41 protein-coding genes are annotated in these 44310 nt (G+C 35.6%); 19 read left to right on the forward strand and 22 right to left on the reverse strand.

All coding sequences use genetic code 11. The features are described 5' to 3' along the window. Positions 1 to 1093 precede the first annotated feature (1093 nt). Positions 1094 to 1450, forward strand: coding sequence for a transposase (locus FFS26_RS20845; protein WP_110011187.1), 357 nt, complete (start codon positions 1094 to 1096; stop codon positions 1448 to 1450). Positions 1451 to 1733: 283 nt separating this feature from the next. On the opposite strand, the gene FFS26_RS20850 is transcribed toward FFS26_RS20845, so the two are convergent. Then, complete coding sequence (locus tag FFS26_RS20850) at positions 1734 to 2219, reverse strand: hypothetical protein (protein ID WP_110011186.1); 486 nt, start codon at positions 2217 to 2219, stop codon at positions 1734 to 1736. A 145-nt stretch (positions 2220 to 2364) separates the two neighbouring features. Between FFS26_RS20850 and FFS26_RS20855 the strand changes: the two genes are divergently transcribed. Together FFS26_RS20855 and FFS26_RS20860 are read left to right on the forward strand one after the other, a co-directional pair. After that, positions 2365 to 2772, forward strand: coding sequence for a 5-fold beta-flower protein (locus FFS26_RS20855; RefSeq protein ID WP_110011185.1), 408 nt, complete (start codon positions 2365 to 2367; stop codon positions 2770 to 2772). 122 nt (positions 2773 to 2894) lie between these two features. Then, entirely contained in the window at positions 2895 to 4694 is a 1800-nt protein-coding gene (locus FFS26_RS20860) for a hypothetical protein (RefSeq protein ID WP_110011184.1), read from the forward strand. A 113-nt stretch (positions 4695 to 4807) separates the two neighbouring features. Here FFS26_RS20860 and FFS26_RS20865 read toward each other — a convergent pair whose 3' ends face one another. The 6 genes from FFS26_RS20865 to FFS26_RS20890 all read right to left on the reverse strand — a co-directional run bounded on the left by FFS26_RS20865 (position 4808) and on the right by FFS26_RS20890 (position 10133). Then, positions 4808 to 5266, reverse strand: coding sequence for an organic hydroperoxide resistance protein (locus FFS26_RS20865; protein WP_110011182.1), 459 nt, complete (start codon positions 5264 to 5266; stop codon positions 4808 to 4810). 42 nt (positions 5267 to 5308) lie between these two features. Beyond that, entirely contained in the window at positions 5309 to 6607 is a 1299-nt protein-coding gene (locus FFS26_RS20870) for an epoxide hydrolase family protein (RefSeq protein WP_110011181.1), read from the reverse strand. Positions 6608 to 6877: 270 nt separating this feature from the next. Further along, positions 6878 to 7684, reverse strand: coding sequence for an SDR family NAD(P)-dependent oxidoreductase (locus FFS26_RS20875; RefSeq protein WP_137906030.1), 807 nt, complete (start codon positions 7682 to 7684; stop codon positions 6878 to 6880). Between the two features lie 90 nt (positions 7685 to 7774). Then, entirely contained in the window at positions 7775 to 8362 is a 588-nt protein-coding gene (locus FFS26_RS20880) for a TetR/AcrR family transcriptional regulator (protein ID WP_137906031.1), read from the reverse strand. Between the two features lie 559 nt (positions 8363 to 8921). Next, on the reverse strand, positions 8922 to 9344 hold the full coding sequence (locus FFS26_RS20885) for a transposase (RefSeq protein ID WP_110011179.1): 423 nt from the start codon (positions 9342 to 9344) through the stop codon (positions 8922 to 8924). Positions 9345 to 9434: 90 nt separating this feature from the next. After that, on the reverse strand, positions 9435 to 10133 hold the full coding sequence (locus tag FFS26_RS20890; protein ID WP_137906032.1) for a hypothetical protein: 699 nt from the start codon (positions 10131 to 10133) through the stop codon (positions 9435 to 9437). A gap of 577 nt (positions 10134 to 10710) precedes the next feature. On the opposite strand from FFS26_RS20890, the gene FFS26_RS20895 reads away from it, so the two are divergent. From FFS26_RS20895 to FFS26_RS20905, 3 genes are all read left to right on the forward strand, one after another. Then, positions 10711 to 12135 (forward strand): helix-turn-helix transcriptional regulator, encoded by a 1425-nt coding sequence (locus FFS26_RS20895; RefSeq protein ID WP_137906033.1) that lies wholly within the window; start codon positions 10711 to 10713, stop codon positions 12133 to 12135. A 247-nt stretch (positions 12136 to 12382) separates the two neighbouring features. Next, positions 12383 to 13021 (forward strand): hypothetical protein, encoded by a 639-nt coding sequence (locus FFS26_RS20900; RefSeq protein WP_137906034.1) that lies wholly within the window; start codon positions 12383 to 12385, stop codon positions 13019 to 13021. 152 nt (positions 13022 to 13173) lie between these two features. Then, positions 13174 to 13773, forward strand: a complete 600-nt coding sequence (locus tag FFS26_RS20905) for a helix-turn-helix transcriptional regulator (protein WP_110011171.1) — start codon at positions 13174 to 13176, stop codon at positions 13771 to 13773. Positions 13774 to 13860: 87 nt separating this feature from the next. Here the strand turns inward: FFS26_RS20905 and FFS26_RS20910 are convergent, their stop codons facing one another. Both FFS26_RS20910 and FFS26_RS20915 read right to left on the reverse strand, forming a co-directional pair. Then, the gene (locus FFS26_RS20910) at positions 13861 to 14298 is read right to left on the reverse strand and encodes a hypothetical protein (protein WP_110011170.1); all 438 of its coding nucleotides are present in this window, start codon (positions 14296 to 14298) and stop codon (positions 13861 to 13863) included. A 50-nt stretch (positions 14299 to 14348) separates the two neighbouring features. After that, on the reverse strand, positions 14349 to 17171 hold the full coding sequence (locus tag FFS26_RS20915) for a T9SS type B sorting domain-containing protein (RefSeq protein WP_137906035.1): 2823 nt from the start codon (positions 17169 to 17171) through the stop codon (positions 14349 to 14351). 774 nt (positions 17172 to 17945) lie between these two features. On the opposite strand from FFS26_RS20915, the gene FFS26_RS23005 reads away from it, so the two are divergent. Further along, the gene (locus FFS26_RS23005) at positions 17946 to 18248 is read left to right on the forward strand and encodes a LuxR C-terminal-related transcriptional regulator (RefSeq protein ID WP_181398002.1); all 303 of its coding nucleotides are present in this window, start codon (positions 17946 to 17948) and stop codon (positions 18246 to 18248) included. A 164-nt stretch (positions 18249 to 18412) separates the two neighbouring features. Here the strand turns inward: FFS26_RS23005 and FFS26_RS20925 are convergent, their stop codons facing one another. Then, positions 18413 to 18772 carry a prevent-host-death protein gene (locus FFS26_RS20925; protein ID WP_137906036.1) on the reverse strand — a complete coding sequence of 120 codons (360 nt, stop codon included), beginning with the start codon at positions 18770 to 18772 and terminating at the stop codon, positions 18413 to 18415. A gap of 253 nt (positions 18773 to 19025) precedes the next feature. On the opposite strand from FFS26_RS20925, the gene gndA reads away from it, so the two are divergent. The 5 genes from gndA to FFS26_RS20950 all read left to right on the forward strand — a co-directional run bounded on the left by gndA (position 19026) and on the right by FFS26_RS20950 (position 25299). Then, entirely contained in the window at positions 19026 to 20444 is a 1419-nt protein-coding gene (gndA, locus tag FFS26_RS20930) for an NADP-dependent phosphogluconate dehydrogenase (protein WP_137906037.1), read from the forward strand. 11 nt (positions 20445 to 20455) lie between these two features. Then, positions 20456 to 21937: a glucose-6-phosphate dehydrogenase gene (gene zwf / locus FFS26_RS20935; protein WP_137906038.1), complete on the forward strand. Its 1482-nt coding sequence runs from the start codon at positions 20456 to 20458 to the stop codon at positions 21935 to 21937. 25 nt (positions 21938 to 21962) lie between these two features. Next, a complete protein-coding gene (pgl, locus tag FFS26_RS20940) occupies positions 21963 to 22673 on the forward strand; it encodes a 6-phosphogluconolactonase (RefSeq protein WP_110011164.1) in 711 nt (236 codons plus the stop codon). A gap of 664 nt (positions 22674 to 23337) precedes the next feature. Beyond that, positions 23338 to 23967, forward strand: coding sequence for a TetR/AcrR family transcriptional regulator (locus FFS26_RS20945; RefSeq protein ID WP_137906039.1), 630 nt, complete (start codon positions 23338 to 23340; stop codon positions 23965 to 23967). Positions 23968 to 24660: 693 nt separating this feature from the next. After that, entirely contained in the window at positions 24661 to 25299 is a 639-nt protein-coding gene (locus tag FFS26_RS20950) for a TetR/AcrR family transcriptional regulator (RefSeq protein ID WP_110011162.1), read from the forward strand. 71 nt (positions 25300 to 25370) lie between these two features. On the opposite strand, the gene FFS26_RS20955 is transcribed toward FFS26_RS20950, so the two are convergent. The 6 genes from FFS26_RS20955 to FFS26_RS20980 form a co-directional block, all read right to left on the reverse strand. Further along, entirely contained in the window at positions 25371 to 26897 is a 1527-nt protein-coding gene (locus tag FFS26_RS20955; RefSeq protein ID WP_137906040.1) for a peroxidase, FMP-type, read from the reverse strand. Positions 26898 to 26915: 18 nt separating this feature from the next. Further along, positions 26916 to 28370, reverse strand: a complete 1455-nt coding sequence (locus FFS26_RS20960; RefSeq protein ID WP_137906041.1) for a ferritin-like domain-containing protein — start codon at positions 28368 to 28370, stop codon at positions 26916 to 26918. Positions 28371 to 28374: 4 nt separating this feature from the next. Then, on the reverse strand, positions 28375 to 30450 hold the full coding sequence (locus FFS26_RS20965; protein WP_110011159.1) for a GMC oxidoreductase: 2076 nt from the start codon (positions 30448 to 30450) through the stop codon (positions 28375 to 28377). Further along, positions 30447 to 30893, reverse strand: coding sequence for a hypothetical protein (locus FFS26_RS20970; protein ID WP_137906042.1), 447 nt, complete (start codon positions 30891 to 30893; stop codon positions 30447 to 30449). The genes FFS26_RS20965 and FFS26_RS20970 overlap by 4 nt, the downstream gene beginning before the upstream one ends. A gap of 441 nt (positions 30894 to 31334) precedes the next feature. Further along, positions 31335 to 31760, reverse strand: a complete 426-nt coding sequence (locus FFS26_RS20975) for a RidA family protein (RefSeq protein ID WP_110011157.1) — start codon at positions 31758 to 31760, stop codon at positions 31335 to 31337. 155 nt (positions 31761 to 31915) lie between these two features. Continuing rightward, on the reverse strand, positions 31916 to 32518 hold the full coding sequence (locus tag FFS26_RS20980) for an FMN-dependent NADH-azoreductase (RefSeq protein ID WP_110011156.1): 603 nt from the start codon (positions 32516 to 32518) through the stop codon (positions 31916 to 31918). 118 nt (positions 32519 to 32636) lie between these two features. On the opposite strand from FFS26_RS20980, the gene FFS26_RS20985 reads away from it, so the two are divergent. Together FFS26_RS20985 and FFS26_RS20990 are read left to right on the forward strand one after the other, a co-directional pair. Then, entirely contained in the window at positions 32637 to 32993 is a 357-nt protein-coding gene (locus FFS26_RS20985; RefSeq protein WP_110011155.1) for a winged helix-turn-helix transcriptional regulator, read from the forward strand. Between the two features lie 110 nt (positions 32994 to 33103). Continuing rightward, positions 33104 to 33700 (forward strand): Crp/Fnr family transcriptional regulator, encoded by a 597-nt coding sequence (locus FFS26_RS20990; RefSeq protein WP_110011154.1) that lies wholly within the window; start codon positions 33104 to 33106, stop codon positions 33698 to 33700. Between the two features lie 15 nt (positions 33701 to 33715). Here FFS26_RS20990 and FFS26_RS20995 read toward each other — a convergent pair whose 3' ends face one another. The 5 genes from FFS26_RS20995 to FFS26_RS21015 form a co-directional block, all read right to left on the reverse strand. Further along, complete coding sequence (locus FFS26_RS20995; RefSeq protein WP_137906043.1) at positions 33716 to 34558, reverse strand: universal stress protein; 843 nt, start codon at positions 34556 to 34558, stop codon at positions 33716 to 33718. After that, on the reverse strand, positions 34555 to 35031 hold the full coding sequence (locus FFS26_RS21000; RefSeq protein ID WP_110011152.1) for a MarR family winged helix-turn-helix transcriptional regulator: 477 nt from the start codon (positions 35029 to 35031) through the stop codon (positions 34555 to 34557). Before FFS26_RS21000 ends, FFS26_RS20995 begins: the two co-directional genes overlap by 4 nt. Positions 35032 to 35195: 164 nt before the next feature. After that, a complete protein-coding gene (locus FFS26_RS21005) occupies positions 35196 to 36401 on the reverse strand; it encodes an MFS transporter (RefSeq protein WP_110011151.1) in 1206 nt (401 codons plus the stop codon). 88 nt (positions 36402 to 36489) lie between these two features. Beyond that, on the reverse strand, positions 36490 to 37404 hold the full coding sequence (locus FFS26_RS21010) for a helix-turn-helix domain-containing protein (protein ID WP_110011150.1): 915 nt from the start codon (positions 37402 to 37404) through the stop codon (positions 36490 to 36492). Positions 37405 to 37578: 174 nt separating this feature from the next. Further along, the gene (locus FFS26_RS21015; RefSeq protein WP_137906044.1) at positions 37579 to 38094 is read right to left on the reverse strand and encodes a hypothetical protein; all 516 of its coding nucleotides are present in this window, start codon (positions 38092 to 38094) and stop codon (positions 37579 to 37581) included. Between the two features lie 466 nt (positions 38095 to 38560). On the opposite strand from FFS26_RS21015, the gene FFS26_RS21020 reads away from it, so the two are divergent. Further along, positions 38561 to 38737, forward strand: coding sequence for a histone H1 (locus tag FFS26_RS21020; protein ID WP_002978882.1), 177 nt, complete (start codon positions 38561 to 38563; stop codon positions 38735 to 38737). Positions 38738 to 39015: 278 nt separating this feature from the next. Then, a complete protein-coding gene (locus FFS26_RS21025) occupies positions 39016 to 40587 on the forward strand; it encodes a M20/M25/M40 family metallo-hydrolase (RefSeq protein WP_137906045.1) in 1572 nt (523 codons plus the stop codon). A 288-nt stretch (positions 40588 to 40875) separates the two neighbouring features. Here the strand turns inward: FFS26_RS21025 and FFS26_RS21030 are convergent, their stop codons facing one another. After that, a complete protein-coding gene (locus FFS26_RS21030; RefSeq protein WP_228406557.1) occupies positions 40876 to 41223 on the reverse strand; it encodes a helix-turn-helix domain-containing protein in 348 nt (115 codons plus the stop codon). A gap of 503 nt (positions 41224 to 41726) precedes the next feature. Here FFS26_RS21030 and FFS26_RS21035 point away from each other — a divergent pair. The 3 genes from FFS26_RS21035 to FFS26_RS21045 all read left to right on the forward strand — a co-directional run bounded on the left by FFS26_RS21035 (position 41727) and on the right by FFS26_RS21045 (position 44010). Then, positions 41727 to 41930, forward strand: a complete 204-nt coding sequence (locus tag FFS26_RS21035) for a hypothetical protein (protein ID WP_110011146.1) — start codon at positions 41727 to 41729, stop codon at positions 41928 to 41930. 143 nt (positions 41931 to 42073) lie between these two features. Beyond that, a complete protein-coding gene (locus tag FFS26_RS21040) occupies positions 42074 to 42517 on the forward strand; it encodes a hypothetical protein (RefSeq protein ID WP_137906046.1) in 444 nt (147 codons plus the stop codon). 86 nt (positions 42518 to 42603) lie between these two features. Beyond that, a complete protein-coding gene (locus FFS26_RS21045) occupies positions 42604 to 44010 on the forward strand; it encodes a LuxR C-terminal-related transcriptional regulator (protein ID WP_171006369.1) in 1407 nt (468 codons plus the stop codon). Positions 44011 to 44310 lie beyond the last annotated feature (300 nt).

The following is a 44310-nucleotide window of genomic DNA, read 5'->3' on the forward strand; positions in this document are numbered from 1 at the left end:
CATTTATGAGATATTTTAACGCTTATTTTTAAATAAATAGCATGTTTTACTTGATTAAATTATGAATGATGTCGCTTTACCTTAAAGAATAAAAATAGGCAATAAGTGAATGAATGTAAATAGAAAGTTAAGTCTGATTAAAATTATAAAAATTACATTTTTGATAGCAATGCTTTTTTGGGAGTTCAACCGGTACTTTTTTACAAGCTGGCAGAATGAATGGAATAACAATATTCTGCATCTGAAATCAGAAATATATACAGAGAAAATAAATAAGAATAGACAATTTTAATCATTGAAGGGTAATGAAAATAGATAATAAGAAAAGAGTAGACCGTTATATGCTTGTTCAGTTAATTATATTGTCGCTGCTTTTTTTGAACATTGGTATTCTCATGTATTTGAAATACATTTTTGCTATAGAATTTTTTTCCTTAACAGCTTTATTGGTGCTTGTATATGGACTGTTAAAAAACCGGTTTATATTCGAATATGAGCATTCCGGAAAGATAATTTCCATCAAAAGCTATCAATGGCCTTCAAACAGAGGAAAAAGTTTGGTTTTAGAAACGGCGCAAAAGAAAATTGTAAGAATAGAAATAAAGGAACAGACTTTTAGAAAATATTTAATCCTTCTTTTTTTGAATTCTTCAGGAAGAATATTAAGAAAAAATATTGATATTACGTTTTGTAGTGAGAATGAAATCAATCAGCTTTTAAAAGATATATCCAACAATTTAATGAAGAATAGATCAGGAACTTACTTTTTGTAAAATGTTGGTTTTTGAGTACAGATTCAGCAGAAAATGAGATTACGGAAATGTATTCTGAGAAATCATTAGATGTGAATTTGCTCCTAGAATGTTCAAAATGATTGAAATATGATTTTTTCGTTTCTATTCCTATCATTTAATATGATATGCTCCGCATTACCAGTTAAAATAAAAATGGAGTACAATTTAAACTGACCCAGTTCAGGAAAGTTTATATACCAAAGAAACCATAGACTATATACTGGAACTTTTAGAAGATAAACAGAAAACTTCGTAGAAATCACGAATCACTACGGAATTCCGAAGTCAACATTGAATAAATGGATAAGCAAATACAGACAATAAATACAGGCCCTGATTATAAAAAGATTTACCATGATTTCATAAAGTCCAAATGCCCTGATAAATGGGAAAATGTAAAGCGATATCTGTCAAAAGAATCCATGTCTTTATCAGATGTTTTGAAAGTTAATAACATTATTTTTGTTGACAGGATATCTGAAAACCAAAAATTCAAATCCTATGATAAAGAGGCTATTTTTGAAATGCTTACTTATCAAAAAAAACATAAACTAAATAATAGTCAGCTAGCCCGGCATTTTAGATTAAGCCGAAATACTGTCACAAGATGGAAACGTATCTTCATAGTAATCTGCCAGATTGATCACCTAAAGTAATTAGAGCATATAGCTTCGTTTTTTTCTGAGTTTTTTTAAGAGTATATCTGCGGTGATACTCTTTTTTATTAATTTTCCACAGCATGAAAAAGTTAATAACTTATTGAGATTAATGATAGAATTTTGTATGGTAATTACTGCGTTCTTAAAAACCGGAAACAGAAAAACTTAGAGTGAAATTTTCACTCTAAGTTTTTGCATTTGAATATAAACTTAAAAAACTGTTTTAGTTTTCTTAAAACAGAAGGAATAACTTTCTATTAATGTGTAGGCTTTCGCCAGTTTATTTCTTCGCCTGCAGGGACAGGTTATCCAGATAAACAGCCTGATGCACTCCATTCAGCAGAACTTTCAATCCTAAATGTGAATCTTTCTTCAAAGAAACCGTAAATGTTTTTTTCTCTCCTGTTATTTTGGAAGGTTTGGTAATTGCCGTATAGGTTTTTACATCAGAAGGATTATCTACTGAAAAAAGTTCTAATGTTGTTTCTCCTCCGTTATCAGAAAGGTCAAGAGACAGCATATAGGTTCCGGCTTTAATTTCGGGAGTTACCAGATACATATTTTCTCCCGGATTGCTCATGGAGTAGAATATAATTCTTTTGTCACTTGCATAAAGCATCGCTTTCCCGGATTGAGCAGTCCAGCATTTATGAATATCTTTCCAGGTATCAAAACTTTCTGCAAGAGAGGCCACCGGCTTACACTGTGCTTTAGCTGTTAGAAAGCCTCCTGTCATAACTATTCCCGTAAGTACGAATTTTTTCATGTATTATTTTTATTTATAATGAGTAAAAATAACAAAAAAGGTGTTTACCGGATGCTTTTGTTTTATGATTTAAATTAGTTTTAAGATTATTTAGAAAATTAAAAAGAGAATCTTAACTTAGACTGAGATAAAACATTAAAAAGAAATGAAAAAAATACTATTTTTAATGGTCTCAGTAACAGGCATGATACTGACAAAAGCACAAACCATCGAATCCGGCAGCCGAAGCACCTTAGGATATATTAAAAGTGATGGAACGATTGAGAACAGCAGTCATTCCACCGTAGGTTATATCAGGAGTGACGGTACTATTGAAGACCGAAGCCGTTCTACAATTGGCTATATCAGAAACGACGGAACCATTGAAAATAAAAACCGTTCCACAGTAGGTTATGTAAAGGAAGACGGAACAGTAGAAAATAGCAACCGCTCTACTTTGGGGTATATTAAAGAGGACGGAACCGTTGAAAATTTCAGCCGCAGTACAATAGGCTACGCTCATGGTATAAAAAAAGAATGGGTTGCAGTGGTTTATTTCTTTTTTAAACTGTAGAAAAAACGTGTGTTAAGGGCCTGCTTTTACTATTTTATCATAAAAATTGTTTCTTTATCTATGATCATCCCTTATTGGCTTGCAAATTGATACAACAAACCTTATTGAATTTTTGATGACTAATGGCTAGAACGACTGTAACTCTGATTTTCCTTTTAAGTGGTTTTTTCTTTTTAAATGCACAGGAAAAGAAAGATTCGCTGTATTACAAAATAGAAGAATTTTCAGATAAGAGAAAAGTTACCAAATTCATTCACCGCTTTATATTTCGTAGAGAGCCGGATTCCACTTCCGTGAAGTCCAATACTGAAAAGCTTTTACAAAATACTTATAACAAAAAAATTATCAGAAATGTCAGGATAGAAACCATTGACCCTTTTGGATATGGCTCTAATGACAGTAAGGAAATAGGTAAATGGTATGATTGGATAAAGGATCACCTTCATTCCAGTACCAGAAGATCAACAATCAATAATTTTTTGCTTTTTGAAGAAGGAGAAGAATATAACGCCCAAAAGCTCTATGAATCAGAGCGTTTGCTTAGAACAATGCCTTTTATCAACAGAGTTAATATCAGTGTTTCCGACAGCACTTCGAGTAAAGATTCTATAGATGTTGTCGTAAAGGTATTGGATTCCTGGAGTCTGAAGCCGAGAATCAGTTATTCCGGAAGTAAAATCGGTTTGGGTGTTACGGAAGAAAATGTGCTGGGACTGGGACACACACTGGACTTTCTTTACAGAAACGATTCCAAAGAAAAGCAGGATTATCTTTTAGGCAGCTATACTACCCATAATCTTTTTGGTACCTATATCAATGCCCAGATTCTTGGAGAACGGGACTTTTCGAAAAATGAAAGAATTAATTTCAGCCTCAGAAGAGATTTTTTCTCCCCTTTGACGAAATGGGCGGGAGGTTTTACATTTGAATATTTTATGCGGAAAGTTTTACTTCCGATAAATACGGATACCACTTTTCCGGAAGTTCAGATCAAAGTGTACAGTCAGGATTTATGGGGAGGTTATCAGATTCCGGTTTCATCTGATCCCCGTGAGAAGGTATCCAGCAATATTGCCATCATAGGAAGATTCCAGAACTATAAGTACAAAGACAGTCCGGGAATTGATCAGTATCAATATTTCAGTTCTTACAACAGTTTTCTGATGTCTGTTGGGTTTATTCAGAGAAACTTTTCGGTTCAGAAAAATATTTTCCAGTATGATTTGCCGGAGGATATTGCTTATGGTAATTCTGTAAACGTCATTGCCGGAGGATTATCAAGAAATAAAGAAGTGAATCCGTATGTTGGAATTTCAGCATCTTACGGACGTTTTACAAAATTGGGATATTTCACAGTGAAAGCACAGTTTGGAAGGTTTTTTAATGAAGACAGCCAGAACAGGGAATCTTTCCGCTTTGATGGAACTTATTTCACCAACCTTATGGACTGGAAATTTGCCAAAGCAAGACATTTCTTCTCTCCAACACTGGCATTGGGAAATCCACAGCATAATTATTCGTATAAGGATAGGATAAACCTTTCTTCTACAGACGAGTTCCCCGTTTATAATTCTGATTATATCGGGACAAAAAAAATAGTGCTGAGGTATCAGCTTCAATTGTTTATTAATAAAACCTGGAAGAATTTTCACTTCAGTCCTTATTTAACAACTGCAGTGGGCTGGCTCGGAATGCCTGATGATAAGCTGTTTAAAACTAAGGCCAACACAAAAATCGGGATCGGTGTTTTAATTAATAATCCATATCTGGTTTTCAACAGGATTCAGATTTCTTTCATGTATTATCCGCGTGTTCCTTTTGATAATAATTCTGTTTTTGACTTTAACAGTAACAGGAATAATCTTTTACCATTGAACAGCTTTGCCACGGATGTTCCTCATTTTGTCAATTTTGGAAATTAATATAACAGACCTTTACATCCGGATTATCTTTTTCAAACCGATCTCAGCAAAAGAAACCTTCCTTGCTTTGGGCAGGGAAGGTTCTAGTCAAAATGAAATAAACATTCTGAAAACTACACCACTACATCGATCTTTACATTAATATTTCCGCGGGTTGCTTTTGAATAAGGACATGTTGCATGAGCAGTCTCCACAACTTTTCTGGCTTCATCTATTGCAAGGCCTGGCAGAAGGATTTGTAGGTGAGCCTGCAGGAAAAATCCATCATCATTGGTGGCAAGGTCTACAGAGGTATTGACAGATAAGTCCTGAGGAAGAGTAATTCCAGCCTTTGAAGCACCCAAATGCATAGCTCCGATAAAACATGCCGACCATCCTGCTGCCAATAGCTGTTCCGGATTGGTTCCGTTTCCTTTTGAACCGGGAGAGGTTAATTCGATATCTAACTTTCCGTCGCTGCTTTTTGCTTCTCCGTTGCGACCTCCGGTTACGATGACATTACCGGAATACAACACTTTATTGATATTGATTACTGTTGTATTTTCTACTTCCTGAATGGTATTTAATTCCATATTTTTATTATTTAGATTAAACGATATTGTTGATTGATATTGTTAAAGTTTTTTCCTTAACTCTTTGAAAGCGGCTCTAAGCTCTTCCGTAAAGACCTGCGGCTGTTCCCAGGCTGCAAAATGGCCGCCTTTTGAAGCTTTATGATAATAATATAAAGTAGGATATGCCTGCTTCGACCAGCTTTCCGGAGCCTGATAAATTTCGTGAGGAAATACCGAAATAGCTACAGGAACTTTAATGTCTTTGGTCTTCTGCGCCTCAGCACTGAAATTATTCTTGTTATTTTCCCAATAGAAACGTGAGGAAGACGCTCCGGTATTGGTAAGCCAGTAAAGGGTAATATCATCGAGGATAGCATCACGGCCAATGACATTCTCGGGATGAAGATCACTTTCACTCCATTCTGCAATTTTTTCGTAAAGGAATGCTGCTAAGGCTGTTGGAGAATCAGAAAGCAGATATCCTGTTGTCTGTGGACGTGTTACCATCATTCCCCCGTAAGCTGCATTTCTTCCAAAGAATGTACTCATTGCATTGTATGCTTTTGCTTCTGAGGCAGAAAGTCCTGACGGGGCGGGATCACCGGCATTGATTGGTTTTACAAGTTCAGCAGGAATAGTAGCCGGCATCGTGAGATGAATTCCTAAAAGACCTGAATGAGCCTGTTTTGCTAATGCATCAGAAATAACGGAACCATGGTCACCACCTTCAGAAACATATTTTTTGTAACCGAGTCTTTTCATCAGTACATCCCATGCACGGGCAACGCGGTCAGGGTTCCAGCCAAGCTCAGCAGGAATCTCTGAAAAACCATATCCCGGAATGGCAGGTATAATTACATCAAAAGCATCACTTGCTTTTCCTCCGTATTTTACAGGATCAGTCAAAGGATCTATTGCATTGATAAACTCCAGCGGAGAACCAGGCCAGCCATGGGTAAGAATCACAGGCATTGCATTAGACTCCTTTGAACGTACATGGATAAACTGGATATCAAGTCCGTCAATTTTTGTTACAAATTGGGGAAGCGCATTCAGTTTATTTTCCACTTTTCTCCAGTCGTATCCGTTGCCCCAATAGGTGATAAGTTCTTTTAACTGCTCAAGCTGGATTCCTTGGGAAGCATCTTTCACAGTCTCTTTATCCGGGAAGCGGGTTTCGGAAATACGTTTTTTAAGATCATCCAGCTGAGATTGTGGAATATTGATGTGAAAAGGACGGATACTGGTATCATTTTTTGATAATAGAGTAGCAGTATCATTTTTTTGCGCCTTAGAAATAGCAGGTGTACCTAAGATAAAAGTTGCTGCTAAAAGAATTGTTGAAATTGTTGTTTTCATTGTTTTGCTGTATTAGATTTAAATCTGTTTTTTCTTTTTTGATGAGACAAAATTATACCCTAAGATATGCCTGGGAAACTGGTAATGTGTTCAAATAGCCATATTTCACAGCGAAACAGACATTTCAGATGGTGAACAGGAAGATGGTAGAATAGGAGACTGATGAGAAGTAGTGCTACGGAAAAAGAGAGCGTTGCCGGGCTAAAAAAAAATAAAAAATAAGCTCCGTTTTACTATAACGGAGCTTATTTTGTTAATGCATTTTGGAAATTATCCGTGAGCTTCTACAGATATATCATTCCATTCTTCCCAAACTTTTAAGCGCTGTTCGTAATTTTGTTTTACGAAAGGAAGTGCTACTTTTCCAAGCAATAAACGCAATGGAGGATTTTCAGTTTCTGCTAACTTTATCAATGCCGGTGCTGTCGCTTCAACGCTTCCGAAAGATGTTTCGGATTCCGAGAACGCTTTTTTAACGTTGTCGTAAACCGGATTACTTTGCGTATTAATTCCTGTATGCCAGATATTGGAAGCGTAGCCATTAGGTTCTACCAACGTTACATTAATTCCAAAGCCTTTTACTTCTGTTGCTAAAGTTTCGCTTAATCCTTCCAGTGCAAACTTAGATGCATTATAAAGTCCCATGGTTGGTAAAGTAGCCAATCCTAAAATAGAAGAAACCTGAATGATATGACCACTTTTCTGATCTCTCATAATGGGAAGCACCGCCTGTGTAAGCCATAAAGTTCCAAAGAAATTCGTTTCAAACTGTGCTCTTGCTTCCTGTTCGGTGGTTTCTTCCACTGCACCTGTTAATGCATATCCTGCATTATTAATCAGAATATCAATGCTGCCGAAGTGTTGGTGTACTTTCTGAACTACTGATAATGATTCCTCTCTTTTATCTACATCTAAGGGTAAAGGCAATACGGAATCTCCATATTTTTCTTTTAAATCATCAAGCGTTTCTACATTTCTGGCTGTTGCAGCCACATTGTATCCTTTGGCTAAAAAGGCTTCTGCCCATGCTTTTCCGAAACCTTTTGATGCACCTGTAATTAAAACTGTTTTTGACATTGTTCTGTTTTTTAAATTGTTATGATTATATTTTTTAAAAGAATTATTTCATATGTAAATGACCGATCGGTCATATTTTGGATAAAAAAATTACACAGTATTTTCTTCAATCATTTTTTTAAGATTTTTGACGATAGTCATCATTTTATCGTTATTACCAGCCATTCTTGACATTAAGTGTCCACCTTCAAGCATGGCAAACAGAACTGTTGCAAAATCTTCCGCATTCCATTCTGCTCTGAACTCTTTATTGGAAATTCCTTTTTTTATAATAGCGGAAATTAATTTTTCTCCCTGTTTTATTCCATTGTTTATTTTTCCTTTAACGACTGGATTGGTATCATCAGCTTCTGTTCCAAAGTTTAACAGGGGACACCCACCAACTACAGGCGGATGGTTGGGATCACTAAAAAAATCAATATAGGCGAATAACTGTTCCCTGGAAGTTTTAAATCTACTTAAAGTTTTTTGAAGTTGATCAGTCAGCATTTGCATATTATGCTCAACAGCAGCACAGGCAAGTACTTCCTTATTTTCAAAATGAACGTACATACTGCCTTTAGACAACTTGGTGGCCTCCATAATATCGCTCATAGAAGTAGCTGCAATCCCTTTTGTATTAAAAATAGGTGCTGCTTTTTCTATAATGAACTGTCTGGTTTCTTCCCCTTTTGCCATGATCATACTGAATAATAAAGCAAATATATGACCGATTGGTCATAAAAACAAATTTTATATCGTTTATTTGAAAAAAACATACCAGTATTTTTGTCAAATATCTGATATAAAGGAAGATGTGGAAAAATAATTTTCATCTTTACAGTGGCTGTACTTAATCAAATTTCTAAATATATCCGAAATTTAATGCAAAGGTAAACGGTAACCTGAATGTATGCACTCTGCGCGAACTTTATCTGCAACCAGGACTTCCTTCAAATTTCACTATATAGCAAACAAGCGAAAATCAATAAGCTTGAAATAGCAAAGGCAGATTATTAAAAAATTGAACTGCAGAAAAAACTCTCAATCATTGAGAGTTTCTGCTGCTTTTGATGGTCCTGATTATATTTCTGAAGTACATGTAATGCTGAAGTTTTTAATAAATCTTATATTTTTTATCTGTGTTAATAGAATCGGAAATTTGTGAAAAATAAAGGATGAACATACACTTTCCAGAGGGAGATCAGATGCAGGCATCAAAGTAAAATTTTTCATTAATGATCATGGATAAATAAGGTTAGTATTTTTTGATCCATTTGTATAAAGTAGTTTTGGGAATTCTGTATTCCTCTATAATTTGCTGTTTTGTTTTTTCATTTGTTTTTAAAAGCTCAAGAATAAAATCAATCATCTCTATAGTATAGATATTTTTTCTGAACTCCGGAAGCTGCGTTTTTTCCTGTCTTGATTTTTGATAATAATCTGAAGATAGGGGAGGTGAATACAGCAGCAGATGTTGGGAATAAATTCTAAAGAAATCATAAGTCAGTAGCTTGCTCCATTTAAGGAGTACCTCTGCATCCAATGACTTGCTTTTGTACATCTGAGACAGTTCTTCACAGCTGCATTGCATGAATTTCATGAGCCTGTCTGACGAGAATCCGATTTCCTGTACCCGTTTTTGTATTAGCGCACCAATGTGAATGTCTTTAAAAAGCATAATCAACGGATTAGGATAAAAACCACTTTTGTGATGGTTTAAAAGTGGCTTTTATAGTTTAAAAATAAAGTATTCTATAAAGGAAATTGATTAGGTACCATAATATACAATGCTCAATGAAGCTGTAGTTAATCTGTGAGGTCTTGTGTAATTACCTCTGCAGCTTATTATGTCACCAACATTAAAATATGCTGTTACTCCTATAGTATTGGCTTCAAAAGAAACATTATCCGTTAAGCCATTTTGATTTACTGAGAGTTCAGTTGTAGCAGCTCCAACAGTTTTCTTTATAAAGGTTTGTACTGTTCCTCCGGTTGTAGGAGAGTTCATACTGACATCTTTTTTTGTATAAAGCGAAATACCATAATATCCTGCTTTCAATACGGTAAAGTTACCTGAGCTATATGATAGATTTGCAGAATTAATTTTGTTCACAGTAAAATTATATTTAGCTTCCGTATTGGCGGAAAGGTCACTGGTTGACGCAATCCCTGTGGCAATTCCTACAATAGAAGGAATACTTGCTGTTGTCCCATTCACCAGGTTACCATTAACATCAGTGCCTAATAAACTGAAGTTTTTATAATTTTCCAGGCGCACTGATCCATCATCAGATACACTAAGAAGTTCCTTATTGGTACTGTCATTAATTTCTAAAGCTTTTGTTGCATTGGTGTTTCCTTTACTCACTACATCAACTGTAGCACTGGGGGTTGTAGTATTCATACCAACCTGTGAATACACATTCAAAAAAGCTAGTAAAGCAGTGGGTAATAAAAATTTTTTCATAGATGTATATATTTTTTATTTGTTTTGAGCTCATGATCCATTGATCGTAACCGGTATTTGTTGGAAATCAGATGGATAAGTTTGTTGATGCAATATTACATTCCAGGCTTTATGTTGTACAAAATTTCACCTATGACATAGCTATGACATTGTAGTAATTTATTGGTAATGAGTATTTTATTTTTTTAATGAAAAAGTATAGATGTCTTAAAATTGTTCACTGTATTACACTTTTAATAGGAATTAGTGAGTCTTTCATTTGATCAGGGAATAAGGATGAATATTTTGAGACCCAAATAAGAATCAGATTACAACTTTGAAAAATAAGCTAAAGCATCAATACTATTGAATGTCATAGGTATGTCATATGTATGTAATGGCTCTATAGGGCATTTTTTTATGTAAATATTTTATCATTGCCCCTGAAAAGAAGTAAAGATGCATGTGAAAGATCTATATTAAGTTTTATTGTTATTGATTTTTATAAGGTTAAAATTCTTGTTTTGAAATTAAATTAATAAATTTTTACTTTTATACATGTTATATACATATATATATTAGACATATTTGATACACTATGAAATTTATTATTTTGTTTTTCCCGTTACTGCTGTTTGCACAACCTAAAATTACCACAGCAACTATTGATAAAAGGCTGGAGGAGTCTAATGCTCTTCTTATTGATGGCCAGACAGATGATATGATTACATTGAATCTTTCAATACTGGATGATGCTAAACATATTAATTATGCGGAAGGAAAATTATCTGCATATTATAATCTGGCACTGGCTTTTTCCATGCAATACAGGTATAATAAAAGCAATTATTATTTAAAAATGATGGAACCTGAGTTCAAAAACTCGAATGCTGAAGATCAGGAAATTTCCATGAATATATTATACAGCATCAATTACAGAGGAATTAAAATGTATGATGAATCGTTAAAAAAGTTGAAAAAGAATCTGACAATGGCGGATGATTTAAAAAATGATTCTACCAGGCATGCTATTAAGGGAATGATTCTGGTTCAGGTAGGGAGAAATTATCTTGAGAAAAAAATGTACGACTCTGTTACCTACTATGGAAAGAAAATTGTTGATGAATTGAAAAAATCAAAAAAAATGGATACGGGGATGAATACCAGTCTGAAAGCAGCCATGCTCCTTTTATCCGAAGCAAAACTTAATGAAAATAAAATTGATTCTGCGGAGTATTATATAAAATCTGCCCAGTTTATAGCTGTTGACTGGGGGAATAATGATTTTGCAACATATAAGCTTTTAGGGCAAATTTGTGATGCGAGAAAGCAATATGATGCAGCTATTGTCAATTATGAAAAGGCCATAGTGCTTGCTGCAAAAGCAAAAAACTTCAGAAAATTATCAGAGTTGTACGGCTTAATATCCAGATCATACGAAAAAACCGGGCAGATTGATAATGAAAATAAATATGAGCTTAAATACAGCAGACTCAATGACAGTTTAAAAAAGATAGACGATAATAATCTGAAGGATACAGTAGATCTTCTTGTGGAAGAAAAACAAAAAAAATTGAAAAATGAAAATCATCTTTTGCTCTATATTATTATTGGGGGAATTGGAATTTTGGCAGTTATTTTCTTTATGATTAATAAAAGAATAAAAAAGAAGAATAAGATGTTAAATGTCAGGGAAATAGAAACGAAGGAGCTTAATCAAAAATTGAATGTAGCTTTTGAAGAGGTGATACAACTGGCAAAAAATAATGATCCGGAATTCCTTACCCGTTTTCAGGAGGTTTATCCTGAATTTGTACCCAAACTGATGAAAATTGAACCTCAGCTGCAAAGTACTGAGCTCAAGTTTTGTGCCATGTTGTTTCTTAATTTTTCCACCAAAGATATTGCTGCATATACTTTTGTTCAGCCTCAGTCTGTACAGACAAGAAAGAACCGTTTACGCAAAAGATTGGGAATCTCGTCAGATGAGGATATTTATCTCTGGATGCTTAATTTGAGATAATTTTAGTGGATTTTTACCGGGATTAACTCACTGTAATACCTGTGTCATACCTGTTTTTTTTGAGACGAAAGGAGAATAAAGCAAATTTGTGCTGTAAGAGAATTATAACAATAAAGAAAATCGATCTGTTCGGAATTTTTTATTAAAATATAGTTTTTGTGGCGAAGTATGTTTAGTTATTATTGGCCGGAGACCAGCCACACTTCGGCCCCCTTTCCGGGGATTTTTGATTAAGAATAAAGAATCTATGCACAAACCCGAATCTCCCGACTATAAAAGGATATATGAAGACCTTGTACGTCTGAAATACCCTGCAAAAAAACAAGAATGTGAATCTATATTGTCAAAACCCATATTTTCAGTAAAAGATGTAATTACCATTAACAATATTCTTTTTCCTAAAGCCAATATCTACAACCGAAACAGTGATATGAAGAGATCCTTTTATTACACGGATAAAGTGGAAAAAGAAAACCTAATCAATTCAGATACAGATTTTGAAGTCCTATTTTATCTCCATCTTCAAAGGTCACTGCTATACCAGAAATTAGGAGAAAGAGTTGCTTCTCTGAAACAATTGGATGAAATCTATGATAGAGTAATTCAAACCAATAATGCTTACTTTATTTATCTGATCAACTGGCAGTATGCAGGAATATACAATGAAATTAATAAAAAAAAATTAGCATTAAAACATTATAAAACAGCATATAAGTATTCTAAAATTTACAGAGAAAACAAAAATAATCTCTATAGGATAGACAAGAACAGATTGAGCAACAGTTATAAAACCTCACCGTATCTTGGCGGAATGTATCTTGAGCTCAACAAACCTGATTCTGCCAAAATATATATTGAGGAAGCCATCCAGAATGAAAAAAAATAGATGAAATAGGAATACGATACATTACCTCATATTATGCCGGCAGGTATTTTAAATCCATCAGGAAAATTGCTGAGGCCCAGCATCATTTATGGATATGTAAAAATATCGCAAATAACTATTATAAAAGCGAGAATTATCAAAAGTCGGTAGCAATGGAGCTGAAGGATCTGTATAAAAGTACGGGACAGAAAGACAGCATTGCCTATTACACTAATTGGCTGTTGGATATAGAGTCTTCAACCAACAGACAAAACCAGACATTGAATGATGCTGTAGATAAACAGAATGAATTGGAAAATAGCAATAGAAAGAAGGAAACAAAAGAACTTTTCTTCATCCTGTCGTTGAGTATTGCCGCATGTCTTCTTTTTATATTTCTTTTCCTGTATTATTATAGAAAGCACAAAAGTAAAAATCTGGATAAAATTGATATCCCTCATCAGATGCCTGTACAGGAGAGTATTTTTAAGGAAGTGATACAGCTTGCCAAAGAAAACAGCCCTGAGTTTCTGACCCGTTTCAATGAGTATTATCCGCACTTTTCAGAAGAACTGCTGAAAGTTTCTCCTTTAAAAATATCGGAAATAAGATTCTGTGCTTACATCTATCTCAATTTTTCTACCAAAGAAATTGCTGAATATACTTTTACCTCAGTGAGAACCGTACAGACCAAAAAATATAATCTAAGGAAAAAACTGAATATTCCCGGTGATATGGATATCTATGTATGGTTTTCCAGGTTGTTGAAATAAAATCCATCCTCTTTAATAAAATAAAAGAGGTTACTTCAAATGTGAAATAACCTCTGCATGTCAATTAATAAAGGGAAATCCCGGACATTAATTTCTTATGGTGGAAATATAGATGCATTGCAATCCATTACAATCTTTAAGTTCAATGTTGGTGATCATTTCACTGTAGACCCGGATAGTGGTGTCATTAAATTGATATCCTTCTATAAACACGGGTCTGTCTTTAGGAAGATTGCTCTGCTCATTAAGCATTTCCAGCGGTAAACTATCAGGATAACCTTCATTTTTTTTAAACGTGATCTCTATTAAACCGTTGTCAGCCAGATAGTCAAACTTTTTTAAATGAGAAGGCAGACTGGCCTTGGTTTTAAAAAAGTTTAATTTTTCAATACTGCTTTTGTAAAGATTAAACATGCTGCTGGTTCCAATGGCATCATTGTAAACCGCAAATTGTATGTTACTGTTTTTCTGGCCCAACAGTAATAATGAATTAGTAATGAAGAATATATACAATAACTTTTTCATAATAAAAATAGAGGTTTAAATGTTGGAGATTTTACTATGGAAGGTTGGTGTTAGTTCCTGTTTTTTACTACAATCCATCCTGTATACTTTATTGGAGTTTGTTTTGTATTGTTCTCATTCCAGCCCATTTCAAACCAGTAAGTTCCTGTAGGTTCTTTTTTACCGTCCATAGTTCCGTCCCATTTGAATCCGTTTAATTTACTTCCTGTATGAATTTTACTTCCATATCTATCATAGATACCGAATGTGAAATTACTTTTATTTGCCAAAGCAGAATAATCAAGTACGTCATTGATTCCGTCACCGTTAGGGGTGATGATGTTAATTAGATTAGGAACCGTAATTTCTACCTGCACAGGAACACAGTTATATGAATCCCTCACATAGAAAGTATGGCTTCCGCGGGATATATTGGTAAATATGTTTTCACTCTGCCAGTTGATATTGTCCATCGAATATTGATAAGGCGCTGTACCGGCAATTACATTTAAGGTAACTGTATTATTGTTAATGTTAACATCTGAAACAACAGGGTTTTCAGAAGCATAAACCTTCACTGTTTGTCTGGTGGTACATTCTCTGGTTTTCAGATCTACCCAGTAGATTCCAACCCCTGCATTTTTGATGGACTGTGTAGTCGCTCCCGTACTCCATTCATAAGAAGTATAGCCTGGCCCTGCATCTAGTGTGGTTGTATTTTCCATACAGATAATTTTATCCTTTAATACTTCTGAGTAGGTAGGAGGAATAACCGTGAGAGTTACTTCTGCAATTTTATAACATCCGCTGGCATTGCTTACCTTAATGTAAACCACTCCGTTAGGAGCAATGTAGTTGGTGGGAGTCAGAATTTCGTTTGTCCCGTTATGGGCATCAGTAGGAGATGGATAGTACTGCTTAGTAATTCCCGGTTGTACATTAACTCCTGCCGTTGTTAAATTAAATATCCCAAGCAACGGATTGGATGGCTGGAAACATGATCTTAAAGCTGCATCTTTTACAATTGGGCTTTCAGAAACAGTAAGTGTTACAGTTACCCGTTCACAATCTGTAAACTCCGGGTCATTTCCGCAAAATTTATAAACAATGGTATCAGTGCCCAGATAACCGAAATTGGGAACATAATTAATTACTCCTGCAGCATCAATGGTAGCAGTACCGTTTGTTGGAGGAGTAATAATCGTTACTGTACTCGGAACATAAGTTTGGGTGGAATTGGTAAATTCTGGTATGATAGTCAGGTTGCCTTCGCAAACAGTAATCGCTTTTGTAGATTCCTGAAGACATGTGTATACTTTATAGACGGGAGTGGTTGCCGGTGGACAAGTACTTACTGAAATTTTCACGGTGTAATTTCCCGCCGCCACTGGAGCATAAGTATTGGTATTGGCTCCGTTGATAGGATTTCCGTTGAGAAACCATTGGTAGGTATCGTAGCTGTCATTTACCTCCAATACAATACCCGGAATACAATCTCCGGTTTTTTTTGAAATCAGTGGGATGGAAGAGAAACCTGCAAAATAACCCCCGTATCCTGATGTGCTGTAACCACCATTAATACCTGCTGTTACAGCTTTATCAGAAACTACAGTTACATTTCCGGTGATGGATGGGATAGCATATGTTACCCAGCTGCTATTTCCTGTCAATGGAAAAGGTCCTTGTACGGCGGTGGGAGTAATGCCGTTTACCGTCACATTGGCTCCGGTTTCCGTTAAAATATTCAGTTTTACAATAGTGCCGGTTGGGACAGTGCTTGTTACCCCTGGTCCTGTTGGCATTTCATTGATCTTCCCGATTTCATCAATTTTTCGGGGTAAAAAGCAGTTCAATGGCGGAATGTAGTTGAATCCAACCGTCGCACTGCTGTTATTTACAGAGACCAACTGATATAAATAGACATTTTTTGAAGTCGTAATAAACATATTGAAATGTCCGGAATTTCCCTGCTGCACATAGTTATTTCCTGAAACTCTGTAAAATTCACCGCTGTTGATGGTCGCAACAGGAGTGTTGGAACCGTTAATAAATATTTGTGTATTGTTTTCTGTTCCTACAATGATGCCACCTTCAAGATCGGGATTGGTAGATCTTGTTCTCACCATGGCAAAAGTACTTCCAAGTCTATCTGTAGGTACAGACTGATCAAGAACCGCATCAGATCCCATGCTGGTGTTGTTTCCAAAATTTCCATTGATATTTCCGTTGGTAAGCGTAATCGGTTTATCAGAAACAATTTTAGCTCCGATAAAAGCTGATATATTTTGACCTCCTACTCCAGGGCCTCCGGCGAAAATAAAGGATTGTCCTTTGTTGAGAGTGATTGTTTGCGAATGGGTGGCAGGTGTTCCTCCAAAGAATGTCACATTTCCATTCCAAGTAGTGGTGATAACTGTATTATTCTCTGTTGCCAATATGCCTGCTGAGAAGTTAAATATGTTAAGTGATGCAGTAGTAGGAGTTGCGGCTACAAAAAATTCTTTGCCTATACCGGCTTTTCCTTTACTTGTTATAATTTCAGCGTGTACAGTACCGCTTACCATTCTTAATGAACAGTAAAATGGCTTGCTTCCATGTACATATAAACCTTTATTGATAGTAGTGAATGCATTTGAAGCAACATTAGCTGCTATAATACTAGCTGGCACCACAAAGGTCTGAGGAGACCCTTTACTTATGGTTACGTTACCTATTGGAATATTATTGCTGTTAATTGTAACAACAAAAGGAGTTGCAGAATCGGTAGAAAGATAGAGTGCCTGTGTATAATTTACTGAGGCGTAATAAGGTGCAAACCAATGATCTGTGTCTCTTTGCGCCGAAAGAGGGGAACTCAATAGAAGGAACAATAAACAAAATATAAAACTTTTCATGCATCGTTAAATTTTCGTTCTAAAAATTACGAATTCTTTTTTTTAAAACGATTATGATTTTATTATTAATTTTTTATTAATTGTCATATTTCCATATACCATTTCTATTAAAAAAGTAATAATTGAATTGTCTGAAAATAAGAGAATACTAAAAAGAGGGAAACCTTTTCAGAGGTATATGATTGCCGTTTGATGCTTTAGATACAAGATTGTGCACCTAAGGGCTTAATTAATGGTCTGATTATAGCAGGATAAGATTTATTTAATTTTTATATTTTTTCTTAGAGCAGTTTCCATTTTATTGCTTTGTAAAAATAATTTAATAAAAATATAAACAGATTATACTTTTGTATAGTTTTAAATCAAAGTTTAATGAATTAATATGAAAGGAACCTATGTTCAAATACTTTCAGTAAAGAGAGGACTTGATTTTTATTTTAATTCTTTTTTTAATATTCAGCCTAATGCCTGTTTTTGTGTGTATATTATGTTGAAAAATTTCACTTGATGTTGAAAATTTAATAAAAGTAGGTGTTTTTTGTCTTTTAAATAATTTTTACAATAGGCCTAAGGCTGAATATAATTATACTAAGAAAATTAAATACTTACGGACTCAAATTTTTTAAATGCCTTTCACCTGAAGAAAAAAAAGTACATACCATTACCTATGATTTTCATCTTAAATATGCCAACAGTGTAGATGTGCTTGTCAATCATAAGATTACACCTATAGAACTCTTTGATGATGGAGAAATCTCCAAAATAGCCTGTGTAGTGTCCTATTCTCTTAACCGGTCTGCGGGAAATATCAGGATCGTTTCTAGTACCTCAGAAACCTATTGGAAGTATAATCTCTTCACGGGAAAATGGACAGAAGAATCTAAAGTTGCCCTAAAATTAAGGGAAATAGAAATTATACGGCTGTATCTCCAGGAATTAAAAATAGAAGAAATCGCAGAACAACTGTTTGTGTCGCCCAGTACAATAAAGTTTCACAGAAGCAAATTGTTTGAAAGAATTGGAGTGAAAAATATAATTGAAGCAATATCCTACGTAATAACGAATAATTTGATTTAAACTTTACTTTTTAAAACATTTCCAGTCCGGAAGTACCGAGAACAAAATGTACTTCTCTTTATAATCTTATTTTTCAAGGCTTTGAAAAATAGTTGTTTCTATGTCCTTACTAACGTACGAGAATTTTCCCTCCGTAATATTCAGAGGGAAAATACCCGGCCAGCTTAATTAAGCTGATAATTTGTAATTACTAAACTCAGGATGAAATGAACATAATTCTGTTCTACCTCTTTTCTGTTAATCAGTTTGTTTTTGTATTCATAAGAATTCAGATCGCGGGATAATTTCTGATACGTTTCAAAATCATCACCCTTTATCTTTACTCTTATATTACCATCTTTTCTGTTAATAAGTACATCATCCAGAGTTCTTACTTTAAATAAAACTTCGCATAACGTAGGGCGAGCCTTCATGGAACCGATATATCTTTCAACTATATTAATCTTGAACGAATCAAATATGATGTTATTAAAAACGATTTTAGAATTAGGCTCCTGAGTGTTGAGTTCAAGTTTATAGTTCATTACTTTATAAATTTTGGCAAATATAAGTTTAATTATGCCAAAAAACCGACTGTTTTAATAGATCATTCCCATATTAATGATTGAATTTTATTCTATAAACACAAAATCATATGAAAATGTGAATATTAGAGGCTTATAAATGAGGACGTAACAAAAGTGTAACAAACATTTTCTTTCCTTTTATTTTTTTCATTATAGGCATTTCCGTAATTTTATTCTCTGTATAACAAAAATTCATATTAATACCAATATAATGGAAAGATATAGTTATGGGATGGTTGGCCTTGGAGTAATGGGGCGGAATCTGCTTTATAATATCGCTGACAACGGGTTTTCAATCGCAGGATTCGACCTTGATCAGGAGAAAGTTAAAGAATTAGAAGGCGGAGCTGCTTCAGAAATGAAGGTGAAGGGTATAGGATCTTTAGAAGACTTTGTATCCGCATTGGAAGTTCCAAGAAAAATTATTCTTATGGTTCCTGCAGGAAAACCTGTAGATGCTGTGCTGGAAAATATTACCCCGCTTTTAAGCGAAGGCGATATCGTGATTGATGCAGGAAATTCTTATTTCGAAGATACCAACAGACGTGTTGCTGACCTGGCATCCAAAAAACTGCATTTTATGGGAATGGGAGTGTCAGGAGGTGAAAAAGGGGCCAGAACAGGTCCAAGTATAATGCCTGGAGGGGATCTGGAAGCATTCAGACTTTTGAAACCGATGCTGGAAGCCATTGCAGCCAAAGTAGACAACGAAGCGTGTACAGCATATATGGGAAAAGGATCTGCCGGAAACTATGTGAAAATGGTACACAACGGTATTGAATATGCCATAATGCAGCTGATCAGTGAAGCTTATGATCTTCTTAAAAGAGGAGCAGGTTTAAATAATGAACAACTTTATCAGGTTTTCAAAGAATGGAATAACGGCGAAATGAACTCGTTCCTTATTGAAATTACCAGAGATATCTTCACTCAAAAAGATTCATTAACAGATGGCTATCTTGTAGATCAGATTTTAGATAAGGCAGGAGCGAAAGGAACAGGAAAATGGACTTCAGAACAGGCCATGGAAATCGGAGTTTCTATTCCTACCATTGATATTGCGGTAACTTCAAGAATTTTATCTGCTTATAAAAACGAGAGAGTTCAGGCTTCAAAAATATATGCCGATAACGAAATTGTAAAACCTGAAAATACAGAATTATTCATTAAGGAGGTTGGCGATGCTCTTTTCCTTTCCACCTTAATCAGCTATGCACAAGGTTTATCTTTACTGGTAAAAGCATCTGAAGAATACGGCTTTGAAATTCCATTGAAAGATGTTGTGAAAATCTGGAGAGGAGGATGTATTATCCGTTCAGTTTTGCTGGAGAAATTCTATTCTGCTTATACCCAAAACCCTAACCTTTCTAATATTCTGCTTGATAAAGAAATTTCAGAACTGGTAAAGTCAAAAATCAAAGGTTTAAGAAAAACAGCCGGATATGCCGCTACGAACGGAATCTCAAGCCTGGGAATTCAGACAGCTTTAGGATATTTTGATGCATATACTACAGAATCTCTTCCCGTGAATCTTATTCAGGCTCAGCGTGATTATTTCGGAGCTCATACTTATCAGCGTATTGACAGAGAAGGAGTTTTCCATACTTCCTGGCAGAGTGCAAACAACTAAAATTCGGAAAAATGAATCAAAATAAAGTCTTGCAGCCAACAACTATTGTTATTTTTGGTGCTACAGGCGATCTGGCAAAAAGAAAACTTTTTCCGGCATTTTACAACTTATATATCGATGGCAGAATGCCCAAAGGCTTCAATATTGTAGCACTGGGAAGAGCAGAAAATACCAACGAAAATTTCAGAAATTATATCAAAGAAAACCTTGAAAGTTTCTCAAGAAAAAAAGTGACTTCCGAAGACTGGGCAGGTTTTCAGGCTCATATTACTTACTTTCAGCATCAGCTGGATGAAGAAAGTTCTTACGAAAATCTGCAGCAGAAACTGCAGGATTTCGATACCGTTTACGGAATGAGAGCAAACAGACTGTTTTATTTATCCATCGGGCCCAACTTTATTTCTACAATATCCAATCATATCAAAACGACTTTACTAGCTTCTGATCCGAAAAAAGACCGTATCATTATCGAAAAGCCTTTTGGTCACAATAAACAATCTGCTGTTGAATTGAACAGCCTTTTGGCAAAAACATTTGAAGAAGAGCAGATTTACCGTATCGACCACTATCTGGGAAAAGAAACGGTGCAGAATATACTGGCTTTCAGATTTGGAAATTCTATTTTTGAGCCTTTATGGGATCATAAATATATAGAATCGGTACAGATTACGGTAGCGGAAGAAGTTGGAGTAGAGACAAGAGGAGCATTCTACGAACAGACAGGTGCGTTAAGAGATATGATTCAGAACCACCTGTTGCAGATCCTGTGTATGGTGGCTATGGAACCACCGGCTTCATTGCAGTCAGGTGAAATCAGAGACCGGAAAGTTGACGTTCTGAAATCAATTCGGAGAATATCTTCCGATCAGGTTGATCATTATGCGGTAAGGGGCCAGTATGGAAAAGGAACCATCAACGGAGTGGAAGTGAAAGGCTACCGCCAGGAAGACGGAATTGCTCCTGATTCCAATACAGAGACTTTTGCAGCAATTAAATTTTATCTGGATAACGAGAGATGGCAGGATGTTCCTTTCTATGTCCGTACCGGAAAGAAAATGAAAGAAAAGCATTCTTACATTACCATTCAGTTTAAACCGCTTCCTCACTCAACGTTCTCAGACAGCCCACATCTTTTATCTGCCAACAGGTTGATCATTAATATTCAGCCCATGATGGATATCAGATTACAGTTCATGACCAAAAAGCCCGGGCTGACACTGGATCTGAAGCCTGCAGAAATGATTTTCGATAATTTTGCCTGTCAGGAAGATACTCCGGAAGCGTATGAAACCTTGCTACAGGATGCTCTTTTAGGAGATCTTACCTTATTTATGCGTTCTGATCAGGTGGAAGAGGCATGGGATGTTGTGACTACCATACAGGAAGCATGGGAAAATAACAAAGATTTATCTTTCCCGAATTATAAAGCAGGAAGCTGGGGTCCGGAAGATGTTAATGCTTTGGTGGAAAGACAAGGGCACAGCTGGGTATAAACAAAATAAAATGTAAACAGAAAAAATGAATATCACAGTATTTGACGATCTGGAAAAACTGTATACAAAGGCAGCAGATGCATTTGTTGATCTTTCAAAAAAATCTATTCAGAAAAATGGCCGTTTTGTGGTGGCATTAAGTGGAGGCTCTTCCCCTAAAGCTATTTTCAAATTATTGGCAACACCGGAATATAAAGAAAAGATAGAGTGGAATAAAGTCTACTTTTTTTGGGTAGATGAAAGATGGGTTCCTTTAAACGATGATAAGAGCAACTTCCGGATGACAGATGAGGCACTTCTCAGTAAGGTTCCTGTTGACCAAAGCCATATCTTTCCTATGTATGCCGAAGGAATAACTCCTGAAGACTATGCAAAAGCTTATGAACAGCAGATAAGAACTGTTCTTGGTGATGAAGGTGTTTTTGATTTTATCCTGTTAGGAATGGGAGATGACGGCCATACAGCCTCATTATTTCCAGGCGAAGATGTTTTAAATGAAAAAGAAAAATGGGTATCTGCTTATTATCTTAAGCCTCAGGAAATGTTCAGAATTACATTGACTGCACCCATCATTAATAATGCTGAAAATATCCTGGTTATTGCATTCGGGGAATCTAAAAAGCATGCACTGAATGAAGTATTGAATGGTGAATATAATCCTTCGTTATATCCAATGCAGCTTATTGAGAAGAAGAATGGATTTCAGTTTTTTACAGATGAGAAAGCAAAAGGCTAATACAACTTCAACCTAAAAATAAGAGACTGTCCTTGGACAGTCTCTCTTCATATCAACTATTCTAATACCGGATTCCCGGTATATACAATTTTCTGTAGGTTAAACTAAAATAAGTTTTAAATGAAAAACAGCACCATTAGAGAACTCATGATGCTGCTGCATTTAATGTTTTTACCTTAGTTGCTTTTTGTTCGAAACTTTTAATTTTTCAACTCAATGAGTGTTTCTATATAAAAATGGTTATTAGTTTGAAGCAAATATACAAAATAAGACACTTGTAAGTGTCTAACATGAAAAAAAATATAAAAAAAAATTATCAACAGTCTGGTAACGTGAAAAAAACCTTTATTAAAAGGACTTGTATGAGGTCATGAAATTTAAAAAAATCAAGCCTTAACTGATCAAAAACTAAAAAAATACCCTTATTAATCAAAAACAGCATCATGTATAATGATGCTGTCGTAATGTTTTACCCCAGTAATGGAATAGTAAAATATTTATACTGAGGGAACTAACGGTGCAATCTAATCACTCTCAATCTCACAACTCTGATTGTCTGTTTATATAAAATGGTTATTAGTTAATGCAAATATATACATTTAGACACTAAAAAGTGTCTAAAATGAAAAAAAATTCATAAACTTGTACGATTGAAAAGTGTACCATGGAAAGAAAGTCAGCAGCAGGGAATATCCGGAACAAGGAACGCAGTAAAAAAAAATTTTTGGATGCAGTTGGAAAGATACTGAGAACAAAAGGATATGCTGCCTTGAAAGTGAATAGTATTGCTGCTGCAGCCGGGGTCGATAAGAAAATGATTTATTCTTATTTTGGAGGAATAGATGGTCTGATAGATGAGTATATAGAGTCACAGGATTACTGGAGTAAAATAATGATTGAGGAAATAAAACCTCAGGTGGACGATAGAGGAAAATCCTTTATGGAAAACACATTTTTCTCTCAATTTGATTATATTCACAGCAACAAAGAGGCACAAAAACTATTGCTTTGGCGGTTATCAGAATCCCGTAGATCTTTAAAAAAGTTCACCGAAACTCAGGGAAAAAACGGAGAATATATTTTTAAGCTTTTAATCGATTTCCACTTTAAAAATAATGCTGAAAATGTTCGCGCCATCATGGCAATCATGACGTCAGGATTATACTACCTGAATATGTATGCCGAAATCAATGGAAGTATTTTCTGCGGAATAGATGTAAGCACGACCAAAGGACGGGATGAAATAAAAAAAGCTGTTTCTTTCCTGCTGCATTATACCTGCAAAAACCTCTAGAACTTTTTGGAATTTGAACTTATAAAAAAACAAACCATTAGAAATCTAATGGTCTGTATGTAAGTTGTGTTTCTACCTTAGTTGTTTCGTATCCGAAATTCTCATAAAGTGAGGGAACTAAAATAATACAATCTGAATTGTCTTATTTTTCAACCTAAAAAGTGTTTTAAAATATGTAGATGGTTTTAGTTTGTACAAATATATAAAATAAGACACTGCTAAGTGTGTAAAATTATAAGATTTTTCATTATTTTATTTAATATGTTGTAAATCAGTATATTATTTTTTGATATTGATGTGAAAATTTCTCTTTATCGATGCTTTTGATTAAGCGAAGTCTATGAAATAGTTTAAAATAGCGTCTTTAATAACAAAGAAGGGTTGATCAGGGATATCTGTAGAAAATATTTATTTAATATCAAGCCATTATTTGCTATGTAAAAAACAGCATCACTGTAAAAAATGATGCTGCTGTTGTTTTTACCTCAGTCATTCTTGTTCGAAATATTTTAAACTGAGGGAACTAACGATACAATCTGAATAGTTTTTAATTCTCAATTTCAATAGTGTTTTGTATATTGAATGGTTATAGTTTCTACAAATATATACAAATAGATTATTTTAGACACTAACTAGTGTCTAAAATAAAAAAAAATTTCTTAAACTTGTATCTTGTATATTGAATGTTTAGTCATGGAAAGAAAGTCAGCATCAGGTAGTATTAGGAATAAGGAGCGCAGCAAAAAAAAGTTTTTGGATGCCGTTGGAAAAATACTGAAAACGAAGGGACATGCAGGGTTGAAGATTAATGATATCGCTGCGACTGCCGGGGTCGATAAGAAAATGATCTATACCTATTTTGGCGGAATGGATGGCCTCATGGACGAATATGTTCGTACACAGGATTTCTGGGTAAAAGTAACCAGCGAGGAAGTGGAAAAGATGAAACCGAATCTTGAAGATGGAGGCAGAGAATTTATCGAGCATATGCTGCTTTCCCAGTTTGATTACGTATACGCCAATAAAGAAGCTCAAAAATTATTGTTGTGGACTATTTCTGAGCCCCGGAAATCATTGAAAAAACTGATTGACACTCAGGAGGAAAACGGAGAATATATCTTCAAATTATTGATGGAATCACATTTCAAAGATAAAATGGATACCTACCGTTCTATCATGGCCATCATGGTGTCAGGATTGTATTATCTCAATATGTTTTCGTCTCTGAACGGAAGTATTTTCTGTGGGATAGATACCAATACTCCTGAAGGACGGGAAAAAATCAAAAAGGCGATATCTTTCATGGTACAACAAACCCACGATAATCTTTAATCTGTTATAAAGAACATAAAAAAGGGACAATAGTTTGCCCCTTTTTTATATGTTACCTATAGTATGGTAGCCTATCCTTTATGATAAGGACAGTCAGAAGCTGTACCGGTATTTACTCCGGTATTATAGAACTGCTCTTCCATTACCTTTCTCTGATCCTCAGGAATATCCTGTATCTTTCGCAGGGTATTTACCTGGATATGAGGCCAGCTGGTGGTACCTCCGTCATTCCCGAAATCAAATTCAAAAAATACAATCTGCTCATACTGCAGCTGAAGAATCTCTTTTCCATCTTCAATCACCGTTTCGATCCACATGTCCATATCTACCTCAACAGTTGGAACGAAACGGTTGACAAACGGAACATTCAAAACGCCTCCCTGTGCTCCTGTTTTCATTTTTGAAGACATTCTCACATGAACATGATTGCTGACTTTCTGGCCTCTTAACGTATCCCTGAGTCTCAGGTCAGGCCGTACAGAGTAAGGATATAAATTGTCTGCAAGAATTCTCTGGGTATAGATCTTATTGGAGCCGGGATCATTATCATCATTAAGTTTTTCATGAACCCACGCCGGTGCTGGCTGGTCAAGATCAATGATTTCTTCCGGTGTTACTCCGGCATTTCCCATGGTCCGTGAAATGGAAAGATGATTGGTTTCCCATGCCTCTTTACCGTAAGGGAACTGAGGTGAACCTTCAATTAAATAGTACGTTGTCTTATCTTTATTCTGAGGAATAATATCTCCAAGCAAAGTAATGGTGCTTCCATGTGGAATAACACCGCTTCGGGAGATAGAGTAGTCCGGGATAAAATAAGGCCCATCAAGCCCTGCTCCCGGCTTTATTTCCTGTGCCGGAATGATTTCATAATAAGGCTGTCCCGATTGCAGCTGGCTTTGAAGAATGTATTGAGGATTGGGTTCTCCATCCGGTGTAATCCTTAGCAAAGGCTCGTCTCTGTATTCGCCGGTATATCCATACTTTGCATCTTCTGTTAAAATGGCATGAATACCGCGGTCTCTTTCAATAGATTCTTTCGTTGCCGCATGGTTATAGACATCACTCAGCCATAGGTACATTCCGTTTTCTTCGTGGATAGGGGTATATTTCAGCGCATCCTGTCCCGGTATTGTATTAACACTTTTAATGCTTTGTTCGTACTTAACTGCTCCGCAGAAAAGCTCACTCGCTCCGCCACGGTTACGTACTCCGCCGGGAACGATGGAAAATGTTAATTTCTCAATATATTCTTCACTGGTAAATGCGAACTTTCCGGGTATCGTCCCCGGATTGGTTCCGGGAGAAGGCATGATGGTAGTATGTACTCCGCTTGCTAACGAAGGGTTGCTAACATCTTTATTGTAATTGACATTATAGCTTACCCATGTGCCATCCAGGGCAGCCAGAACTCCATAATCCACATTATTCTCAATAGCCTGCAGGTTGTCTTCCCTGAATGGTCTTACCGGATCATCAATAAGAAGTTTAGAATATCCGTCCATTAATTCAGCCAGATTAACTTCACTTTGTCCCGGCATTCTGCGGAACAGCTGTTCTCCTCCTGCTTCCAGGCTTTCTTTTTTTCTTTTAAGCATGATATATCGTTTTTATGGTTATAGGTCGATGTATTCGAATGTTGGCCCCGCATTGGTCTGAGCGTCCAACGGTTGTTTCATCAGATTCACAGCCTGTTCTTTCAGAGCATACATATACATAATGGATTTTTCCAGTTCTCCCTGATTTCCTTCCACAGCACTTTGTATGGCATCTAACAAACGTTTGTAGGTTTTATTGAACTCCACACCCTGGGCATATAATTCTTTGTTTTTGACGTAATCTTCCAGCTTAGGGTTAGGTTTCATAGGATAGGCCTCGTTCCAGTCTACCGGAAGATCTTTTCCTGTAGGCGGTGTGGTTACAGGCATCATTCCATTTTCATCCATGAAAGGCTCATAGTTTCCTCCCAGATAGAAATGCTCATGGAAAACTTCTTTAAACCTGAAATAATGAGCCAGTTCAACCCCTTCTTCAAACTGGGACGGATCTACATCGAAAATAGAATCATCTGCACCTTCACCTTGCCCTTTGATTTCCTGGAAAACAGCAATTACTCCGTCCAAAGCCTTTACAGAATGAAGTTTCCCGCCGCTTCCGTAATATTGCTCAGGTCGGATCTGTTTTGCCGGATTTCCTGTGAAAATTCCTCCGGTATTTAATTCCTCAAAGTTTGTCGGAAGTGTCCCATGTGCTTTATAGTAAGCAATGATTTGGAAAACAACGATATAAAAGAATAATACGTCATAATATTCACCAATGGTGTGTACATTTTCCATAATGAAACCTTTCATGTTTTCAAGAGTCCAGAGGTGTTTTTCCTGTACGGCAGCTCTTTGAGAGTATAGTTCAGAAATCTCCGCTTCATCATCATATTTCGGAGCTTTTACCACAGATGCACTCGGACTTTCAATGGCAATAAACGTGGCAATACTGTTGCTTGAGAATGTTTCCAACCCTACATAGAAATCAACGTTCATCGGTAATTTCATAGGATAAACAGGGTAGTTCTCCTTTTTGTTGACTGAAGGCTGAATATCGATGGCATTCAATACGTTACAAACCATAATCAGGTGAAGCATTTCCTCTACAGCCACACTTCTGATAATTTGTGAAGCCAGAGCATTGGTTCCGTCTTTGATCGAGTACAAAGCTGTAAGATAGGGTGGAATTGTAGAATGTTCAATAAGAATGGCTGTTTGCAGAAGGTCCTGTAAAACCGGTTTGTAATCAATTTCTGTTACCTCTTTTTTCATTTCTGAAATTCCTGAACCGAACTGAGATTCCAGATAGGCATTGAAGTCACCAATCTGATCATTCAGTAAAAGATTAGTTACTGTTTTACTGTGATGCTTTAATCCCTCTATCCAGTCTTCTTTGCTCAATGTTGAATCAAATAATAAAGAAGGTAATGAAATAGCTTCTGTAACCGCGGCACTTCTGGAAGCCATCCTGCCTGCTGTTAATAATGTTTCCTGTGGTTGAACTGTTTTATTGATAAGTCTTTGTCTCATGTTGTTATTTTTTAAGTTGAATTTCAAGGTCAGCAAGGATGGATTCTACCGAACGGATTGTGAATGCTGATAATGTTAAAGTAGGATTTGATGTTCCCAGCGTGGTCATATTTCCCGCCCCTACAACGTATAAATTCGGATGATCCCAGGTTTTGCAGTAGCTGTTGGTTACGGATTCTTCAGCTTTAGAACCCATTCTGTGAGTTCCCACGATGTGCCCTGCACCATTGTAAGAATATCTTTTCCCATTGTATACCACAGAGTTTTTGTCTTTCTCAGTATATTTTGTGGAATCCGTAATGTTTAATCTTTTAAACATTTGATCCGAAGCATCTTTTGCCTGTTCCATAGCTTTCATTTCGTACTCTGTCAGTTCATAATGAATAACAGGGCGTGGAATTCCGAGAACATCCAGATACTCATCATTAATGGTTACTCTGTTATTGGGATTCGGGAGCTGTTCAATTTCAAAATGAAATAATACCTGCTTTGAAAGTCTGTCGGTGAGCTTTTCTCTTAATTCTGCCCCAAACTTTTTATCTTTGATAAATTCTGCCACATCAGAACCCGGAGAAAATGCCGGCCAGCCCCAGCCCCAATTGTCAAGCGGAGAAATCCATGCTGAAAAGTTCTTTCTGAACTCTCCGTCACGGAAAGAAGAAATATTTGTCGTAGAACCTGGACCTCTGTACGGATATACCGGTTCAGGGAAAAGTCCCCAGGTAAGCATTACCATATGATCCATCAGGTTTCTCCCCACCTGATCACTGCTGTTGGCTGCTGTTTTTATACCATCTGGAGTTGTATATTTGGAATTCAACAGAATTTTGGGATTTTCAAAAGCATTGGCTGCCAGAATGACGATGGCATCAGACGTATCAATAGATTCTTCAACAAAATCGGTTTTTTCTTTTGAGATATATTTTCTCAGATGGACTTTTGATATTTTATGACTGTCATTCTGATCAATGCTTAGCCTGTAAACCACACTCTGCGCCTGAATCTGCATGAATGGATTACGGCTCAGGTTATCATTATCATTTATTTTATATAAAGCCTTTTTCAATGTTTTTAACGCATTGTATTTCGCCTGAACAGGACAGATCGGAACACACGAAGCATTCCCTTCACAGCGTTCTCCCATATAAGGATTCCACACGGAACCAAGAGCTTTGTATTCTTCTTTTTCAGAGCTGTCTAAAACCAGTTTATAACCGGAATCCTTTGACTCTGCTTTAATGACCTTCGTTTTTCCGTATTTTGGATTTGGAATAGAATTTCTTCCCTGTGGAGAAGGCACCATCATTAAAGGAATCTCTCCGGAACTCAGCTTTACACTTGTCCCTTTAAGTCCCTCAATAATCTTATGATCCATGTAACTCTGGGGAATTTCTTCCATTGGAAATACATAGTTTCCATAATATTCTTCCGTCTTCTCTGTAATTGGATATTCCTGTCTTGAAACATCCCCGGAAACCCCGATTTCAAACTCAGCCATCTCATAATAAGGCCTCAATTCTTCATAACTTATCGGCCAGTCGACAGGAGTTTTCTCATCAGAATCCGGTTTTGGAATCTTGATGCCATATTTTTCGGTAAGTTTAAAATCGTTGGGGAGCATTCTTGGTGTAGTTCCCAGCCAGTGAAGGGTAGTTCCACCGCCTACCCGTATCGCATCACTTGCGAATGGCATCGGCCCGAACTGAACGAGATATCCTTTTTTATCCGGATATGGCTGGACAATATGTTCCATATCCAGAACGTTGGGAGAAGGAGCCTGCTTTAAGTTCGGATAAGGAGAGTTGGGAACCTTGGCTTCCTCTCTGTAAAAAGTACGGATATATTCATTATAAGTGGTCATTGAGGATACGGAATCCAGTTCAATACCTGCTTCCAGACCTGCTTCATACATTAGGATTGATATTTCCCTGATGTTATCGGATTTTCCGGCATCTGCACGATGGACCATTTTTCCTTTGGTTGTGTCAAATACGTGGTCGGATAATAGCTTTGCGATTAATGACCCTGCGATCCCTGTTCCTACAATGATCACATCTTTTTTGTTATGGGTTGGATTCATGAGTGGGTGTTTACAGGTTTAATATTCCAAGATTTGTAGCCCGGCTGTTTGGCTCCCGGCGGGTGTGAATGCATCAGATTCCAGACAAGGCCTTCCTTGTAAGACAGGTCATTGATATACGCTCCTTCCCAGGTTCCCAGATACCACATGGTGATTACTTTTCCTGAAATGTCATTCATTCCCGGGTGGGCAATAATTTCAGATTGAATAGCCTTTTTTAATTCCTCTTCACCGGAAGAATTTTCAAGGATATTTTTAGAAATCGTAAGGAATTCTACGAAAGTGGCTGCTTCCAGGCTTTTTAAAACATAAGTGTAATAGGTTTCTGCAAGCCCTGTTGACTGCAGTTCGTTTACCGTAAACCCGGTAAGCGCTTCCGAGATAGACATGAACACGTCGAAATAATAATCGTCGACGTTGAGAATTTTGTTAATAATATTCATTTCGTAAAAAATTTGGATTCAATATCTTCAACTCCTTTTACAGGAGGCTATCAAGCTGATTGATCTACAGCTGCCGGATATTTCAGATAACACCTCTTTTTCAGAAATGATTGACTGTATTTCAAGCGATCCATAGTATCAGTTTTTGTTTATTCGAAATTAATCACATCCCGGCAGATAAGATTCAGTATTTCTACGTAATTTGAATTAACAGTGTTTTAATTTTTTGTAACAAATCCTTTATTTGAAGTGTTTATAAGAAATTCTATTTTCACATAGTTTAGAATTATTTTAAATAATGTGGTATCTGTCATTGAAAAATATCAGATAAACAGTGACGATTGCCGGTAATAGATAAAAAAATGCCTGAATTGAATATTCAGGCAGGATTTAAATTAATAAGGTCGAAGGTAAGAATTATAATACCATTATCAGATCTTTCTAGGTGGCCAGCTGTTTTACAGCAATTGCATCGATCTCAAACATCATTCCCGGCAAAGCCAGCTGGTTTACAGGAATAAGTGTACTCGTAGGCAGGAACGAAGATTTCCAGACTTTTCTGGCTTCCTCAGCCCATATTTCAAGTTTTTCCTGGTTGTGGTCAACAATAAGCAAGGTGATTTTAACTATATTTTCAAATGTCATGGAATGGCTCTGTAAAACAATCTGTAAATTTTTCAAAGCATCCTGAACCTGAGTTTTAAAGTCATCTGCCAGCACATGATTTCCCCCCACGCCACCGCTCTGTCCGGATATAAAACACATCGTTGATGGAGATTTCACAGCAATACTGTGAGAGAAGCCGTAAGGGCTGGGATCAAATAATTCAGCAGGATTGATCAGTTTAGGCTGTTTATTTTTTTCCATATCTTTTATTTAATAAAGTAAAAATGAGCGAAAAAAATTGAAAAAAACTTTACATATGTTGAGGGAAATATTTTTAATTCTTTACATACTTTCATCAATAATAAAATTCTGATGCAAAAAAAAAATACTGTTCAAAGGAACAGCATTTTTAGTCTTTACTCTACAACAATACTTTCAATCCCTTTTTGCAGGGCTGTATCCTGGATCACCGGAACAGAAAGTCCTTCTGCACGGACAACGGAAATATCCGTCATCCCCATAAATCCAAGCGTTTTTTCCAAGTAAGGAACTACAAAGTCGTAAGCCTGTCTTTCCCCTTCAGAATAGACTCCGCCACTTGAAAAGGCAAGGTATACTTTTTTATTTTTCACCAGGCCTTCAGGACCGTTTTCGCTATAGCTGAATGTTTTTCCTGCTCTGGCAATATGATCAAGCCATGATTTTAATGTAGAAGTGATACTGAAGTTGTAAAGGGGAGCTTCAATAATGATAATGTCAGCCTCATGTAATTCATCAATTACCGTGTCTGAAAGTTTTACGATTTCCTGCTGTTCAGCAGTGCGGTTTTCAGCTGGAGTAAAAAATGCATTGATATGAGCTTCTTCCAGATGAGGAAAAAGCGGATTGGTCAGATCACGCTTTTTAAAAACACTGTCAGGATACTTCGCTGCAATTTTTTCTACAACAGCATTACCCAGTTTCTTACTGATTGATGATTCGCTTCTCGGGCTTGAAATGATATGAAGTACACGTTTCATTTTTTTTATTTTTTTTAAAATTGATGTTTCAAAATTATCTATATTTACTAATAAAAAGATAGTAGTTACCAAAAGGTTAGTAATAACATTTAGGTTAGTAATCAGTAAAAATAAAAGAATGGAAGAGGAGAAAATAGTGTATTCAAGGCCGCAATGCAGTACCCATCTGGCTGCTACCGAGGATGCTTTATATGTTTTAGGTGGGCGGTGGACCATCAGGGTAATGATTGCTATTTTGGGCGGACATACCCGCTTCAATGAGTTACAGCGGACTATCAATGGAATTTCGGCAAGAGTCTTATCCAGCGAATTGAAAAAGCTGGAGGTGAATCATCTGGTGGAAAGAACTGTGATTACGGATCAGAAGCCGGTGCTGGTAGAATATGTTCCCACAGAATATAGTGAATCCCTGAAAGATGTGATTGCTGCTTTGGCAGATTGGGGGTCCAAACACAAGAAGAAAATTACAACTTAATAAGATATAAGAAAAGCAGTGTAGAAAAAGGATTACCGTTTCTGTGGTATTTAATAAGTTGCAACATTGCTTATTCTTTAAGTATTTTTACTCAAATTAATAATGGTAAGATGATCATAGATGAAGAATTATTATTTTCCCTCGGAGCCAGTCTGGAAAAGTATGAAGCAGGTGAAACTATTTTTCAGGAAGGATCTGCTGTAAAATTCTATTTTCAGATCAAATATGGTACCGTGAAACTGAATAATTTATTGGAAGACGGAAAAGAATTTGTTCATGGGCTTCCTTTTGATGGCCATTGTATTGGTGAAAGCTATTTATTTACCAATCACCATTATGCTGTGAATGCTATTGCGGTCACCAGCTGTGAAATTTTCAGGCTTTCCAAAACCAGGTTCCTTGAATTCCTGGTGGAAAATCCTTTATTAATGCTTGAAATAAATAAGTATACCGCAGACAGACTTCATTTCAGATATATGATTTCAAGCTTTCTGGCAATTTCAGATCCTATTGTAAAGCTCACGAAGCTTTTTGATCACCTTAAAAGATATTTCGGTTTTGAAGAACCCTATTCATTTCTGATTCCTTACACCAGACAGCAAATAGCAACCTTAACCGGCCTTCGGGTAGAGACGGTGATCCGCTATGTTAAGAAAATGGAAGAGCTGGCAATGGTTAAAATTGAAAATGCTAAAATTTATTATTAGCTTTCAGTTTTCTTGTTATTTTAAAATTAAAACAGGCTGAGAGGTGTTCTGATAAATTCCTTCGGAAATACTTCTGTTTGCCAGATAATACAAGAAGCTGTGCTTACCGGGTAGTGCTATAATAAGGTCTGCCTTATCTGATACAGCAAAGTTCAGGATACCTTTAATAATATTTTCATCATGAGAATAATGAATACTGCTCGGAATTTCCGTTAAATGCTCACGAATGTAATCCTCCAGTTCTCTTTTTTGCGTTTCGTCCTCTTTTTCACTGGTGTTGATATTGAGAAATGAAAGACGGACATCTTGCTTATGAATAACAGATTTGTGGTGAAACAGTCTCTCTAGCCTTTTAATACCTCTAATATCACAAGGAATAAATATATTCTTAATAGGTGAATAATGGTAGCTATTGGGAACAATTAATGTCTTCACAGGACTTGTCCTGGCAATACTTATAATATTCTCAGAAACAAAACTCTCGGTAGAAGAGGTCTGGTCATCACTTCCCAGGATAATCAGTTCCACAGAAGGCTGGTTTTTTAAAAGCTCATTAATACTTCTGGTAAGAGTCCAATCACTTAAAACGCTGGAAACTTTAACTTCAGGTGACTTTTCAGCGATGATATCCGTTAACTGATCGAATAGCAATTCTGTCCTTTGCAGCAGGTTATTGATACTTTCTTCATTGACAAATGAATGTCCTTCTGCAATATGCAGATAATCAAATTCTGATTCTCCTGCAGTTTTTAACAGGATAATATTTTTATATTCGTAGGTTTTTGCCCAGTCTGCGGCAACTCTTACTGCATTTTCGGTAGTTGATGTAAAATCAACAGGTACAAGAATTGTTCTCATATTGTATTATGTTTTAGTGCTGATTCCTCCAGGTTGGCTGTCATTTTTTTTACCAATAGCAGTGCTTTGCTGATCTCTTTCTCATCAATACCGTCAGCTGCTTTTTTATAAAGATCCAATGCCCATGGATAAACGGTTTCTACAATCTGTTTACCTTTCGGAGTTAAAAAGATCTGTTTGTTTCTCCTGTCTTTTTTATCAGCTATCCGTTCAACAAGATCCTTTTTCACAAGGCTGTTGATGAGATAGGTGATACTTGACTTGTCTTTGCTTACTTTGGTTCCAATTTCCTGCTGGTTGATGCCGTTATGTCTTGAAAGCAAACCGAGAATTTCAATCAGTTCAAAAGAAAGATCCGGATCATAAATAGTAACGATAGTCTGGATCTTCTGTCGGAGACGGCTTTTCATTTCACTCATTGCCAGACCAAGCTCCAGAGCAAGTTCTGATAGATTATTCTGTTTTACAGGCATACTTTTATATTAATGATGAAACAAGATTAGAAGCATTTTTTTCGATGGATTATGGCATGACTTATCATAACAAATATACAAAAAATTAGTTTTAATTAAAACTAATTTTGATGAAATAGTAGACAGCGAAAAATTATACCGAAAGTATAAAATAAAAGCAGAGACTAATTCTCTGCTTTTTCTTTTTTAACGGCTTGATGCATAATAAGAATGATCCCCAAAAGGAAACATGCAATGATCAGATAGCGCCAGGAAAGACCTTTTTGATCCGTTACTGTCCCGCTTACAGAGATGATGAAACTTGTTACAGAAGTGATTACATACACCAGTCCACCCATCAGTCCGCCGGCAGTACCTGCATTTTTCGGAAAGTAAAGCATACTTGTAGTAAAAAAGGAGGTGAATAAAATTCCGGAACAGATATGAATAAAAAAAGCAAAAGAAATCATAATGAACAGGCTTTCTGCGAAATAACTGGTGATGATCAGGCCTGCGATAAGGATCAGCTGAAGTAAGATAGGCTGCAATATTCTTGGTTTAAAATCCAGAGTCAGTCTGCGTTTTCCTATAAAACCTCCGATCATCCAGGAAAATCCTAAGATTAATGTACAATATCCAATCACTACCGGCGTAAAATGAAAAGTATTTTCAATAATAAATGGTCCTGTAATATTAAATAACATCACGATAGAATAGCTTAAACCTAAAATGAAAATCCCCAACATGAAAATCCTGTTTTTAAGCATCATCTTATAAAGGCTGATGTTCTCTGAAAGATCCAGTTTCTTTTTCTGAGGAAGGCTCTCCCCGCTAAAAAACCACTCAAAAAGGAACAGAAATCCGGCATATGCTGCCAGAAAATAAAAATTAGCATGCCAGTTAAAGATTTTCTCAAGATATCCTCCAAGAAAAGGGGCCAGAATAGGACCGCAGGACCATACAATAGTAAAGTAGCTCAGATAATGTTTAACCTTTTCCGCATCATAAATATCTACAAAAATAGCACGCGTAGCCACAACAAGTACTGAAACTGCAGCTCCCTGAAGAATACGAAGCAGACAGATTAGTAGAATACTGTTGGTCATCGTAATTAAAATACTGGTCAGTATCAATAGGAATAAGGCTATCAATTTGGGACGATAACGCCCGATACTGTCCAGAATTCCTCCTACAAATAATTGGGAAATCCCGTAGCTCAACAGATATGATGTCAGGGTAATCTGAATATCTTTTTCCGAAACCATCATTTCTTTGGCCATAGAAGGGAACGATGGTAAATAAATATCCGTGACAAACCCGGAAAGCGGGATAGACACGAAAGCCATAATGGTAATTAATCTGATTCGTTGTTCAGATGCTTCTCTCAACATATTCATTCATTTTTTACATTGCAAAAATAAGTCAAGAAATACAAAACCGGATTTTAAAAGACAAAGTAAAAATTACAAAAATCAAATATTATGACAGATTCTTAAATTTTAAGGGTGAAGTCTGCGCATGCTTTTTAAAGAAATTATTAAAATGAGCAGGCTGATCAAATCCTAAAGTGTAACCGATCTGTGCAATATCCCAATTCGTATACTTCAGCAGGTTTTTAGACTCTTCAAACATCTTTTCTTTAATGATCTGTGTGGTCGTAAGGTTGGTTACAGATTTAACGGAAGAATTCAGATGATTGACATGTACATTCAGGTGCGCAGCAAAATCGGAAGGCGTTTTTAAGGCCAGCGGATAAGCAGGAGAGTCCAGCGGAAACTGTTTGTTGAGAAGTTCATCAAATAGTTTATACAGACGTACATTTGCGGGAAGTTCATTAGGATTGATATCTTCCACACGGTTTTCCAGCGCCAGGTGCATTACAGAAGCAAGATTGCTTTTGATACTGCTGCAGCGGAAAGGATAGGAAGAATTATTCATTCTGTAAATCTGATCAAAATATAGCATTGTCAGCTGGGCCTGTTCTTCTGTCAGAAAAACAACCGGCTTACTCCATTCCTTGAACATTGAAGTTTTTTTAAACAGATTGAATTCAGAATTCCCATTAAAAAATTCCTGATTAAATAAACAAAAATATCCTTCCTGTACATCGCTTTCACACTCCCATGAATACGGAATGCTTGGAGAAGGAAAAAATAGGGCAGGACCATCTATATACAGCTGATGAGTACCATAATGAATGGTGCCCTTTCCAATAATAAAGCTTATTTTATAATAATCACGACGGTTGTAAGGGCTTTTAAAACTACAGTATTTCCGCATAGAAATATTGAAGTGAGATTTTCCCATTTCAAAATCCTCAGAATCAAACATTTTGATCTGATTTTTACGGATACGTCTGTAATAATCCTCTATCGTTTCCAGCTGATCACTCATAGGTAAAAATTATAAAAATCAAAGATAAGTAAACTGTTGTCTACTTAAGGTCATTTTAAATGAGATAATAGAAATTAAAATAATAGTCTTCCTCAATAGTTGTGGAATTAAAAAAATGATTGTTTACTATTATATAGGCAAATATCTATGGAATCTATGGTTAAAGCAGCTGGATTAACCTTTATTAATCTCCAGCTCCAAAATATGAGAAGGCAGTTGAAAAGGTCCGGCTTTTGAACTGCTCACAGCGATAAAACCGGATTCTTTTAAAAAGTCTGCAAGCGGATCATGATCCAGGATATTGATCCATATAATATCCGTAAAGCTTACTGCTGACCTGCATTTTTTCCAGAGAGACTGTCTTGTTTCAGGAAGATCAAACTCTGAAAGAATTACAAAACTGATTTCTGTAGCTCTTTTTCCGCCAGGAATTCCCGGATGTACCGAACCGCTTTTTATAATGCTGAATCCGATGGGTTTCTGATCTGAATACATCATGATCAGTTGGTTAGAAAGATCGTTCAGGTCATTGATCATCTTTCTCGGGTCTATTTCGTTGTGAATATATTTTTTGATTTCTTCTTCAGTTACAAATTCTTTGTGCAACGCATAAACGGTAGAATCAATGATGGCTATAAGATCAGAAATTCCCTCTTCAGAACCTACTGTAAATTTTGAAATGATATCCATGGGATTTTTTTTATTCAAAATTATAAGATTAATCCATTCAAAAAGGATACAGTTCGTTAAAATATCATCGGTACAGACATTATTTGTTTAAAATTGTCTTATATCATTAAAATTTTAGTATAAAAATACTGGTAGAAATACAAAATATCTGCATTTTTAAAACAACGTAATCAAATACATATGAATTGAGGAGAATGAATGATTTACAGATAAAATTTTTAAGAAGATTTTTCTGTATGTTTTTTCGGTTCTTGTTGATTTTAAATAGTTTATTTAAATATTCACTGATGCGCTATGTGACACCGAATAACATGGTTTATTTTCTACAATAATTTGATTTTATTTTAAAAATTAAATTGAATTTAAGAAAGACTCAGAAAAAATGAGTAAATCCACTATTTTTTTTCAACACAATTAGGCTGGAATCGCCATAAAACCTATATTTGCAGCCTAAATTTTTAAATAAATGAAAGAACTAATTGAAAAAATCAACGCAGAATTTGAAGCGTTCACAACTGAGGCAAACCAACAAGCGGAAAAAGGAAACAAAGCAGCTGGTACAAGAGCTCGTAAAGCAGCTTTAGAACTAAGCAAATTGTTCAAAGAATTCAGAAAAGTTTCTGTAGAAGAAGCTAAGAAATAATTCACCTTTAGCCGGCTTTTGAAGCCGGTTTTTTTATATACTGATTTCAATGGTATTTTCTTTGAAATAGGTTATTCTTACAGAAAGTGAATTGCCACTTCTAAAAATCATAAAGGCTGTCGGATTGAAGACCTTTTTTGTAGATTATAGTTATTGATGAATTTTTATTGTTGTTTTTGAATAAAATATTGATAAAAATAATTGAAAAGCCTTTTTTTAGGCTTAATTTTTCACCATCTCCCTGATTTCTTTTATCTTTAAACCAATCAATATATATTATGAGGATAAATAGATTTTTTGCAGTGCCTGCAGTAATGCTGGCTGCCCAGTTTTCATGGGCTCAGATAAAGGTTGATCCAAAAGAAAGACTAGACCCTATCGTAAAAAGTTTTGTAGATGAAGTCAATAATAATTCCCAGCTTGAAAACCTGGCATCTGAACTGTTGGATGGCATCGGGCCTCGTCTTGTGGGAACTCCCGAAATGCTGGCAGCAAATGAATGGAGTGTCAATAAACTTCGCTCCTGGGGAGTAGATGCCAATCTTCAGCAATTCGGAACATGGAAAGGATGGCAAAGAGGAACAACTCATGTTGATATGACCTATCCACGCATAAAATCTCTTTCCGCAACTCAGCTGGCGTGGAGTCCGGCTACAAAAAAAGCCATTGAAGCGGAAGTGATCATTCTTCCGAAAGTGTCTTCTAAAGCTGAATTTGATCAATGGCTTCCTTCAGTGAAAGGAAAAATTGTGCTGATGGCACAATACCAGAAAATAGGACGCTCTGATGAACAGATCAAAGAATTTGCAACCCCCGAATTGTATGAAAAACTTAAAGCGGAAAAAGATCAGGCTGCCAAAGATTTTGCAGCTTATATAAAGAATATCGGCTATGATAATAACAGCCTTCCGGAAGCATTGGAAAAAGCAGGAGCGGCAGGTATTGCCATTTCAAACTGGACAGGTATTATGGGGGCTAACAGAATATTCGGCGCAAAAACTACCAAAATTCCTATGGTCGATATCGATTTGGAAGACTATGGTATGCTTTACAGAATGGCAGAAAAAGGAACTCGGCCTAAAATTAAAATTGATGCCCAGTCAAAAATACTTCCGGAAGCCAAAAGCTTTAATACGATCGGAATGATCAAAGGCAAAGAAAAACCTGATGAATACGTGATTCTTTCTGCTCACCTTGACTCATGGGACGGAGCACAGGGAGCTACAGATAATGGTACCGGTACAATTACCATGCTGGAAGCCATGAGAATTCTGAAAAAATATTATCCTGATAACAAGAGAACTATTATCATCGGACTTTGGGGCAGTGAAGAGCAGGGATTAAACGGTTCAAGAGGTTTTGTTGCTGATAATCCTCAGATAATTAAAGGGGTACAGGCAGCCTTTAATCAGGATAACGGAACGGGACGAGTGGTTAATATCAGTGGACAAGGATTTGTAAAAGCTTATGATTATGTAGGAAGATGGCTTGATGGAGTTCCAAAAGCCGTAAGAAGCCACATCAAGACAGATTTTCCAGGAATGCCTGGTGGCGGAGGTTCCGATCATGCTTCTTTCGTGGCAGCAGGAGTGCCCGGAATTTCTTTAGGTTCTCTGAACTGGGGGTATTTCGGATATACATGGCATACTACGAAAGATACCTATGACAAGATCGTTTTTGATGAGGTGAAAAATAATGTAATTTTAACAGCGGCATTGGCTTATATGGCTTCCGAGGATCCTGAATTCAGTAACAGAGAAAAAAGAGTAATGCCTCAGGATGAAAAGGGAGAGGCGGTAAAATGGCCGGAAGTAAAAGAACCCCGAAGAAGTTCTAAAGATTATAAGTAGTTCTTTATCTGAAAAACAATAAAGAAGACTAATTTTAAATCTCAGAATATTATACCATATTCTGGTATGTTCTTTTTGCCGTTATTGCTTAAAACATGTATTTGTAGTTATATATGTTTTAGTCAATAACGGTATTTGTTATTATGAATTTTCCCAAAAAAGGAATATCTCTTACTGTATAACCGGAACGTGGTAAGATTCTGTTATTTTTATCCGGATTACATCCTTTAAACAAGGCGGTAAAAGCACAGTAGGAGGGTATATAAATTTATTGAGGTTGTGAATTGATTAAATATTGAATAAATTTTTCCATTTTGCAACGGTATTACGACTCAACTTAAAATGCAGGGCCAGCTGCGTATTATTAAGATAATTCTTTTTTTGATATTCAAGGATTTTGTGTATCGTTTCTTCATTGTAGGAACGATGAGACTGATTTGCCTTGATGTCCTGGTTATAATTAAATATTATTCTGTTAATTTCTATTACATCAAACGCTGACAGATTTTTCTTCGATAAAATTTTTGCACACTCGTCCTTTTTCTCAGGATATTTCAGGTCGACAAGATCAAGGTAAATCTTTTTATAATCAGGCGTCATTGAGTGAGATTGTTTGTGATGATCCATTGGTAACATAATAATATAAATTTTCAATTTTATAGCTCTTTTTTGAGTGAACTGTATTTAATAAAAAAGAATACTAGAGTTCATAAATTAATTAAAGAGAGTGTCTCAACCAATTAAAAGAATGCTTTTAATATTTAAAATAATAAAGTAAAATTGTTTTTGAACTTTACAATAGTTTATTTCTTTAATGTCAGTTACAACTCTAGTACCTGGTCTTTATATCAACTAAAGGATTTGTGAGTTAATAGAAAGTATATAGTTTGTGTTTTTGTGCAAAAATATAGGTCTTGTTCTATATGCTGCAATATTTTGTATACATCATCTATACAGCTTTTTCTGAATGTCAAAAAATCCGAAAATTGCTTACAGATAACGATTGGTTGTCTCTTACTATAAATCGGGAGTATTTGCTTGAAATAATGCACGTTTCGTCGTGCTGTATCTGTGATGTATGTGCCATTTAATGCATCCTAACGCTTATTTTATACTTTTACGGTGAAACAAAAAACATTATGAAGAAAAAAATTGTATTAACCTTGCTCGTATTATTGTTGCTGGATTTGTATTCCCAGAGCGGAATTGATACTCCGAATTCTAAAATTACTCTGGATGTAGCAGGAAATTCAACGCAGCCAGCTATACAGGATGGTATCATTGCATCAGGAATTACCGAAGATCAGCTAAAAAATTATCCTTCCTTACAAGTTATAAAATAATACAATTGTAGAAACAGGACGTGTTCTTACCAGATCATCTTAATATCCTTTAAAGCTAATTAAGGTAATCCCCGAGCCCGGCTCTGTTTACTATATATGTTAAGTAATTACAATAGCTTTTAACACACAATAAATTGAAAAAAATGAAAAATTTCATCATGACTTTAATAAGTACTCTCATAGTTTTTTCGTGTACTGTAAATGTTTCTCAAAAAGATATTCCCTATACATCAGCAAAGAAATACTTTGTTAAAAATACCTCCCATCAAAAAGATTTAACTGAAAAAATAATTACTTCACAGGAAGAATTTGATCAGATTTTTGGGGCTGCAACAACAATGGGCATGAGCGGGAAGCCAACACCTATTGATTTCTCAAAAGAAAATGTACTCGCTCTTATTTACCCTAAAACCAATTTGGAAGTGGAAATTATCCCTGTCAGCCTTCAGGAAAAAGGTCAGGATATAGTATATTCTTATAAAGTGATCAAAGGAGGTCAGCGAAGTTTCATGACAATCCCAAATACAATTATTATCATTCAAAAACCTGATTCAAAAAAAATAATTTTTCAGAAAGTACAGAAATAAGCAGAATTATTTGCTAGTATCAAAGGAACAGCAATTGAATATACAATATGATCAGTGTGAGCATAAAAAGAATATTTCAATTTTTAATGATGGTGTTTGCCCATTTGTCTATTTTTACTGTCTTATATTCTCAAAATTATACTCAGGACCAAATAGACAACGCATTAATAATTAAATCCGAGAAATTAAGAATAAGAGGTGAAAAAAAAGAATTAATTTCTTTCAATGAAAAATATATTATTATTTCCCAAAATCAGAATTATCTGAAAGGAGAGATTTTAGGTTATATCAATATTGCTAATATCTATGCAACCATAGGTGACTATAAAGAGTCTTTTTATTATCTGCGGAAAGCTGAAAGAAAAATCAAAAAAATCAATGATGCTTATTTATCTGCCAGGCTATATCACGAATATGGACAGACTAATTATGTTATTGGGTTGTACACAAATGCATTGAAATATAATTCACGGTCTATTTACTATGGTAAGCTGATTTCAAATCGTAATGAAAGGGAATTGTTATCAGGCATTTATGCAAGCAGGGCAGATTTCTTACATGATATCCACCAGCATGATTCTTCGCTGGTTTATTTGCACAAAGCATTAAATATAAAATCTACTCCGGTAATTAATTCGCTGATAGCAAATCATTATATGGTTTATAGAGAGAATCCGGATTCATCTTCGTATTATTTGAATAATGCATTGAAACTACTGCAGAAAACGGATTACTGGAATGTCCAGAGAGGGCAGACTTACTACTTTTATGGTAATTTTCTTAATAAAAAAAAAGAGTACGAAAAAGCGTTGATGTACTATACAAAATCTGTTGCCATTTTAGAAAGAACCAAAAGAGTTTATAATATTCCTCTGCTATACAAAACAATAGCCGGTACTTATCGGATTTTAAATGACCAGAAGGGAGAAAAAGAATACCTTGAAAAGTATACAAGGCTAAATGACAGTTTAAGCAGGGTTTGTAACGAAAGTATCAATATTTCTGTTGATGACCTGATAAAGGAAAAAGAATCTGCAGATATTTCAAAGAAGAATGTATTTTTTGTTTATAAAAGTGTAGTTTTCTGTCTTATTGTTATTTTACTTTTAGCCTTTATCCACTGTCAACAGAATAGAGATATTATAAAACAAAAGGAATTTGAAACAGATGTCTTAAAGGAAAAACTTAATAATTCCTACGATTATATTATCGAGCTGGCCAAAAAAAATGACCCTAATTTTCTCAACAAATTTCAGGAAGCATATCCGGAATTTATTAAAAATTTACTTGAAATAAATTCTAATTTGTCAAAATCTGATTTAGCTTTTTGCGCAATGATATGGGCGGGATTTACATCAAAAGAAATCGCACAGTATACTTTTGTGGAACATCGGTCTGTCCAGAATAAAAAGCATAGACTCAGGAAAAAATTAGATATTTCTTCAGATGTTGATCTTTACTTTTTCTTTAAAAATCTTTCTGATGACAGCTGAGAATAGTAAATTGGGATAGATATATAGTTTTCTTAAAGATATAGAAGTGTTGATTTTTAGAGTTTTATATATGTTGTTGGATGTTGTATCTATGATGTAAGTGGTCGTATATGATAAAAGGAATGTTGTGTTATAGCTTTGTATCAAATTTAAAATACAATATTTAATATGAAAAAGAAAGTTGTACTTATTTGTGCTATAACAATACATTCGCTACAAAATGAAGTAAGCTTTTATATGATACAGAAAATTGAAAAGGGAGACTAATGCGGTTTCCTTTTTTGCATATCTAAAAGCCCA

The organism is Chryseobacterium sp. 2VB, assembly GCF_005503635.1.
Taxonomy (GTDB): Bacteria; Bacteroidota; Bacteroidia; order Flavobacteriales; family Weeksellaceae; genus Chryseobacterium; species Chryseobacterium cupriresistens.

What these genes read in the sequence shown, in the direction of transcription:
- FFS26_RS20845 (WP_110011187.1), top strand. Translation starts at nt 1,094, where the DNA reads ATGGATAAGCAAATACAGACAATAAATACAGGCCCTGATTATAAAAAG.
- FFS26_RS20850 (WP_110011186.1), bottom strand. Translation starts at nt 2,219, where the DNA reads ATGAAAAAATTCGTACTTACGGGAATAGTTATGACAGGAGGCTTTCTA.
- FFS26_RS20855 (WP_110011185.1), top strand. Translation starts at nt 2,365, where the DNA reads ATGAAAAAAATACTATTTTTAATGGTCTCAGTAACAGGCATGATACTG.
- FFS26_RS20860 (WP_110011184.1), top strand. Translation starts at nt 2,895, where the DNA reads ATGGCTAGAACGACTGTAACTCTGATTTTCCTTTTAAGTGGTTTTTTC.
- FFS26_RS20865 (WP_110011182.1), bottom strand. Translation starts at nt 5,266, where the DNA reads ATGGAATTAAATACCATTCAGGAAGTAGAAAATACAACAGTAATCAAT.
- FFS26_RS20870 (WP_110011181.1), bottom strand. Translation starts at nt 6,607, where the DNA reads ATGAAAACAACAATTTCAACAATTCTTTTAGCAGCAACTTTTATCTTA.
- FFS26_RS20875 (WP_137906030.1), bottom strand. Translation starts at nt 7,684, where the DNA reads ATGTCAAAAACAGTTTTAATTACAGGTGCATCAAAAGGTTTCGGAAAA.
- FFS26_RS20880 (WP_137906031.1), bottom strand. Translation starts at nt 8,362, where the DNA reads ATGGCAAAAGGGGAAGAAACCAGACAGTTCATTATAGAAAAAGCAGCA.
- FFS26_RS20885 (WP_110011179.1), bottom strand. Translation starts at nt 9,344, where the DNA reads ATGCTTTTTAAAGACATTCACATTGGTGCGCTAATACAAAAACGGGTA.
- FFS26_RS20890 (WP_137906032.1), bottom strand. Translation starts at nt 10,133, where the DNA reads ATGAAAAAATTTTTATTACCCACTGCTTTACTAGCTTTTTTGAATGTG.
- FFS26_RS20895 (WP_137906033.1), top strand. Translation starts at nt 10,711, where the DNA reads ATGAAATTTATTATTTTGTTTTTCCCGTTACTGCTGTTTGCACAACCT.
- FFS26_RS20900 (WP_137906034.1), top strand. Translation starts at nt 12,383, where the DNA reads ATGCACAAACCCGAATCTCCCGACTATAAAAGGATATATGAAGACCTT.
- FFS26_RS20905 (WP_110011171.1), top strand. Translation starts at nt 13,174, where the DNA reads ATGGAGCTGAAGGATCTGTATAAAAGTACGGGACAGAAAGACAGCATT.
- FFS26_RS20910 (WP_110011170.1), bottom strand. Translation starts at nt 14,298, where the DNA reads ATGAAAAAGTTATTGTATATATTCTTCATTACTAATTCATTATTACTG.
- FFS26_RS20915 (WP_137906035.1), bottom strand. Translation starts at nt 17,171, where the DNA reads ATGAAAAGTTTTATATTTTGTTTATTGTTCCTTCTATTGAGTTCCCCT.
- FFS26_RS20925 (WP_137906036.1), bottom strand. Translation starts at nt 18,772, where the DNA reads ATGAACTATAAACTTGAACTCAACACTCAGGAGCCTAATTCTAAAATC.
- gndA (WP_137906037.1), top strand. Translation starts at nt 19,026, where the DNA reads ATGGAAAGATATAGTTATGGGATGGTTGGCCTTGGAGTAATGGGGCGG.
- zwf (WP_137906038.1), top strand. Translation starts at nt 20,456, where the DNA reads ATGAATCAAAATAAAGTCTTGCAGCCAACAACTATTGTTATTTTTGGT.
- pgl (WP_110011164.1), top strand. Translation starts at nt 21,963, where the DNA reads ATGAATATCACAGTATTTGACGATCTGGAAAAACTGTATACAAAGGCA.
- FFS26_RS20945 (WP_137906039.1), top strand. Translation starts at nt 23,338, where the DNA reads ATGGAAAGAAAGTCAGCAGCAGGGAATATCCGGAACAAGGAACGCAGT.
- FFS26_RS20950 (WP_110011162.1), top strand. Translation starts at nt 24,661, where the DNA reads ATGGAAAGAAAGTCAGCATCAGGTAGTATTAGGAATAAGGAGCGCAGC.
- FFS26_RS20955 (WP_137906040.1), bottom strand. Translation starts at nt 26,897, where the DNA reads ATGCTTAAAAGAAAAAAAGAAAGCCTGGAAGCAGGAGGAGAACAGCTG.
- FFS26_RS20960 (WP_137906041.1), bottom strand. Translation starts at nt 28,370, where the DNA reads ATGAGACAAAGACTTATCAATAAAACAGTTCAACCACAGGAAACATTA.
- FFS26_RS20965 (WP_110011159.1), bottom strand. Translation starts at nt 30,450, where the DNA reads ATGAATCCAACCCATAACAAAAAAGATGTGATCATTGTAGGAACAGGG.
- FFS26_RS20970 (WP_137906042.1), bottom strand. Translation starts at nt 30,893, where the DNA reads ATGAATATTATTAACAAAATTCTCAACGTCGACGATTATTATTTCGAC.
- FFS26_RS20975 (WP_110011157.1), bottom strand. Translation starts at nt 31,760, where the DNA reads ATGGAAAAAAATAAACAGCCTAAACTGATCAATCCTGCTGAATTATTT.
- FFS26_RS20980 (WP_110011156.1), bottom strand. Translation starts at nt 32,518, where the DNA reads ATGAAACGTGTACTTCATATCATTTCAAGCCCGAGAAGCGAATCATCA.
- FFS26_RS20985 (WP_110011155.1), top strand. Translation starts at nt 32,637, where the DNA reads ATGGAAGAGGAGAAAATAGTGTATTCAAGGCCGCAATGCAGTACCCAT.
- FFS26_RS20990 (WP_110011154.1), top strand. Translation starts at nt 33,104, where the DNA reads ATGATCATAGATGAAGAATTATTATTTTCCCTCGGAGCCAGTCTGGAA.
- FFS26_RS20995 (WP_137906043.1), bottom strand. Translation starts at nt 34,558, where the DNA reads ATGAGAACAATTCTTGTACCTGTTGATTTTACATCAACTACCGAAAAT.
- FFS26_RS21000 (WP_110011152.1), bottom strand. Translation starts at nt 35,031, where the DNA reads ATGCCTGTAAAACAGAATAATCTATCAGAACTTGCTCTGGAGCTTGGT.
- FFS26_RS21005 (WP_110011151.1), bottom strand. Translation starts at nt 36,401, where the DNA reads ATGTTGAGAGAAGCATCTGAACAACGAATCAGATTAATTACCATTATG.
- FFS26_RS21010 (WP_110011150.1), bottom strand. Translation starts at nt 37,404, where the DNA reads ATGAGTGATCAGCTGGAAACGATAGAGGATTATTACAGACGTATCCGT.
- FFS26_RS21015 (WP_137906044.1), bottom strand. Translation starts at nt 38,094, where the DNA reads ATGGATATCATTTCAAAATTTACAGTAGGTTCTGAAGAGGGAATTTCT.
- FFS26_RS21020 (WP_002978882.1), top strand. Translation starts at nt 38,561, where the DNA reads ATGAAAGAACTAATTGAAAAAATCAACGCAGAATTTGAAGCGTTCACA.
- FFS26_RS21025 (WP_137906045.1), top strand. Translation starts at nt 39,016, where the DNA reads ATGAGGATAAATAGATTTTTTGCAGTGCCTGCAGTAATGCTGGCTGCC.
- FFS26_RS21030 (WP_228406557.1), bottom strand. Translation starts at nt 41,223, where the DNA reads ATGTTACCAATGGATCATCACAAACAATCTCACTCAATGACGCCTGAT.
- FFS26_RS21035 (WP_110011146.1), top strand. Translation starts at nt 41,727, where the DNA reads ATGAAGAAAAAAATTGTATTAACCTTGCTCGTATTATTGTTGCTGGAT.
- FFS26_RS21040 (WP_137906046.1), top strand. Translation starts at nt 42,074, where the DNA reads ATGAAAAATTTCATCATGACTTTAATAAGTACTCTCATAGTTTTTTCG.
- FFS26_RS21045 (WP_171006369.1), top strand. Translation starts at nt 42,604, where the DNA reads ATGATGGTGTTTGCCCATTTGTCTATTTTTACTGTCTTATATTCTCAA.